This window comes from Nocardia sp. NPDC020380 (assembly GCF_044386975.1).
Classification (GTDB): Bacteria; Actinomycetota; Actinomycetes; order Mycobacteriales; family Mycobacteriaceae; genus Nocardia.
Genome location: NZ_JBIRVQ010000007.1, coordinates 57214 through 114884, shown reverse-complemented (window position 1 = coordinate 114884; position 57671 = coordinate 57214). Strand labels below are relative to the sequence as shown.

Annotated in this window: 47 protein-coding genes, 1 pseudogene and 1 riboswitch (1 of these 49 running past the window's edge); of the genes and pseudogenes, 28 read left to right on the top strand and 20 right to left on the bottom strand. The window is 68.4% G+C overall.

The genetic code is table 11. From position 1 onward, the window contains the following. The first annotated feature begins 78 nt into the window (after positions 1-78). A complete protein-coding gene (locus ACH438_RS20225; protein WP_397007346.1) occupies positions 79-1383 on the top strand; it encodes an adenylosuccinate synthase in 1305 nt (434 codons plus the stop codon). A gap of 193 nt (positions 1384-1576) precedes the next feature. On the opposite strand, the gene ACH438_RS20220 is transcribed toward ACH438_RS20225, so the two are convergent. Beyond that, positions 1577-3070, bottom strand: a complete 1494-nt coding sequence (locus tag ACH438_RS20220; protein WP_397007344.1) for a PLP-dependent aminotransferase family protein — start codon at positions 3068-3070, stop codon at positions 1577-1579. Between the two features lie 61 nt (positions 3071-3131). Here ACH438_RS20220 and ACH438_RS20215 point away from each other — a divergent pair, with 61 nt between their 5' ends. Both ACH438_RS20215 and ACH438_RS20210 read left to right on the top strand, forming a co-directional pair. After that, positions 3132-3434: a hypothetical protein gene (locus ACH438_RS20215; RefSeq protein ID WP_397007342.1), complete on the top strand. Its 303-nt coding sequence runs from the start codon at positions 3132-3134 to the stop codon at positions 3432-3434. A gap of 79 nt (positions 3435-3513) precedes the next feature. Continuing rightward, a complete protein-coding gene (locus ACH438_RS20210) occupies positions 3514-4074 on the top strand; it encodes a methylated-DNA--[protein]-cysteine S-methyltransferase (protein WP_397007340.1) in 561 nt (186 codons plus the stop codon). Between the two features lie 72 nt (positions 4075-4146). Here the strand turns inward: ACH438_RS20210 and ACH438_RS20205 are convergent, their stop codons facing one another. From ACH438_RS20205 to ACH438_RS20190, 4 genes are all read right to left on the bottom strand, one after another. Beyond that, positions 4147-4284: a hypothetical protein gene (locus tag ACH438_RS20205; protein ID WP_397007338.1), complete on the bottom strand. Its 138-nt coding sequence runs from the start codon at positions 4282-4284 to the stop codon at positions 4147-4149. Between the two features lie 399 nt (positions 4285-4683). Continuing rightward, positions 4684-5715, bottom strand: coding sequence for a hypothetical protein (locus tag ACH438_RS20200; RefSeq protein WP_397007336.1), 1032 nt, complete (start codon positions 5713-5715; stop codon positions 4684-4686). Between the two features lie 229 nt (positions 5716-5944). Beyond that, positions 5945-8560: a LuxR C-terminal-related transcriptional regulator gene (locus tag ACH438_RS20195; protein ID WP_397007334.1), complete on the bottom strand. Its 2616-nt coding sequence runs from the start codon at positions 8558-8560 to the stop codon at positions 5945-5947. Between the two features lie 90 nt (positions 8561-8650). After that, positions 8651-9472, bottom strand: coding sequence for a helix-turn-helix domain-containing protein (locus ACH438_RS20190; protein WP_397007332.1), 822 nt, complete (start codon positions 9470-9472; stop codon positions 8651-8653). 102 nt (positions 9473-9574) lie between these two features. On the opposite strand from ACH438_RS20190, the gene ACH438_RS20185 reads away from it, so the two are divergent. Further along, positions 9575-10111 carry a YceI family protein gene (locus ACH438_RS20185; protein WP_397007330.1) on the top strand — a complete coding sequence of 179 codons (537 nt, stop codon included), beginning with the start codon at positions 9575-9577 and terminating at the stop codon, positions 10109-10111. A gap of 94 nt (positions 10112-10205) precedes the next feature. Here the strand turns inward: ACH438_RS20185 and ACH438_RS20180 are convergent, their stop codons facing one another. The 4 genes from ACH438_RS20180 to ACH438_RS20165 all read right to left on the bottom strand — a co-directional run bounded on the left by ACH438_RS20180 (position 10206) and on the right by ACH438_RS20165 (position 14707). After that, positions 10206-11303 carry a CaiB/BaiF CoA transferase family protein gene (locus tag ACH438_RS20180; RefSeq protein ID WP_397007328.1) on the bottom strand — a complete coding sequence of 366 codons (1098 nt, stop codon included), beginning with the start codon at positions 11301-11303 and terminating at the stop codon, positions 10206-10208. Between the two features lie 132 nt (positions 11304-11435). Then, positions 11436-12239 carry an LLM class flavin-dependent oxidoreductase gene (locus ACH438_RS20175; RefSeq protein ID WP_397007326.1) on the bottom strand — a complete coding sequence of 268 codons (804 nt, stop codon included), beginning with the start codon at positions 12237-12239 and terminating at the stop codon, positions 11436-11438. A 112-nt stretch (positions 12240-12351) separates the two neighbouring features. After that, positions 12352-13221 (bottom strand): amidohydrolase family protein, encoded by an 870-nt coding sequence (locus tag ACH438_RS20170; protein WP_397007324.1) that lies wholly within the window; start codon positions 13219-13221, stop codon positions 12352-12354. 73 nt (positions 13222-13294) lie between these two features. Continuing rightward, positions 13295-14707, bottom strand: a complete 1413-nt coding sequence (locus ACH438_RS20165) for an FAD-dependent oxidoreductase (protein WP_397007322.1) — start codon at positions 14705-14707, stop codon at positions 13295-13297. A gap of 258 nt (positions 14708-14965) precedes the next feature. Here ACH438_RS20165 and ACH438_RS20160 point away from each other — a divergent pair, with 258 nt between their 5' ends. The 5 genes from ACH438_RS20160 (at position 14966) to ACH438_RS20140 (ending at position 18441) form a co-directional block, all read left to right on the top strand. Further along, positions 14966-15403, top strand: coding sequence for a hypothetical protein (locus tag ACH438_RS20160; protein WP_397007320.1), 438 nt, complete (start codon positions 14966-14968; stop codon positions 15401-15403). A 48-nt stretch (positions 15404-15451) separates the two neighbouring features. Beyond that, a riboswitch (SAM riboswitch) is annotated at positions 15452-15567 on the top strand. A gap of 15 nt (positions 15568-15582) precedes the next feature. Further along, positions 15583-16005, top strand: coding sequence for a rhodanese-like domain-containing protein (locus tag ACH438_RS20155; RefSeq protein ID WP_397007318.1), 423 nt, complete (start codon positions 15583-15585; stop codon positions 16003-16005). A gap of 43 nt (positions 16006-16048) precedes the next feature. Beyond that, on the top strand, positions 16049-17263 hold the full coding sequence (locus ACH438_RS20150) for an O-succinylhomoserine sulfhydrylase (RefSeq protein WP_397007316.1): 1215 nt from the start codon (positions 16049-16051) through the stop codon (positions 17261-17263). 96 nt (positions 17264-17359) lie between these two features. Then, the gene (locus ACH438_RS20145; RefSeq protein ID WP_397008184.1) at positions 17360-17998 is read left to right on the top strand and encodes a type 1 glutamine amidotransferase family protein; all 639 of its coding nucleotides are present in this window, start codon (positions 17360-17362) and stop codon (positions 17996-17998) included. Then, positions 17995-18441, top strand: a complete 447-nt coding sequence (locus ACH438_RS20140) for a MarR family winged helix-turn-helix transcriptional regulator (protein WP_397007314.1) — start codon at positions 17995-17997, stop codon at positions 18439-18441. The genes ACH438_RS20145 and ACH438_RS20140 overlap by 4 nt, the downstream gene beginning before the upstream one ends. Position 18442: 1 nt before the next feature. Here the strand turns inward: ACH438_RS20140 and ACH438_RS20135 are convergent, their stop codons facing one another. Continuing rightward, positions 18443-19201 carry an HAD-IIA family hydrolase gene (locus tag ACH438_RS20135; RefSeq protein WP_397008182.1) on the bottom strand — a complete coding sequence of 253 codons (759 nt, stop codon included), beginning with the start codon at positions 19199-19201 and terminating at the stop codon, positions 18443-18445. A 166-nt stretch (positions 19202-19367) separates the two neighbouring features. Here ACH438_RS20135 and fgd point away from each other — a divergent pair, with 166 nt between their 5' ends. Then, positions 19368-20378, top strand: a complete 1011-nt coding sequence (gene fgd / locus ACH438_RS20130) for a glucose-6-phosphate dehydrogenase (coenzyme-F420) (RefSeq protein ID WP_397007312.1) — start codon at positions 19368-19370, stop codon at positions 20376-20378. Positions 20379-20440: 62 nt separating this feature from the next. On the opposite strand, the gene ACH438_RS20125 is transcribed toward fgd, so the two are convergent. Further along, positions 20441-22339 (bottom strand): ABC transporter ATP-binding protein/permease, encoded by a 1899-nt coding sequence (locus tag ACH438_RS20125; RefSeq protein ID WP_397007310.1) that lies wholly within the window; start codon positions 22337-22339, stop codon positions 20441-20443. Between the two features lie 108 nt (positions 22340-22447). On the opposite strand from ACH438_RS20125, the gene pta reads away from it, so the two are divergent. Together pta and ACH438_RS20115 are read left to right on the top strand one after the other, a co-directional pair. Continuing rightward, positions 22448-24523, top strand: coding sequence for a phosphate acetyltransferase (pta, locus tag ACH438_RS20120; protein ID WP_397007308.1), 2076 nt, complete (start codon positions 22448-22450; stop codon positions 24521-24523). Then, a complete protein-coding gene (locus tag ACH438_RS20115) occupies positions 24523-25719 on the top strand; it encodes an acetate kinase (RefSeq protein WP_397007306.1) in 1197 nt (398 codons plus the stop codon). The genes pta and ACH438_RS20115 overlap by 1 nt, the downstream gene beginning before the upstream one ends. A 286-nt stretch (positions 25720-26005) precedes the next feature. Here the strand turns inward: ACH438_RS20115 and ACH438_RS20110 are convergent, their stop codons facing one another. Continuing rightward, entirely contained in the window at positions 26006-29428 is a 3423-nt protein-coding gene (locus ACH438_RS20110; protein ID WP_397007304.1) for an AfsR/SARP family transcriptional regulator, read from the bottom strand. Between the two features lie 102 nt (positions 29429-29530). Between ACH438_RS20110 and ACH438_RS20105 the strand changes: the two genes are divergently transcribed. Next, entirely contained in the window at positions 29531-31063 is a 1533-nt protein-coding gene (locus ACH438_RS20105; RefSeq protein WP_397007302.1) for an FAD-dependent oxidoreductase, read from the top strand. A 21-nt stretch (positions 31064-31084) separates the two neighbouring features. Here the strand turns inward: ACH438_RS20105 and ACH438_RS20100 are convergent, their stop codons facing one another. The 3 genes from ACH438_RS20100 to ACH438_RS20090 form a co-directional block, all read right to left on the bottom strand. After that, positions 31085-33439 carry a tetratricopeptide repeat protein gene (locus ACH438_RS20100; RefSeq protein ID WP_397007300.1) on the bottom strand — a complete coding sequence of 785 codons (2355 nt, stop codon included), beginning with the start codon at positions 33437-33439 and terminating at the stop codon, positions 31085-31087. Between the two features lies 1 nt (position 33440). After that, on the bottom strand, positions 33441-34364 hold the full coding sequence (locus tag ACH438_RS20095; protein WP_397007298.1) for a glutamate ABC transporter substrate-binding protein: 924 nt from the start codon (positions 34362-34364) through the stop codon (positions 33441-33443). A 170-nt stretch (positions 34365-34534) separates the two neighbouring features. Then, complete coding sequence (locus ACH438_RS20090) at positions 34535-35866, bottom strand: hypothetical protein (protein ID WP_397007296.1); 1332 nt, start codon at positions 35864-35866, stop codon at positions 34535-34537. A 156-nt stretch (positions 35867-36022) separates the two neighbouring features. On the opposite strand from ACH438_RS20090, the gene ACH438_RS20085 reads away from it, so the two are divergent. Then, a complete protein-coding gene (locus ACH438_RS20085) occupies positions 36023-36697 on the top strand; it encodes an NUDIX domain-containing protein (RefSeq protein WP_397007294.1) in 675 nt (224 codons plus the stop codon). A 4-nt stretch (positions 36698-36701) separates the two neighbouring features. Continuing rightward, positions 36702-38876: a molybdopterin-dependent oxidoreductase gene (locus ACH438_RS20080; RefSeq protein WP_397007292.1), complete on the top strand. Its 2175-nt coding sequence runs from the start codon at positions 36702-36704 to the stop codon at positions 38874-38876. Positions 38877-39008: 132 nt separating this feature from the next. Here the strand turns inward: ACH438_RS20080 and thiE are convergent, their stop codons facing one another. Then, the gene (gene thiE / locus ACH438_RS20075; RefSeq protein ID WP_397007290.1) at positions 39009-39719 is read right to left on the bottom strand and encodes a thiamine phosphate synthase; all 711 of its coding nucleotides are present in this window, start codon (positions 39717-39719) and stop codon (positions 39009-39011) included. A gap of 129 nt (positions 39720-39848) precedes the next feature. On the opposite strand from thiE, the pseudogene ACH438_RS20070 reads away from it, so the two are divergent. The 6 genes and pseudogenes from ACH438_RS20070 to ACH438_RS20045 all read left to right on the top strand — a co-directional run. After that, a pseudogene (locus ACH438_RS20070) lies at positions 39849-41027 on the top strand (FAD-dependent oxidoreductase); the annotation flags it as partial. 311 nt (positions 41028-41338) lie between these two features. After that, entirely contained in the window at positions 41339-41551 is a 213-nt protein-coding gene (thiS, locus tag ACH438_RS20065; protein ID WP_397007288.1) for a sulfur carrier protein ThiS, read from the top strand. After that, a complete protein-coding gene (locus ACH438_RS20060; protein ID WP_397007286.1) occupies positions 41544-42314 on the top strand; it encodes a thiazole synthase in 771 nt (256 codons plus the stop codon). The genes thiS and ACH438_RS20060 overlap by 8 nt, the downstream gene beginning before the upstream one ends. A gap of 171 nt (positions 42315-42485) precedes the next feature. Then, positions 42486-43430 (top strand): ABC transporter ATP-binding protein, encoded by a 945-nt coding sequence (locus ACH438_RS20055; RefSeq protein WP_397007284.1) that lies wholly within the window; start codon positions 42486-42488, stop codon positions 43428-43430. Further along, positions 43430-44185: an ABC transporter permease gene (locus ACH438_RS20050; RefSeq protein ID WP_397007282.1), complete on the top strand. Its 756-nt coding sequence runs from the start codon at positions 43430-43432 to the stop codon at positions 44183-44185. Before ACH438_RS20055 ends, ACH438_RS20050 begins: the two co-directional genes overlap by 1 nt. A 528-nt stretch (positions 44186-44713) precedes the next feature. After that, entirely contained in the window at positions 44714-45481 is a 768-nt protein-coding gene (locus tag ACH438_RS20045) for an adenylate/guanylate cyclase domain-containing protein (protein ID WP_397008180.1), read from the top strand. Here the strand turns inward: ACH438_RS20045 and ACH438_RS20040 are convergent, their stop codons facing one another. After that, positions 45482-45634, bottom strand: coding sequence for a hypothetical protein (locus tag ACH438_RS20040; RefSeq protein WP_397007280.1), 153 nt, complete (start codon positions 45632-45634; stop codon positions 45482-45484). It abuts the gene before it with no gap. 113 nt (positions 45635-45747) lie between these two features. Between ACH438_RS20040 and ACH438_RS20035 the strand changes: the two genes are divergently transcribed. The 7 genes from ACH438_RS20035 to ACH438_RS20005 all read left to right on the top strand — a co-directional run bounded on the left by ACH438_RS20035 (position 45748) and on the right by ACH438_RS20005 (position 54970). Beyond that, complete coding sequence (locus ACH438_RS20035; protein WP_397007278.1) at positions 45748-47463, top strand: acyclic terpene utilization AtuA family protein; 1716 nt, start codon at positions 45748-45750, stop codon at positions 47461-47463. 79 nt (positions 47464-47542) lie between these two features. Next, positions 47543-48691 (top strand): acyl-CoA dehydrogenase family protein, encoded by a 1149-nt coding sequence (locus ACH438_RS20030; protein WP_397008178.1) that lies wholly within the window; start codon positions 47543-47545, stop codon positions 48689-48691. Then, a complete protein-coding gene (locus tag ACH438_RS20025; protein ID WP_397007276.1) occupies positions 48688-50343 on the top strand; it encodes an acyl-CoA carboxylase subunit beta in 1656 nt (551 codons plus the stop codon). Before ACH438_RS20030 ends, ACH438_RS20025 begins: the two co-directional genes overlap by 4 nt. A 33-nt stretch (positions 50344-50376) precedes the next feature. Further along, positions 50377-52398, top strand: a complete 2022-nt coding sequence (locus ACH438_RS20020) for an acetyl/propionyl/methylcrotonyl-CoA carboxylase subunit alpha (RefSeq protein WP_397007274.1) — start codon at positions 50377-50379, stop codon at positions 52396-52398. Positions 52399-52403: 5 nt separating this feature from the next. Continuing rightward, positions 52404-53567, top strand: coding sequence for an acyl-CoA dehydrogenase family protein (locus ACH438_RS20015; RefSeq protein ID WP_397007272.1), 1164 nt, complete (start codon positions 52404-52406; stop codon positions 53565-53567). Further along, positions 53567-54349, top strand: a complete 783-nt coding sequence (locus ACH438_RS20010; RefSeq protein WP_397007270.1) for an enoyl-CoA hydratase family protein — start codon at positions 53567-53569, stop codon at positions 54347-54349. The genes ACH438_RS20015 and ACH438_RS20010 overlap by 1 nt, the downstream gene beginning before the upstream one ends. Positions 54350-54355: 6 nt before the next feature. After that, positions 54356-54970 (top strand): TetR/AcrR family transcriptional regulator, encoded by a 615-nt coding sequence (locus tag ACH438_RS20005; RefSeq protein WP_397007268.1) that lies wholly within the window; start codon positions 54356-54358, stop codon positions 54968-54970. A gap of 73 nt (positions 54971-55043) precedes the next feature. On the opposite strand, the gene ACH438_RS20000 is transcribed toward ACH438_RS20005, so the two are convergent. The 3 genes from ACH438_RS20000 to ACH438_RS19990 form a co-directional block, all read right to left on the bottom strand. Next, positions 55044-55199 (bottom strand): hypothetical protein, encoded by a 156-nt coding sequence (locus ACH438_RS20000; protein WP_397007266.1) that lies wholly within the window; start codon positions 55197-55199, stop codon positions 55044-55046. A 95-nt stretch (positions 55200-55294) separates the two neighbouring features. After that, a complete protein-coding gene (locus ACH438_RS19995) occupies positions 55295-57292 on the bottom strand; it encodes a glycosyltransferase family 39 protein (protein WP_397007264.1) in 1998 nt (665 codons plus the stop codon). 107 nt (positions 57293-57399) lie between these two features. Next, positions 57400-57671: the 3' end of a glycosyltransferase gene (locus ACH438_RS19990; RefSeq protein WP_397007262.1), read on the bottom strand. 982 nt of this gene lie beyond the right edge of the window; only the last 272 of its 1254 coding nucleotides appear in the window; its start codon lies beyond the right edge, outside the window — the gene reads right to left on this strand; it ends in the stop codon at positions 57400-57402.

Here is a 57671-nt window from a genome sequence, read left to right as displayed (position 1 = left end):
CCTCCGGCCACCGCCTTCTGATGGCGGGTAGCTGCAGCATCGCGAGTGCTGCGTGTCGAACCCGTAGGAGACTTCGAAATGCCGGCAATCGTGCTGATCGGCGCCCAGTGGGGCGACGAGGGCAAGGGCAAAGCGACCGATCTGCTCGGTGACAGGGTCCAGTGGGTTGTCCGCTACCAGGGCGGCAACAACGCGGGTCACACCGTGGTCCTGCCCAATGGCGAGAGTTTTGCGCTGCATCTGATCCCGTCCGGCATCCTCACGCCCGGTGTGACCAACGTCATCGGCAATGGCGTGGTGGTGGATCCGGGCGTGCTGCTCGCCGAACTCGCCGGTCTGGAGGAGCGCGGTGTGGACACCTCCCGCCTGCTGCTCTCCGCGGACGCGCATCTGATCATGCCGTACCACGTGGCCATCGATAAGGTCACCGAGCGCTTCCTCGGCAACAAGAAGATCGGCACCACCGGCCGCGGTATCGGCCCCTGCTACCAGGACAAGGTGGCCCGTGTCGGCGTCCGGGTCGCGGACGTGCTGGACGAGAAGATCCTCACCCAGAAGGTCGAGGCCGCACTGGAATTCAAGAACCAGGTGCTGGTCAAGATCTACAACCGCCGCGCGCTGGACCCGCAGCAGGTGGTGGACGAGGTGCTGGAGAAGGCCGAGGGCTTCAAGCACCGCATCGCCGACAGCCGGCTGCTGCTCAACGAGGCCCTGGAACGCGACGAGATCGTGCTGCTGGAGGGTTCGCAGGGCACCCTGCTGGACGTCGACCACGGCACCTACCCGTACGTCACCTCCTCCAACCCGACCGCCGGCGGCGCGGCCGTGGGTGCGGGCGTGGGCCCCAACAAGATCGGGGTCGTGCTCGGCATCCTGAAGGCCTACACCACGCGTGTCGGCTCCGGCCCGTTCCCGACCGAACTGTTCGACGAGTCGGGCACCTACCTGGCCAAGACCGGCGGCGAGGTCGGCGTCACCACCGGCCGCGCCCGCCGCACCGGCTGGTTCGACGCCGTGATCGCCCGCTACGCGACGCGCGTCAACGGCATCACCGACTACTTCCTCACCAAGCTGGACGTGCTCTCCAGCCTGGACACCGTCCCGATCTGCGTCGCCTACGAGATCGACGGCGAACGTGTCGAGCAGATGCCGACCACGCAGACCGAATTCCACCACGCCAAGCCCATTTACGAGGAGATGCCGGGCTGGTGGGAGGACATCTCCGGGGCGCGCACCTTCGAGGACCTGCCCGCCAACGCGCAGGCATACGTGAAGCGGCTGGAAGAGCTTTCCGGCGCGCGGATCTCGTGCATCGGCGTCGGCCCGGGCCGCGACCAGACCATCGTGCGCCACGACATCATTCCCGCCTCTCCGGGCCTTTAGCGGGCGGCTGAGAGCCGTTGGCGTTGGGCACCCGTGCCGGCGGTTGGGTGCCGAACCGATTTTGGCCGTACCCGGTGAGTTACCCGGGTCGGCGCGAAATCAGTTGTCACTGTTCTGAATCGGACGTCGTGTCTAGTCTTCGCCCCTCTATGAATTTTCATAGAGGGGCGAAGAGTTTTCTAGCGGGGGTCGATTAGTAGAGCGGCGTGAGCGGGGCCAATGGGTCGGCGGCGCGTGGGGTGAGGGCCGCGTAGGTGGCGGCGATCGACTTCACTGCTACCCGCAGGTCGGGTTCTTCGTGGGTGAAGGGGAGCCGGATGAAGCGTTCGAAGGCGCCCTGTACGCCGAAACGTGGTCCGGCGGCGAGCAATACGCCGTGGTTGGGCGCTGTCGCGGCGAGTGCGGTGGAGACCGGGGCGGGCAGTTGCACCCACAGGGACATGCCGCCCGCGCTCGGGTTGATGTGCCAGTCGGGCAGTTCCTCCGCGAGCGCTTCGGTCAGGGTGGTGCGGCGGGCGCGCAGTTGCTCCCGGCGCCGGGTGAGGATCGGTTCCGCGTTCTGCAGCAGGTGCACGGTGGCCAGCTGATCCATGATCGGCGTGCCGAGGTCGACCGTCGATCGCGTGCCCAGCAGCTTGGTGATGAGCGGTTGATTGGCGCGCACCCAGCCGACCCGCAGGCCACCCCAGAACGACTTGGACGCCGAACCGATGGTCACGATCTCCGAGCCGCGCGCGAAAGCCGCTACGGGCGGCACGGATTCGCGGTCGGTGAGGTCCAGATCGACCATGGATTCGTCGACGATCACCGTCATGCGGGTATCGCGGGCGATGGCGGCCAGTTCGGCGCGGCCCTCGGCGTCCAGCAGCAGGCCGGTGGGATTGTTGAAGTCGGGGATCAGGTAGGCGGCGCTGGCGGCGGTCTGCCGTGCGGCACTGCGGATTCCGTCCAGGTCCCAGCCGTCGGGGCGCATCGGCACCGGCACCGGTCGCGCGCCCACATCGCGGATGGCTTCGATGGCGTTCGGGTAGGTGGGGTGTTCGATGAGCACGCGTTCCGCGGGTGTGGTGAGGACGTTGAGCAGCAGGCGCAGGCCGTGCTGTGCGCCGAGGGTGATGAGGATCTGGTCGGGTTCGGTGGGCAGGCCGCGTTCGGTGTACCTGCGCGCCAGGGCTTCCCGCAGGATCAGCACGCCGACCGGGTCCATGCCGTGCGTGCCCAGGTAGGTCGGGAGGCCTTGCAGGGCAGCGGAATACGCGTCCTCGAGTTCCAGGGGCGCGGTCATGGCGGCGTACGTCATGTCGATGGTGGGCAGTTCGGGCTGCGCCATCATGGCGAGAATGCTGCGGGCGGGCTTGGAGCCGTCGTGCACCACGTTCGGCGGGAGCGCGACGGTACTGCGGGAGCCCTGCCGGCTGATCAGGTAGCCGTGTTCGCGCAGCAGCGTGTACGCGGAGGTGACGGTGGTGCGGCTGACCGCGAGGCTGGTGGCCAGGTCCCGTTCGCTGGGGAGCGCGACGCCGAGTGGGGCGCGGCCGTCGTGGATGAGGAGCCGGATGCTTTCGGCGAGGGCCACGTACGCGGGGCGGGTGGGTCGTTTGGCATTGTCGGCCGCGCCGGGCTCGTCGTGCCGCCACCGTCCCAGGTCGCGCGTGAGGCTGGCCGCGCCGATCACTCGTGTCGCCATACAGGCCAGTATCCAGGCACTGGATATTTATTTCAAGTCCAGCCAAGCCGACTATGGAATCATGCTCTCATTGCTCGTCTCCCTCGTGATCGTCGCCGGTTTCGCCGGCCTCGTCTACGTTTTCGCCCCGACCCCGGGTGAACGCTGGGGTCGCATGCTGGAGCGCTACCGCCCGCACGCCCCCATGTCGGACTGGTCAGTCGCGGAATACGATGCGGCACGCCAATATTCGGACCTCGCCGCCATCCACGCCCGCCTCGAAACCCCCTACCCCGACCGCCCGGCCCAATCTCGCGTCACCAAGCCCCGCCCCCTCGCCCGCCTGGACGAGATCCCCTGCCGCGGCGAATCAGTCCAGTTCTAACCAACTGGACCCCGGTGATCCGGAATGGACGACGTTTTCCCGCCAGAAAGTTGTCGTACCCCTGAGGCACACTGACTCCATGTCCGCCCCGGCCCGCCCGCTAGCCTCGGCAGCCCTCTTCGACACCGCGATCGGCTCCTGCGCCATAGCCTGGGGCCTGTCCGGCGTCCTCCGCTTCGCCCTCCCCGAGCCGGACCCGGCCGCCACCCTCTCCCACATCCTGCGCCGCCACCGCCTCGTAGACCTCTCCGAAGCCACCCCCACCGACGAAATCGCAAAGGTCATCACCAGCATCCGCGCCCACCTGGCCGGCGACCTCGACGACCTTCACTGGATCCCCTTGAACACCACCCAGTTCAACGATTTCGACCGAGCCGTCTACGAGGTAACCCGAGCGATCCCCCCGGGCCACACCCTCAACTACGGCGCAGTAGCCACCCGCATAGGCGCCCCCCACGGCTCCCAAGCAGTAGGCCAATCCCTAGGCCGTAACCCCATCCCCCTGATAATCCCCTGCCACCGAGTCCTAGCCGCCGACCACGCCCTCCACGGCTTCTCCGCCCCAGGCGGCCTCACCACCAAACAACGCCTCCTCGAAATAGAACGCACCCCCGGCTTCGGCGAACCCACCCTCTTCTAACCCACTCGAACGAAAAAGCGTCCACACCAATCCCATTGGCGTGGACGCTCGACGACGATCCGCAGCGGCGAACTACTGACCCATTGCGCCGATCTCGAGGTACTCGATCGGCAGCCCGAATTCCCCAGGCGCCGTACCGATCCGGATTGTGCCACCCAGATCCGACTCCGGCGCGGTCTGCGTGGCGAGAGCGCCGAACGTGGCGATCATGCCCCGGTAGCGGTCATCTGTGCCAGATGGCGCACTACTCGCCCGCCTTGATGATCGAACTCCAGTCGTAGATGGGCAGCCCGCTGCCGGTGCAGAACACCCAGACATCTGCGCCCGGCGTGAACTGCATGTATAGGGGGCCACCCTGTGCGAATCCGAAATTCGGTGCCGAGGCGACGAACGGCGGTTGCAAGCTCCAGCCGCCGCAACTCCACGATTCGCCAGGAGCCAGGTCGATCCGGATCACGCCACCCGGCTCGGGGGTCTTCACGGGCGGAGTTGCCGACGCCGTACCTGCAGCCAGTGCGGCACATGCGGCGACGGTTCCCGTAATAGCCGCTGCACGAAGCGATTTCCTCATCTGCACTTCTGTGTTCCTCTCGCGTGGGTGTATGTCGGTCAGAGCGCGGCGCCGAGGAAGCCGCCGATTGCGGCGCCTGCTGCACCGCCGCCGACGCCGCCGACAACGGCCGCCGGAATACCTGCGACAGCAGCACCCGCGGCAGCGCCGACACCCGCGCCGATCAGGGCGCCGCCGAGGGCGCCGCCGGCCACGTCGATCGGGGCGAGCCACGGTGCTACGGCGATTCCGCCGATGGAGCCGACTCCTGCGCCGACCAGCGCGCCGATACCCGCGCCCGCGACACCGCCGACCACGGCGCCCCCGACGGCGACCGGAACACCGAGCCCGACGGCGCCGATTCCGGCGCCGATGGCCGCACCGCCCAAGGTTCCGGCGGCGATCTTGTCCGAGCGGCTGGGGTTGATGCCCACAGAGTTCAGCCCGGTCGCGAATCCGGCCTCGACATTCGCGGCAACGCCGTTGACGCCGTCGAGGACATCGTTCGGGACCTGGTCCGGTGCGGGCGTAGTGAAGTCACCGATACGGAGGGTCCGCGGCGGGGGAGCGATCGGGAGGACCGGGGTGACCGGGGTGGGGGCGTGCAGGTCCTGGAAGTTCACTGCGGGAGCTGCGTCGGAGCCCGGGGCCGGGATGGGGCGGAAGTTGGCGGGGACCGGGTAGTCGGGCTGGGTCACCGGGGGGCGGTTCGGGGTGGTGACGCCGGGCTGGACCGGGCCGGGGCGGGGGCCGTTGTCTGTTGCGGGGGCCACTACGCCGGGCTGGGAGGAGCGGGGGGCACCGGGGGCGATGAGGTTGTCGGTGCTCGGGAGGCCGGGTTGGGCGGCTGCGCCGGGCCGGCCTGCGGACGGCTGGGAGCCGTTGCCGGGGATGGTGGTCGCGCCGGGGGCTGTGGTGCCGGGAGCTTGCGCGCCGGGGGTCGGCTGGGAGGTCGGGCTTGCCGAGGGGGTGGTGGCGGACTGGGGGTCCGTGGAGGTGGAGCAGGCCACTGCGAGGGCCAGTGGGATGGCGCCTACGACGATGGCGCGGCGGGCCGCGCTGGAATTCAGTTGTCGATGCCGACGGGTCACGTCGATACACCACCCTCATCAGATTGGAACTGTCCCCCACGGCCGGGTGTGGCCGTTCGGTGTGGGCCGGAACGGCCGCTCGGCGGGGATGTTAACTGATGGGATGCTGTGAGTTCCAGGACTGGGCTGGTGAATCATTCACTGGACGTTGGGGAGTGAGACGAATAACACAGCGCATCGGTAGATGCTGATCAGTGGGGTTCGGCTGGTCAGTTCTCGGATTTGCGGGTCAGTTCTCTGGTTTGCCGGAAGATGACCCACTGCGCATCAATTCGGCGAGGGCCTCGCGATCGGTGACGTCGAGTTTGATGCAGGCGCGGTAGAGGTGGCCCTCGACGGTGCGGACCGAGACCGTCAACCGGTCGGCTATCTGGCGGTTGGAGAGGCCGGCGACCACCAAGTTGGCGATCTCGCGTTCGCGGGAGGTCAGGGGGAGGGGCTGAGCGGATTCGCGGAGGGCGGGGGTGCTGGCTCCGCCGCAGGCCGCCGCCAAACGGTTTGCGGTGGCGGCGGATTCGAGCAGGCGGCGGCGGTCGCCCGCGCGTTCGTGGGCGGAGGCGGCTTGGGCGGCGGCGTCGGCGGCGGAGAGCAGGACGCCGATGGCCTCGAATTCGGCTGCGGCGGCGTCCAATCCGGGTCCGTCGTGTGCCGTCACCGCGACCGCGTGCCGGGCCTGGGCTTGGACGAGCCGCCCGTCCACCCGGGCGGCGAGGTCGGCGAGCCGGCCCGCGACGCTGTGGTCGCCGAAGCGGGCCGCGGTGTGCAGTGCCATGGCTTCGATGGCGTGCTGGTGGGAGCGTGCGGCAGCGTCGGCCGCGCCCAGGGCGAGCCGGATGGCCGGTGTGGCAGTGCCTTCCGCGGCGGCCTGCCAGGATTTGGCGATCTCCAGCATGGGTTCGTAGACGGCACTGTGCCGGCCGCCGCGTTCGATGGCGGCGGCAATGGATTCGGCGGCGTCGCCCGCACGCCCGAGCGCCGAATACGCTTCGGCCAGGCGGAGTCTCGCGGGGAACATCCAGGCCGCCGCGCCCTCGGTGGTGAGGGCGGCGAGCGCCTGTTCCAGATTGTCGATGCCCTGCGGGAAATGCCCTTCCGCCACGTCGACGGTCCCTTGCAGGATCTTGCTCATGCCCCAAGCCAGGTACTGCCCGGGTGACGAGTACGCGTAAGGGCTGCTGGCGCAACGCCGTGCGGCCGTGAGGTCGCCGGTGAAGGTGAGCGCGAGTACTTCCGCGTGCGTGGACATGAACTGGTTGAGCCCGTCGATATGCGATTCGACCGCGTGCCCGCGGTCCGCGTACTGCCGGGCCGCGTCCCCGCGTCCCATGAGCGCGAGGGCGAGTCCGCCGCCGAAGGCCGCCCACCACACCGCCCACGGTGGCGCGCCGTCGGCCGCCATGACGGGTTCGGCGAGCGCGAAGGCCTCGTCGAGCTTGTTCTCGTTGACGGCGCAGGCGGAGGCCAGCCCGTCGAGGGTGGCGATCACCTTCGGATGCTGTACCCGGCTGCGCACCGACTCCAGTACTTCGTCGGCGCGATCGGCATCGCCCATGGACCACAACAGATTCGACACTCGCGTGCTGCCCCAGCGAGCCAGCTGCACCTCGTTCAACTGGTCCGGATCGAACCCGGCGAGGGTGCGTTCGGCCTCGATGCGATGCCCTTGCCACAGCAGTGCCCGCGCGAGCAGATCCGCCGCCTCGACCCCGCCCCGGCGTTCCACGGCCGCACGCGCGAAGCGTTCTCCCAGTGGCAGATTCGCCAGCCCGATGGCATCGCTCGCCGCCGCCTCGAACAGTTCCAGATCGGCGGATCGGTCACTGTCCAAAGCCAATTCGGCCAGCCGGATCCGATCGGACGCGGAGTGCACGGGCCGTTCCTTCAATGCCGAATACAACCGCCCGCGCAGTCGTCGCGCCGACGCGATGCCCAGCCGCCGCCGGATCACCTCCCCGAACAGGGGATGGTTGTATCGCACCAGCAGCTGATGGCTGTGCTCGACAATCCGGATGAGCCCGCGTGATTCGGCCGCTTCGACCGCCTCCTCGCCCGCGATCTCGGACAGCACGTCCAGGTCGATGGGTTCGCAGAAGGTGAGCAGTTCCAGTACCCGCAGTACGGGTTCGGGCATCTGCTCGACCCGATCCTCCAGCAGCGCAGCCAGTTCCGAGGTGACGGCCGCGCGCCCGCGCAACTGCCACACCCCGTTGACCTGCCGCAGCGTGCCCGCTTCCAGCGCGCCTTCGACGAGATGCCGGAGGAAAAGCGCGTTCCCGCCGGAGGATTCCCACATGAGGTTGGCGGTGAAGCCTTCCAGCTGCCCGCCGAGCATGGATTCCACCAGTTCGACGCTCTGCCGCTGGGTGAACGGGGACAGGTCGAGCCGGAGTAGATGCCCGTCCTTCCACAGCGAGGTGACCGCGTCGGGTACGGGGACGCCGCTGCGCACGGTGCACACGATGTGCGCGGCCTTGTCGATGGCGAGTTGCAGCAGCAGGGTGGCGGAGAGCTGGTCGAGCAGGTGCGCGTCGTCGACGCCGATGATGGTGTGCCCGTCGGCGAGCAGTGCTTCGCGGGCGGCGGCCATGAAGGTGACCGGGTCGTGTGCGGTGTACACGCCGACCATGTGCGCGAACACGCCGAGTGGGATGGAGCGGGCGGATTCGGTGCCCGCGACCCATCGGATGTGGCCGCCGACCGAGGCGGTGGCCTGCCGGGCCAGTGTGGTCTTCCCGACCCCCGCGTCGCCGGTGAGGACTGCTCCGACGACGGCGCCGCCGGTCAGCGCCGACCTGATCGTTTCGAGTTCGTGCTCACGCTCGACGATCGGCCAATTCCGAACCATGGGAACAACTGTAGAGCCCTCGCGGGTCGTGAGCGGTGGGAACGAAACGCTCCGGACCGCGGGCGATCATGGGTTGACCGCCCGCAACTTTTATTCGTTGACCAGCCGCAATCCGGGTGCGCGGACCGCTTGGCGGTCGATCAGCCACACCATGACGGTCTGGTCGGCGGCCGGATCCAGGGTCTCGACCTCGATCTCCACCTCGCCGCGCTGCGGGTGCGCGATGCGTAGTTTCAGCGACCGGTAGTCGGTGACCCGGTGTTCGCGCCAGCGCCGATCGAATTCCGGGTACGGCTGCAGCGCGGTGATGACCTGGGTCAGCGACGCGTCGTCGGGGAACCGGGTGATGGCGGCGCGCAGCGCGGAGGTCACCATGTCGGCGGCGCCCGCCCAGTCGAGGAACCATTTCCGGGCGTTCGGATGCGCGAACATGTAGATCGCGAAGTTGCCGTGGGCTTCCTCGTCGAAAAGGCCGAGGGGGGCGGCGAAGTCGTGCCAGGACGGGTTCCAGGCGAGCAGGTTCTGCCAGCGGCCGATGACGAAGGCGGGTGTCGGGTGCAGGGCGTCGATGACGGCTTGCAGGGTGTCGGTGACCTGTTCGCGGGCCTGTCCGCTGGCCGGGCAGGTCTGTTTCTGGTCGAGGCTGAGCGCGAGGATGCCGAAGTGGTGCTTCTCGATCTCGTTGAGTTGCAGGGCGTCGGCGATGGCGGCCAGGACCGCGCTGGAGGGATTGCTGTCGCGGCCTTGTTCGAGCCGGGCGAGGTAGTCCGCGCTCACGCCGGCGAGCGCGGCGACCTCTTCGCGGCGCAGTCCGGGGGTGCGGCGTCGCCGTCCGGCGGGAAGTCCCACGTCCTCGGGCTGCAGCTGGGCCCGGCGGGCGATGAGGAACTCGGCGAATTCGGATCTTGACACCTCTCCATAGTGCCTGGTCCTAGTTTTCTTATCCGCGCCCTCCCAGTCCCCGGATAAAGAAGGTGTGGCTAAGCGGACCGGAGTCCACTTAGTCTTCATGGCATGACGACTTCCGAGCAGACCACCCTCGCCCCCGGCGCCTGGACCCTCGACGCTGCCCACTCCTCGGTGAACTTCACCGTCAAGCACCTGGGCATCTCCAAGGTCCGCGGCCGCTTCAACCGCTTCGAGACCGGCTTCGTGGTCAACGAGGCCGGCGAGGCGGCCATCGAGGCCACCATCTACTTCGACTCCTTCGACACCGGCAACGAGGCGCGCGACGGCCACGTCCGCAGCGCCGACATCCTCGATGTCGCCAACCGCCCGCACCTGACCTTCCGCGTCCCGGAGCCGATCGCGCTGGCCGAGGAGTTCGAGGTCACCGGCGAGGCCACCATCGGCGGCATCACCAAGCCCGTCACCCTCGACGTCGAGTGGGGCGGTGTGCAGGTCTTCCCGCAGGACAACAAGGAGCACGCCGGCTTCAACGCCACCGGCACCATCAAGCGCAGCGAGTTCGAGGTGGCCCCCGGTCTGCCGAACGCCATGCTGAGCGACAAGATCACCATCGAACTCGACATCCAGCTCGTCGCGCCGTAATTCGACGCCGGCGCAGGACCGAGCGTCCGCAGCATCGGAAAAGTCAACGCCCCCGGCGGAATTCCACCGGGGGCGTTCGGCTGTCCGTGAAAGGTCAGTCCGCCCAGACCTGTTCGATCGGCGTGCCGGCGTTCGGCGGTGGGGTGGGGATGCCGCCCGGCGTGCGCGAGAAGCGCGGCGCCGGAGCGTGCTGGACCACACCGTCGATCTCGAGGAGGCCGGTGCGGGCCTGGATGTGCGGGTTCTGTTCCGCCTCGGTGAAGGTCAGCACGGGCGTGGTGCAGGCGTCGGTGTTCTCGAAGACGGCCCACCACTCGTCGCGGGTCTTGGTCTTGAACTTGTCCGCGAACAGCTTGCGCAGCTGGTCCTGGCCCGCGGGATCGATCTGGTGCGGCAGCCCCTCGGGTGAAATCTCCAGGCCGCGCAGGAATTCCGCGTAGAACTGCGGTTCGATGCAGCCCACGGCCATGTACTTGCCGTCGGCGGTCTCGTAGGTGTCGTAGAAGGCCATGCCGGTGTCGAGCAGGTTGGTGCCGCGTTCATCGGACCACAGGCCCATGCCCTTCATGCCCCAGATCATGTGCGAGAGGGCAAGCGCGCCATCGATCATGGCGGCATCGATGACCTGGCCCTTACCGGACGTCTGCCGTTCCACCAGGGCGGCGAGCACGCCGAAGACCAGGAACATGGACCCGCCACCGAAGTCGCCCACCATGTTCAGCGGCGGCACCGGTCGTTCGCCCTTGCGGCCGATGGCATTCAGCACACCGGTCAGCGAGATGTAGTTGATGTCGTGCCCGGCGCGATCGGACAGCGGGCCGTACTGGCCCCACCCGGTCATCCGCCCGTAGACGAGCCGCGGATTCCGTTCCAGCGCGGCGTCGGGACCCAGCCCCATACGCTCGGTGACGCCCGGCCGGAACCCTTCCAGCAGCACATCGGCCTTCTCGACCAGTCCCAGGACCTTCTCGATGTCCGCCGGATCCTTCAGGTTGGCCTCGACGATGGTGCGTCCCCGCCACTGCGGCCGTTCCATGAACCCGGGGAACTGTCCCGGCCGCTGCACCCGCACCACGTCGGCGCCGAGATCGGCGAGCAGTAGCGCCGCGTGCGGCCCGGGCCCGATACCGGCCAGTTCGACAACTCGAATACCCGCGAGCGGGCCCTGCTTGGCGGTGGATGGAGTGCTCACGCCCTACCTCGGTTCATCGTCGATCCCAGTGCCCACCGGCTCACCCCCGGTGTTGACGCTATGACAATAACTCCCCGCAGCTGCCGCGGGGCAAGCCCCCGACCCCAGCCGGAGCCCGGACCGTGGCGTGAATCAGAGGGTGGTGCGCAGCTCGGCGGCGCGCTGATAGTCGGACTGCCAGTCGGGGCTTGTGGGGGCGAGGATGACGCGTTCGACTCCGGCCTCGCGGTGGGCGGCGAGTATGTCCGCGGCTGCGTGGAGGTCGGCGGGAAGCGCCGGGGCCACCACGGTCACGGTGGGGGCGGGGCGGTCGAATTCCTTTGCCAGGATGGCCAGTTCGCTCAGTTCGGCGGGCAGGGTGGCGAGGTCGGGAGCGATGGTGAGCCAGCCCGTGGCGAACTCGGCGGCGCGGCGGCGGGCGCGGGTTCCATTGCCCGCGACCAGGATCGGCGGCATGGTGGCGGCGGGGCTCAGGGTGGCTTCGACGCCGTTCACCAGGGTCGGGACGCCGGTGATCAGGCCGGGGAGGACGCGTAGCGCCTCGTCGGTGCGGGTGCCGCGGCCGGTGAAGGTGACTCCCGCTGCGCGCCAGCCGATATCGCCGTGCGCCGGATTGCCGGTGCCGACGCCCAGCAGCAGGCGGTCGCCCGACACGTACTGCAGGGAGGCGATCTGCTTGGCCGCCCACGCCACCGGGCGCAGCGCGAGCAGCATGACGTTGTAGCCGATCCGGATGCGGTCGGTGACGGCCGCCGCGGTCGCGAGGGTGACGGTGCTGTCCAGCATGGGCGCGCTGGCGATGAGATGGTCTGTGGACCAGACGGATTCGAGTTCGAGCTGTTCGGCGAGCCGGGCCGCCGCGCGCACGTCGCCGAGGATGGGCCGCTGGGGGTCGGGTGTGGAAGTCGGGAGGATTACGCCGATTTCGAGGGTCATCGCTGATCCGATCTGTGGTCTGCGCGGCGAGGTGCTCGCCGTCCGCTACAACGCTAGGAATGCGACGTGAGCGTTTCCATGGCCGCGATGCTCACATCGATGCCCGAAACGCTCAGCGGTCGATGATCGGCAGCGGCAGCGTGTCCGGCGGCGACTTGGGTAGCTGCGAGCGCGGAATGCGCAGGGTCGGGGATTGCGAGACGGGGAGTTGCAGGGTGGGACCGGGATCCTGGGACGGGCGCTGCTTGGCGGGCAGCCGGTAGAAGGCCCGCGCATTGTCCTCGAGGATCCGGTGCAGATCGTCGCCGACCGCGTCCGCGATGGTGTCGATGTCCCGGTCCAGGAAGGGCCGTCCGGCCCGGGTGCCGGGCAGGTCGGAGCCGAACATGAGGGCCTCGGGATTCACGGCGTGGATCTTGCGCAGCGCCGTGCCGACGTTCATGGATACCCGCCCGAACCCGGAGGCCTTCACCTTCGCGCCGCGGTCGACGAGGTTGAGCAGGTAGGGCAGGCAGTCGTCGCTCATGCCCATGTGGTCGATGGACAGCACCGGCAGTTTGGTGATGACCGGTTCCAGCGACCCGAGCATGGAGCCGTCGATGTACAGCTCCACATGCCAGCCCGCGAGCTCGTAGGCGCGCAGGGCGAGCATGGTGAGTCCGACGATGTCCCCGCCGGCGCGTTTGAGGTTGAACCGGAGGGCGCGCACGCCGGCCCGGTTCAGTTCGAGGATCTCCGCGTCGGCGGCGTCCTCCCGCAGCATGGTGACGCCCACCCAGCCCGCGCCGAGTTCGGTGAGGGCGGCGCGCATGAAGTCCTGGTCGAAGCCTTGGAAGGACCCGCTGACCACCGCACCACCGTCGATATCGAAGCGGGACATGCGCTTGCGATAGTCGGCGATGGTGTACGGGTCGGGCAGGTAGCCCTCGTTCTCGATCAGCGGGAACCGCGGATCGATGAGGTGGACATGGGCATCGAACACGTGATCAGCATGCCTCAGAACGGTGACAAGTGTGGATTACCTTGTCCGCCTGATGAACTCGTGCCAGGTCGGACTAGTTTCCGACTTTATCGGGTTCACTGGCGGCGAGCATCTCGTCACGTTCGACGACCTTGACCCGTTCGCGGCCCTGCGGCTCGCCCAGCGCCCGCTCGTGGGCGTCGAGGCGGTACCAGCCGGCCCAGGTGGTGAAGGGGATGCCCTTCTCCTCGAGGAAGCCGGTCACGGCGTCCAGTTCCGGCTTGGCGGCGGGGGTGAAGCCGTCGACATCGTCGAGCAGGCAGGCGATGGTCTCGTTGGCGTCGCCCTTGGTGTGGCCGATGAGGCCGACGGGTCCGCGCTTGATCCAACCGGTGACATAGGTTGCCGACAGGTAGCGATCCTTGCCGTCGGCGTCCTCGTTCACCAGCACGCGACCGGCCTCGTTGGGCACGGTGCCGGCCTGTTCGTCGAACGGCAGGGCCGGGATGTTCTGCGACAGGTAGCCGACCGCGCGGTACACGGCCTGCACGTCCCAGTCCTTGAATTCGCCGGTGCCCTTGCAGTTTCCGGTGCCGTCGAGGGCGGTGCGCTCGGTGCGCAGGCCCACGACCTTGCCGTCGGCGTCACCGACGACCTCGGCGGGGGATTCGAAGAAGTGCAGGAACAGCTTGTGCGGGCGCTCGCCGACATCGCGAATGGCCCACTGCTCCAACGTATTGCAGATCATGTCGACCTGCTTGGAGTGCCGGCGCGCGGCCTCGGAGCCCTCGTCGTAGTCGATGTCCTCGGGATCGACGATGACTTCGATGGTCGGCGAGTGATCGAGTTCGCGCAGTTCGAGGGGGGTGAACTTGGCCTGGGCGGGACCGCGGCGGCCGAACACGTGCACCTCGAGGGCCTGGTTGCCCTTGAGGCCCTCGTAGACGTTCGGCGGGATCTCCGTCGGCAGCAGTTCGTCGCCGGTCTTGGCGAGCACGCGGGCCACGTCCAGGGCGACATTGCCGACGCCGAGCACGGCGACCTTCTTCGCGTCCAGGGGCCATTCGCGCGGCACGTCGGGATGTCCGTCGTACCAGGACACGAAGTCCGCGGCGCCGTAGGAGCCGTCGAGTTCGATGCCCTTGATCTCCAGGGCCCGGTCGGCGTTGGCGCCGGTGGAGAAGATGACCGCGTCGTAGAACTGCTGCAGGTCGTCCAGGGTGATGTCGACGCCGTAGTCGATATTGCCGAGCAGGCGCACCTGCGGCTTGTCGAGCACCTTGTGCAGGGCGGTGATGATGCCCTTGATGCGCGGGTGGTCGGGGGCGACGCCGTAGCGGATCAGACCGAACGGCGCGGGCATGCGCTCGTACAGGTCGATGCTCACTCCATCGAAACCGGCGGGGCTGTCGGACTTCATCAACGCGTCGGCCGCGTAGATGCCGGCCGGGCCCGCGCCCACGATCGCAATGCGTAGCGGGCGGGTCGCTGCACTCTGTTCGGTCATTCTTACGCGCACCCTTATGGTCGAAAATCTACTTGGCGGTCGGTCTCAGCCGTCGGTCTTAGCTTAGGCTAAGTTGACGCCCTGGGCCTCGGGTGGTGCCGTCCTGGAACCCCCGACGCTGCAGCGTTGCTGCGTGGTGTGGCTATTCCCGCTCGCGCGCGGGCAATTCGGTTGATTCTATCGGTGACGCCGCGGCCCACTTCCGCGTACTCCCATCCCGGCGGCCAGAGACCCGCGTCGACCAGGCATGATCTAGCCATGAGCGATGTGGAGGAGCAGCAGGTCCGGATCGACCAGACCGATAAACGCGCGATGTGGCCGTTCCTGACCGCCGCGACCCTGATTCTGCTGGTCATCCTCGGCATCCTGATCGCGGCCCTGGTGTCGCCGGCTGAGAAGAATGTCACAGATTCGGATCGATTGTCCCTCGCGGCCCGCGGCTTCATCCAATCCCGCAGCGGCACCGACACTCCCAAGGCGGGCGCGGCCTGCCCGGACTTCGACGAGAACCGTTCTCCCCTGCATGTCCCCGGTGGGACCGGCAGAACCTTCGAATTCGAGGGGCTCACCGATCCGGCCCTGGACGGCGACAAGGCGACCGCCCAGGTCACCTTCCGCACCGGTGACCGCGAGGACACCACCACCTGGCATTTCACCAAGAACGCCGGTACCTGGGTCGTCTGCAATTCCGGATAGTGAGCAGGCGTTTGACAGCCGGGCCCGAATCCGGGCAATCTTCTCCCAGGTCATGAGTACCAGCGTCAAGCCCCGGCTCGCTGGTCGGCAACCCTCCTCCGCGGTGGGGTGCTCCGGGTGACGACCTGGCCTCGCACCGAAAACGGGTGCGGCAAGTGCGGATTCACAGGAGGTTCGAAGTGAGCTACGCAGGTGACATCACGCCGGAGCAGGCGTGGGAGCTGTTGCGCGACAATCCCGACGCGGTACTGGTCGATGTCCGCACCGAAGCCGAATGGCGGTTCGTCGGGGTACCCGACACCAGCGGCATCGGGCGGCCGACCGCGCTGATCGAGTGGGTCGACACCACGGGCACGCCGAACGCGCGGTTCGGGGACCAGCTGAAGCAGGCGCTGGCCGACCGGAACGCGGACTCGGCGGCGCCGGTCATCTTCATCTGCCGTTCCGGGCAGCGGTCGATCGGTGCGGCCACGGCCGCCACCGCCGCCGGATTCACGCCTTCCTTCAATGTCGTCGAGGGTTTCGAAGGTGCGCTGGACGCGCAGGGGCATCGCGGCCGGACCGGCTGGCGGGCCGACGGGCTGCCGTGGCGGCAGTCGTGAGCGCGTCCGCCGGATACCTACCTCGCTCTGATTGGAGGCAGTCATGATCTCTGGTGGCTCGTTCGACAAGCCGCTTCCCGACGGCGTCGGTCCCGCGACGATCAGCGTGCGCGGCGGCACCCGCCGTTCGGGTTTCGAGGAGACCTCGGAGGCGTTGTTCCTCAACTCGGGCTTCGTGTTCGAGAGCGCCGAGGCGGCGGAAGCCTCCTTCACCGGTGATGTCGAGCATTTCGTCTACTCGCGCTACGGCAATCCGACGGTCGCCATGTTCGAGGAGCGGCTGCGCCTGATGGACGGCGCCGAGGCCGCGTTCGCGACGGCCAGCGGCATGTCCGCGGTGTTCACCGCGCTCGCCGCGGTGGTCGGCAACGGTGACCGCCTGGTGGCGGCGCGTAGCCTGTTCGGTTCCTGCTTCGTGGTGTGCAACGAGATCCTGCCGCGCTTCGGCGTGGAGACGGTCTTCGTGGACGGCGAGGATCTGGACCAGTGGGAGCAGGCGCTGTCGGTGCCCACCCGGGCCGTGTTCTTCGAGACCCCGTCCAATCCCATGCAGACCCTGGTGGATGTGCGTGCGGTGTCGGAACTTTCGCATGCCGCGGGCGCGAAGGTGGTGCTGGACAATGTGTTCGCCACCCCGCTGCTGCAGCGCGGCTTCGATCTGGGCGCGGATATCACCGTGTACTCGGGCACCAAGCACATCGACGGTCAGGGCCGGGTGCTCGGCGGCGCGATCCTCGGGTCGCACGAGTACATCGACGGCCCGGTGAAGAACCTCATGCGGCATACCGGCCCGGCCTTGAGCCCGTTCAATGCGTGGACGCTGCTCAAGGGCCTGGAGACGATGCCGTTGCGGGTCCGCCAGTCGGTGGATTCGGCACTGCGCATCGCCCGTTTCCTGGAGGGGCACGAGGCGGTGGCGTGGGTGAAGTACCCGTTCCTGGAGTCGCATCCGCAGTACGAGCTGGCGCAGCGGCAGATGTCGGGCGGCGGCACGGTGGTCACCTTCGAGCTGAAGGCCCCCGAGCACGAGGCCAAGAAGCGCGCCTTCGAGGTGCTGAACGGCCTGCGCATCATCGATATCTCCAACAATCTGGGTGATGCGAAGTCGCTGATCACGCATCCGGCCACCACCACGCATCGCGCGATGGGCCCGGAAGGCCGTGCGGCCGTGGGCATCACGGATGGTGTGGTGCGGTTGTCGGTGGGTCTCGAGGATGTCGAGGATCTGTTGAACGATCTGGATCACGCGCTGAGCTGATCCGCGGCAGTGGAGAACCCTGGTCGATGCGGCCGGGGTTTTCTTTTGCCCGAACCATTGACAGTATGCTGTCAAACATGACAGCATACTGTCATGATGAAAACAGTGCATTTGGCCGTATACGACACGTTTTCCGATTGGGAGCCCGGATTCGCCACTGCGCACATCAACCGTCCGCTGTGGCATCGCGAACCCGGAACCTGGCAGGTCAAGACGGTCGGGTGGACGCTCGAACCGATCACCTCGATGGGCGGGCTGCGGATCACGCCCGATATCGCACTCGACGACCTGAAGCCGGCGGACAGCGCCATGCTGATCCTGCCTGGCGCGGCGAACTGGGAGTCGGGCGAGCTGGCCGACTTCGGTGAGAAGGCGCGCGAATTCCTCGCCGCAGGCGTGCCGGTAGCCGGCATCTGCGGCTCGACCTTCGGGCTCGCGGCGGCGGGACTGCTCGACGATCGCCCGCACACCAGCAATGACATCGGCTATCTGTCCATGAGTGGCTACGCGGGCATCGACCACTTCGTGCAGGATCAGACGGCGGTCATCGACGGCGACCTGATCACGGCAACGGGTACGCGCCCGGTCGATTTCGCGCGTGCGATCTTCACCCGGCTCGATATCTACGAGCCGCACGTCCTCGACGCCTGGTACCAGCTGTACGGAAACAATGACGCCGCAGGCTTTTACACCCTGTACAACTACGAACAGGACCGCGCGGCGGCCGCCCGATGACCCGATCCGAACAGGACCTGTTCAGCACGGCGGCGATCACGTCCTTCAAGCTGAACGGCCAATTCCTCGCCATAGCCGAGGAATTGGCCAGACCCGCCGGCATCACCGCCGCCTGGTGGCAGGTGCTCGGCGCGGTGCAGCGCGAACCGCTGCCGGTGGCGGGCGTCGCGCGCGAGATGGGCATCACCCGGCAGAGCGTGCAGCGCATCGCGGATCTGCTGGTGGACAAGGGTCTTGCCGAGTACCGGCCCAATCCGGCGCATCGCCGCGCCAAGCTGGTGGCCATCACCGAGGCGGGCTACGACGCCATGCGCGGCATCACCCCGCAGCACGCGAAGATGGCGGCACGGCTCACCGCGGAACTGGGTGTCGAGCGGTTCACGCGGATAGTCGAAGCGCTGACCGATCTTTCGGCGGCCCTGGACATCTTCGAATCCGAGTGAGCTAGGGCGCGAACGGATCCTTGGTCTTGCCGACCAGCGCGGCGACCGACGGCAGGATCGTGGTCGGGCGGTAGGGGAACTGCTCGACCAGTGCCGGCGTGGAGATGCCGGTGGTTACCAGGATGGTGCGCATCCCGGCCTCGAGGCCCGCGATGACATCGGTGTCCATCCGGTCGCCGATCATGACGCTGGACTGCGAGTGCGCGCCGATGCGCCGCAGCGCGGACCGCATCATGAGCGGGTTCGGCTTGCCCACGTAGTAGGGCTTCTTGCCGGTGGCCTGGGTCATCAGCGCGGCGACCGAGCCGGTGGCGGGCAGAATGCCTTCCCGCGACGGTCCGGTGGCGTCCGGGTTGGTGGCGATGAATCGCGCGCCGCCCGCGATCAAGCGGATGGCGGTGGTGATGGCTTCGAAAGAGTACGTGCGGGTTTCGCCGAGCACCACGTAATCCGGGTCGGAATCGGTGAGGACGTAACCGATTTCGTGCAGTGCGGTGGTGAGCCCGGATTCGCCCACCACGTAGGCGGTGCCGTTGGGCCGTTGTTCCTGCAGGAAGGTCGCGGTGGCGAGCGCCGAGGTCCAGATGGCGTCGACGGGAATGTCGAGGCCGGTGTGCTGCAGCCGCGCGGAGAGGTCGCGCGCGGTATAGATGGAGTTGTTGGTGAGGACCAGGAAGGGAATCTCGTTGTCGCGCAGTTCCGCGAGGAATTTGTCGGCCCCGGGCACCATGTGGTTCTCGTGCACCAGGACGCCGTCCATATCGGTGAGGTAGGACAGAATCGGCTCTTCACTGGAGATCGTCACCAGCACATTGTCCGCTATTCGCGGGTGACCCGCCTCATAGGATCACCCGAAGGGGACTAACCTTCCGTTTCGGGAGGTTGGGCCCACAGACGAGCGCAGTCAAGCGACAGGAGTTGCGCAGGTGAAGGACCTCAAGCTCGGTTACAAGGCCTCGGCGGAGCAGTTCGGCCCCCGGGAACTGGTGGAACTGGCGGTGGCGGCCGAGGAACACGGCCTCGACAGCGCCACGGTCTCGGATCACTTCCAGCCGTGGCGGCACAACGGCGGGCACGCCCCCTTCTCCCTGGCCTTCCTGGCCGCGGTGGGGGAGCGCACGCAGCGGATCCAGCTCGGCACGTCGGTGCTGACGCCGACCTTCCGATACAACCCGGCGGTGGTGGCGCAGGCCTTCGCGACCCTGGGCTGCCTGTACCCGGATCGCATCATGCTGGGTGTGGGTTCCGGTGAGGCGCTGAACGAGATCGCCACCGGGTACACGGGTGAATGGCCGGAGTTCAAGGAACGTTTCGCACGGCTGCGCGAATCCGTGGATCTGATGCGGGCGTTGTGGACCGGTGAGCGCACCGATTTCGACGGCGAGTACTACAAGACCGTCGGCGCCTCGATCTACGACGTCCCCAAGGACGGCATCCCCGTCTACATCGCCGCGGGCGGGCCGCTGGTCGCGCGCTATGCGGGCCGGGCCGGTGACGGTTTCATCTGTACCTCCGGCAAGGGCATGGACCTGTACACGGAGAAGCTCATGCCGGCCGTGGCCGAGGGCGCGGCCAAGGTGGGCCGTACGGTCGAGGACATCGATCGCATGATCGAGATCAAGATCTCCTACGACACCGATCCGCAACTGGCACTGGAGAACACGCGTTTCTGGGCGCCGCTCTCCCTGACCGCGGAGCAGAAGCACTCCATCACCGATCCGATCGAGATGGAGGCCGCCGCCGACGCGCTGCCGATCGAGCAGATCGCCAAGCGCTGGATCGTGGCCTCCGATCCGGACGAGACCGTCGAGCTGATCAAGCCCTACCTGGACGCGGGCCTGAACCACCTGGTCTTCCACGCCCCCGGGCACGATCAGCGCCGCTTCCTGGACCTGTTCGAGCGCGATCTCGCGCCCCGGCTGCGCGCGCTGGCATAGGCCGCTCAGCAGAACGGTGCGCACCGACCGTCGGTGCGCACCGTTTTTTTGCGTGCTGCGGGTTATACGGGCACGACCTCGAGCTCGGAGAGGTCCCAGCCGCCACCGCCGGTGATCTCGAGCCGCCGGTTGTGGTGCCGATCCACCGTGCTGCGATGCGCGACGCTGACCAGCACGGTGTTCGGCGCCTCGGTGCGCACCAGGTTGTAGAGCATGTACTCCAGGCCCTCGTCGACGGCCGAGGTGGCCTCGTCGAGGAACGCGAGTTTGGGCTGCAGCAACAGGATTCGCGCGAATCCGATGCGCTGCTGTTCACCGGGTGACAGCGTCGAACCCCAGTTGTCGTCCTCGTCCAGGCGATCCACCAGGTGCGCGAGGTTCACCTTGACCAGGATCTCGCGCAGGGTCGCGTCGTTGACGGCGTCCGGCGCGGCCGGATAGGTGATGGCTTCGCGCAGGTCACCGAGCGGCAGATAGGGTCGCTGGGACAGGAACAGGGTGTCGTTGCCCAGTGGCCGCCGCACGGATCCCTCTGTGTAGGGCCACAATTCGCCGATGCTGCGCAGCAGGGTGGTCTTGCCGACACCGGAGTTGCCCTTCACGACCAGCGCGTCGCCGGGGCCCAGCCGCAGCGACAGGTCGGTGATCAGCGGCGTGCCGTCCGGCTTGCTGACATTCATGGCCTGCAGTTCGAGGCCCTCGAGCAGTTCGCCGGTGGTGATGGACGGCAGGTCCCGCGACTTCTCGTCGGCATCGTGCAGCCCGTCGAGGCGGACGAGGGTGGCACGCACATAGGTGAACGCGTCGTAGGAGTTCTGCGGCATGGACACCGCGGCCTGCAGGCTGCTGAAGGCGCTGGCCGCCTGCTGCAGATTGCCGAGCGAGGTGAGGCCCTTGAGGACCTGCGGACCCATGATGATGCCGACGAAGACCGCCGAGATCTGGTTGGTCAGCTGGTTCCAGCCGTAGAACTTGATCAGCCGGTAGATGCGCTGCCAGGTGTTCTCGATGACGGCGTCGAAGCGCTGGTCCAGGCCGCCGCGTTCCTGGCGTTCACCGTGGTAGAAGGCGACGTTCTCGGCGTTCTCGCGCAGCCGGACCAGCCCGAAACGATAGTTCGCGGTGCGCTGCTGGAACAGGAAGTTCAAGCGGATCAGCGGTTTACCGACCCAGAACGCGATGACCGTGACGAGCAGCGTGAACACGAACACCGAGAAGGTCAGCGCGCGCGGGAAGTGGTGGCCGAACAGGTCCAGCGGCAGCGACAGATCCCACAGGATCGGCGTGAAGGACACCACGGTGAGCCCGCTGCCGATCACGCCGCCGCCGCTGACCCCGTACGGGCCGACATTGCCGCCGAAGGACAGTGCGAAGATGCCGTTCACGAAGTCCTGCACGTCCTGCTGGATACGCTGATCGGCATTGTCGATGGTGTTGTCGATGAACCGGTTCCGGTAGTAGGCCTTGCCGTCCATCCAGTCGTTCAGGTAGCGGGTGTTCAGCCACCGCCACCAATGGATCTGGAAGGCGTTGTTCAGCCAGTAGGTGACCAGGTACATGATCACGGAGATGGTGGCGAGGATGGCGAAGACGGCCATGCTCTGCCAGAAGAGCGTCTCGGCATGATCCTGCGCGGCGGTGTCGTGCTCGGCCAGCGCCTGCACGCCCAGCTGCAGCGAGGAATACATGTCGTTGTAGTAGTAGGTGAAGAGCACGCTCATGCGCACCGAATACACCGCGAGCAGCATGACGATCGCGAACAGTCCCCAGCCGGGCCAGCTTTGGCGGCCTTTGAAGTACCCGCCCGTGATCCGCCAGAACATGCGGCCCCAGCCGGTGAACTTGATGAGGGCAGCCGCGACCACCAGGAAGATGGCTGATGTGATCACGAAGCCTTTCGCGATCCACCAAAGGCTGTGGAAGAGCTCGTGACCCCAATCGAGTCCGGAAGCGCCGATCATGCGCGGCAGCGTATCGGCTATAGCTGGGAATCTCGTGTCAACCGGTTTTCCCGCGCGGAGGAGAGTCGCCGAGGGTGGGACTTTTGTCCTGTCGGTACGCTCTTGACCATGGCTGCCACCGCGGTTTCCAGCGTTTACATCGCGTCCCCTGAGGGCGACACCGGTAAGTCCACGGTCGCTCTCGGAGTCCTGCAGGCACTGGCCGCCACGACTCCGCGGGTCGGCGTGTTCCGGCCCATCACCCGGTCCGCGACCGAACGGGACTACATCGTCGAACTGCTGCTGGAGCATTCCACCGCGGACGTCGACTACGAGCAGTCGATCGGGGTGAATTACGAGGCGGTGCACGCCGATCCCGACTCCGCCATCAGCGAGATCGTCATGCGCTATCACGACATGGCGAAGATGTGCGATGCCGTGCTCATCCTGGGCAGCGACTACACCGACGTCGCCAGCCCCAGCGAGCTGCGCTTCAACGCCCGCATCGCGGTGAACCTGGGTGCGCCGGTGCTGCTGGTCGTGCGCGGCGCGGGCCGTTCACCCAATGAACTGGCGCAGGTGGTCGACCTGTGCGCCAACGAGCTGAAGTCCGAGCACGCGAAACTGGTTGCCGTCATCGCGAACCGGTGCGAACCGGCCCTGCTGGACGAGGACGCCGCCGCGCTGAAGGTCGGCGGCGTGCCGTCCTGGGCGCTCCCCGAGGTGCCGCTGCTCACCGCCCCCACCATGGACGAACTCTGCCAGTCCATCCACGGCCGGATCTACAGCGGCGACCCGGAACTCATGCAGCGCGAGGCCCTGGAGGTCATCGTCGGCAGCATGACCATCGAGCACATTCTGGAGCGGCTCGACGAGGGCATGGCCGTCATCACCCCCGGCGACCGCTCCGATGTGCTGCTCGCACTGGTGAATGCGCATGAGGCGGCGGGCTTTCCGTCGCTGGCGGGCATCATCATGAACGGCGGTATGCGCCCGGAGCCGGCCATCGAACGGCTCATGGCGGGCCTGAAGCCGAAGCTGCCGATCGTGGCGACCAATCTCGGCACCTTCGAGACGGCCAAGGCGGTGTCGCAGACCCGCGGCCGGGTGCGGCTGTCCAGCATCCGCAAGGTGGACACCGCGCTCGCCCTCATGGAGGAGCGGGTGGACGCGCGGGAACTGTTGCGGCAGATCGAGGTTCCCATCCCGAACATCGTGACCCCGCAGATGTTCGAATACCAGCTGATCGAACGGGCTCGTGGCGATCGCAAGCGCATCGTGCTGCCGGAGGGCGACGACGATCGCATCCTGCGCGCCGCCGGCCGCGTGCTGCAGCGCAAGATCGCCGATCTGACCATCCTGGGTGACGAGGCCGCGGTGCGCGGCCGTGCCGCCGAACTCGGCGTGAACATCGAATCCGCCGAGGTGCTCGATCCGCTGACCTGCCCCCTGCGCGACGAGTTCGCCGAGGAGTACACGCGGCTGCGCGCCCACAAGGGCATGACGGTGGACCGCGCCCGCGAATTCATGAGCGACATCTCGTATTTCGGCACCATGATGGTGCACATGGGCGTCGCCGACGGCATGGTGTCGGGTGCGGCGCACACCACCGCGCACACCATCCGGCCCTCGTTCGAGATCATCAAGACTCAGCCGGGCGTATCGACCGTGTCGAGCGTGTTCCTCATGTGCCTCGCGGATCGGGTGCTGGCCTATGGCGACTGCGCGGTGGTGCCGGATCCGACCTCGGATCAGCTGGCCGATATCGCCATCTCCTCGGCCCGCACCGCGAGCCAGTTCGGCATCGACCCGCGGATCGCCATGCTCTCCTACTCGACCGGTGAATCCGGGTCGGGCGCGGACGTCGAGAAGGTGCGCGCCGCCACCAAACTGGTGCACGATCGCGCGCCGGAACTGCTGGTGGAGGGTCCGATCCAGTACGACGCGGCCATCGAGCCCACGGTCGCCAAGACCAAACTGCCGAATTCGGCGGTGGCCGGGCAGGCCACGGTGTTCATCTTCCCGGACCTGAACACCGGCAATAACACCTACAAGGCCGTGCAGCGCAGCGCGGGCGCCGTGGCCATCGGCCCGGTGCTGCAGGGCTTGCGCAAACCCGTCAACGACCTGTCGCGCGGCGCACTGGTCGCCGACATCGTGAACACCGTGGCGATCACCGCCATTCAGGCGCAGCAGGAGGCGTGATGAAGGTTCTGGTCATCAATTCCGGATCCTCGTCCATCAAATATCAACTGCTGGACCCGGAGTCGGGTGCGGTGGCGGCGTCGGGCATCGTGCAGCGCATCGGGGAACCGGTCGCGGACGGCGCGCCGACCGTCGAACACAAGAGCGACGGAAAGACTTTCGAGCACGACGGCGAGATCGCGGATCACGCCGCGGGCCTGCGCGTGGTCTTCGGCCTGTTCCGCGAGTCCGGGCACGATCTGGCGCACGAGCAGCTGGCCGCGGTCGGGCATCGCGTGGTGCACGGCGGCGAGGTGTTCTACGAGCCGACCCTCATCGACGACCGTGTCGTGCGGGCCATCTCCGACCTGTCCTCCCTTGCGCCGCTGCACAATCCGGCCAATGTGGTGGGCATCGAGAGCGCGCGGGCGCTGCTGCCCGACGTGCCGCAGGTGGCGGTGTTCGACACCGCCTTCTTCCACCGGTTGCCCGCGGCCGCCAAGACCTATGCCATCGACGCGAAGATCGCTGCCGCGCACGGGGTCCGCAAGTACGGCTTCCACGGCACCTCGCACGACTACGTCTCCGGTCAGGTCGGGAAGTTCCTGGGCCGCGACCGGTCCGAGCTGAACCAGATCGTCCTGCACCTCGGCAACGGCGCCTCCGCCTCCGCCATTCGCGGCGGGCAGGCGGTGGATACCACCATGGGCCTGACCCCCCTCGAAGGCCTGGTCATGGGCACCCGCTCCGGAGACCTGGACCCGGGCATCATCTTCCACCTCATCCGCACCGCCGATATGAACGTCGACGATGTGGACGATCTGCTCAACCGGCAATCGGGTCTCAAGGGCCTGTCCGGCGTCAACGACTTCCGTGAACTGGACACCCTCCGCGAAACCGGTGACGCCGCAGCCCAACTGGCCTTCGACGTCTATATCCACCGGCTGCGCCGCTACATCGGCGCGTACCTGATCGAACTCGGTCACGTGGACGCCATCACCTTCACCGCCGGCGTCGGCGAGAACGATGCCGCCGTGCGCGCCGCCGCCCTGGCCGGCCTGGAGAACTTCGGCATCCGGGTGGACGCGGACCGCAATACCGCGAAGGACCGTTCCGCCCGCTATATCTCCCCGGAAGGCGCACCGGTCGCGGCCCTGGTGGTCCCCACCAACGAGGAACTCGCCATCGCCCGGGCCGCCGCCGACCTGGTCGCCTGACCCCGGACGCGATCTTCACGAAAACATCACGATCCCCTTGGCAAGGTGGTACTCGGCTCCGGTTCCTCCGGATCGGACCACCGGAACCCGTGTCGCATACGCACACTGCGGTCAGGGACTGAACCACTCCCTCGCCGGTCCCGCCTCCTGCGACTGCCCTCGCAGGTGACCGCGGCTGCGACACGGGACACTTCCGGTCGAACGACTTCGGGGGCTCGGCCCCTGATCTTCCCCTGGCGTCCAGGGGCCCGGCTCCCGAATTCGCTCGCCACCCCGGCATCGGGGGTCAGGACAGCCGGACTCCGGCTGGATCAACTCGGTTCACCGCCGCGGGAGCCGCCAGCTGCCAGCCGGTTTCGTACGCCGCATCGAAGCGCTCGTTCCCGAGCGCGACCCGGCTGCGCTCGCTCGATGCGCGGACTTGCAGATCCGTGGGGTCGTGGGCGCCACGCAGGCGGGCCGCCGCGCCGAGCACTACGGCCGCGTCCTCGAACCGGTCGTACAGTGCGGCCAGACCGGCCACGGTCACCGCCACCGTCGCCACGATCGGCAGATCCCTGCTCTCGACGGCCGCCGCGTAGGCCCGGCTCAGCGCGTCCGCCGCTCCCGGCCCGTCGCCGAGCGCGAGACACAGGTCGCCACGCACCGCACCGACCAGCGCCCGGCCGTGATTGCCGCCGAACGCCAGCAGCCCGGCCTCGGCCGCCTCGGCCCGCTCGCTCGCCCGGTCCAGGTCTCCGGCCCGCAGCCACAGCCCGGCCTCGCGGGCATCCAGGAAGACCGCCATCTCCGTTGACGCCGAAAGCAATACGCGCTCACGGATCGCGGCGATCATCTCGATCGCGTGCATGGTTTCGCCGAGCCGTGCGTGCAGATCGATCCAGCGCAGGTCGATGAAGATCTCGTCGCTGAGGCTGAGCGACCCGAACTCGCGGGCCAGCCGTTTGGCCTCGTCCAGATCGGCCATCGCGCCTTCGAGATCGCCGTCGTACTGCCGCAATTGCGCGCGCAGCGGCAGCGCCGAGGCCAGCCCCCAACGGTCGCCCGCCCGGTCGAAACACTCCAGCGCGGCCGTCACATCACCGCGGACCTGCACGAGATGCCCTGCGTTCTCGGCGAATTCGGCCCGGAACATGCGAGCCAGCCCCGCCAGCCACGTATCCGGCCCATCGATCAGCCGCTGCACGATCGACTGCGACGCCTCGGAATCCTCCAGCGAAGCCAGCCGGATCGCGGTCAGCGCCCCACCCAGCCCCGGCAATTCCGGATAGCTCAACAGCCGATCCGCGAGGCTCCGCAACTCCTCCTGCCGTGCTATGAACGCGTCATTGACCAGCATGCTCGGCGTCGCAATGCTGCTGAACACCAACAGCCCCTCGGCAATATCGCGCTCCACACCCGCCCGCTCGACCGGCACCCCAACCGCCTCACCGAGCCAGAACGCCGCATCCGCATGCCGCCCGAGCATCTGCCAATACCAGGTCAGATCCACCGCGAGCGCGACCGCGCCCTCGGAGTCACCGATATCGCAGAGATGCCGGAGACCGGCCAGCACATTGTCGTACTCGGCGCGCAGCACGTGGAGCGCGCCGAGCTGCTCGGGCCCGCGCAACATCGGGTCATAGTGGGCGACCAGCTCACCGGACCAGTGCGCGGCCAGACCCCGCACCCCCGGCAGAAGATCTTGCGCTGCAAGCTGTTCCAGCCCGTACTCCCGGATCGTCTCCAGCATCCGATACCGGCCGCTGTCCGGCGCAAGCTGCAACAGCGACCGATCCACCAGTCCCGCAAGCAGTTCCGGAATCTCCGCGGCAGGCGGCCCGGTACCGGTGCACACCGCGATGGCCGAGCCCGGCGTGACCCCACCGGGCAGTACTGAGATGCGCTCCGCAACGGTCCGCGCATCTGCCTCCAGCAGGTCCCAACTCCACGCAATGACCGCCCGCAACGTCCGATGCCGCGCCGGCGCGGTCCGACTCCCGCTGCCCAGCACCCGAAACCGATCGGACAACCCCTCCGCCAGATCGCCCAGTGACAACGTCCGCAGCCGCGCCGCCGCCAGCTCGAGCGCCAGCGGCATCCCGTCCAGTCCGCGCACGATCCGCAGCACGTCGCCGAGGTTGTCCGCCACCACCTCGAACCCGGGCCGCACGGCCGCCGCCCGCTCCCCGAACAACCGAACCGACGCCGCCCGCCGAGCCTGGTCGACATCGGCATCCGTGTCAGGCAGCGTGAGCGACCCGACCGGCACCAGACTCTCACCATCGACCGCGAGCGGCTCCCTGCTGGTTGCCAGCACCCGCACCCCCGCACACCGAGCGAGAAACCCTGAAAGCAGTTGCGCCACACCATCGATGAGATGCTCACAGTTGTCCACCACGAGCAGCATCTCCCGCCCGCCCAACTGCGCGATCAACACCTCGAGCTCACCGACCGAGCCGCCGCGCGGCCCGGTCACCGAGGCAGCCGCCGCGGCGCCACCGAGCCCGGCCGATGTGGTCGGCAGCACGGAATCACGCAGCCCTGCTGAGGTTTCGGACAACGCGGAGCCACGCAGCTCGCCCGAATCGTCGGGCAGCTTAGAGCTGGGTAGCCCGGAGTCCGCGAGCGCGCCGCGCCGCGTGGCCGGGGATTCGAACAGGGCTGAGCCGCGCAGGCCGATCGCGGCCATCAGGGTGGCGCCGATTTCGGCCGGTTCGGTAACGGAGGCGAGGTCGATCAGCCAAGTGCCGTCGGCGTATTCGTGCCGACGGCCCTGGGCGGCTTCGAGGGCGAGGCGCGTCTTGCCTGCGCCGCCGGGGCCCACCACGGTGATCAAGCGGCCCGTGGTGAGCAGTGTGTTGATGCGGTCGAGGTCCTCGTCGCGGCCGATGAAGCTGGTCAGGGGCACAGGCAGGTTGCCCGGGCTGGTTCGCGGCGGCTCGACGAGGGCATTGCCGTTGCCGGGCATCGCCTCTCGGTCGGTGCGCAGGAGGCGGAGGTGGCGTTGACGGAGGGCGGCGCCCGGGTCGGCGCCGAGGGTGTCGGCCAGGGTTTCGCGGATTCGCTCGTACCAGGTGAGGGCTTCGGCCTCGCGGCCCTGGGCGGCGAGGGCGTCCATGAGCAGGGCGGCGGCCCGCTCGTTCGCGGAGTGTTCGGTGAGCAGGGCGGTCAGGCGGGTGGCGGCCGAATCGGGATGGCCGAGTGCCAGTTCGGCTTCGGCCAGGTCGGTGACGGCCTCGATCGAGGTGTGGGCCAGGCGGGTCGCGGTGGTGGACGCTACCGCGGCGACGATCGTGGGTTCGGTGCCGGGGCGATCGGCCCAGAGTGTCAGGGCCTCGCTGAGCAGGGCTGCGGCGGCTTTCGGATCTCCCGTGCGGAGGTGGTCGCGGCCGGTGGTGGCGAGGTGCTCGAAGTGCAGGGCGTCCACGTCGATCGCGGTCACGGCCAAGCGGTAGCCGCCGCCGAGTTGGGTGACGGCGTCGGTCGAGCCGAGGGTTCGGCGTAAGCGGGAGATGAGGGTCTGGAGGGCGTGTGCGGAGCCGGAGGGCGGGTGCTCGGGCCAGATCGCATCGACCAGCGCGTCCTGCTCTACGGTGCGACCGCCGGCCAGCGCCAGCCGTACTACCAGTGCTTGCAGGCGGGTACCGGCGACCGGCAGGGCGGTGTCACCGCGCGAGACCTGGAAGGCCCCGAGCAGTGTGACGTGCAGCCGTGCAGTCCCGTCCATCACTCGATCCTCGCGTATGAGCGCCGTGTGTGCGTGGTGTGAGCGGCTCGCTCCAGTCTTGGTGGGCCTGAAGACAACAGGCCACTTCAAAGGGGAATTCTCATGCATGACGTAGTGATAGTCGGCGCCGGCCCGGTCGGTCTGATGCTGGCTTGCGAGCTCGGCCTCGCGGGCTGCTCGGTCCTGGTCCTCGAACGGGCGCCGGACCCGCACACCCCGTGGCGAGCGGCGCCGCTCGGGCTGCGCGGCCTGTCCGCCACTTCGATCGAGGCGTTCGACCGCCGCGGCCTGCTGCCCGCGCTGCTGACGGCCTCGGGCATGGACGCTCCGGCCACGCACTCCGAGGAGGATGAGCTCGCGCCGCCCTATGCCGTGGGGCATTTCGGCGGCATGATGCTCGATTCGGCCGATGTCGACGTGGCCGCGCTCCCGTACCGGATTCCCGGCCCCGCACCGGAATTCGTGATGACGAGCCTCGAAGCGGTCGAGTCGGTGCTGTCCGACCGGGCCGCGCGGCTGGGTGTGGAGATCCGCCGCGGTCGGGCGGTCTCGGCCATCACGCAGGACGCGGACAGCGTGCTCGTGCACGCCGGCGAGCACGCCTACCCGGCGCGCTGGGTGGTCGGCTGCGATGGCGGGCACAGCGCGGTCCGCAGCCTCGCGGGCTTCGAATTCACCGGCACCGAGCCACAATTCACCGGTTACGTCATGCTCGCCGATGTCGCGGATCTCGAAAAGCTGCGCCCCGGCTTCAATCCCACGCCGACGGGCATGTACCTCCGCCTGCCCGCGGACGGGCATATCGGCATGATGGATTTCGACGCCGGCGCATTCGATCGTTCGCAGGAGCCGACGCGCGATCATCTGCAAGAGGTCCTGCGCCGCGTCTCCGGCACCGGCGTGACCCTGACCGGCGTCCATCTCGCCTCGACTTTCACCGATCGCGCGATGCAGGTCACGACTTACCGCCGCGGCCGCGTCCTGCTGGCGGGCGATGCGGCGCACATCCACTCGCCCCTGGGCGGCCAGGGCCTGCACACCGGCATCGGTGATGCCGTGAACCTGGGCTGGAAGCTCGCCGCGACCGTGCACGGTCACGCGCCCGAGGCCCTGCTCGATACCTACACGCCCGAGCGCCATCCGGTCGCAGCCTGGGTGCTCGACTGGACGCGCGCGCAGGCGGTGGTCATGCGACCGTCCCCATTCGCGCAGGCGACCCAGGGCTTGATGCGCGACCTGCTCGGAACCCGCGACGTCACCACCTACGTGTTCGGCAAACTGTCGGGCTGGTCGATCCGCTACGAACTCGGCAGCGACCACCCACTGGCGGGTCGCAATGCCCCGGATCTTCGCCTCCAGGACGGCACTCGTCTCGGCGAGCTGTTGCAGGACGGCCGCGGCCTCCTGCTCGACTTCAGCGCCGATGGCACCCTGCGCGACGCGGCGGCGGGCTGGGAGAGCCGGATCCGATATGTAACCGGCACCGCGAGAAACGATCTCGGACTGTCCGCCGTACTCGTCCGGCCCGACGGCACGGTCGCCTGGGCGGTCGACGGCAACCCCGATCTGGAGGCGTTCGAGCAGACCGCCGGTCAATGGTTCGGCAGTCCGGCACAGGTGAATACCGCTCGGTGACAGCAGTATTCCGCGCGGCGCTCAGAACCAGGACTTGGCCCGCACCGCATTGGCCAGGTCCACGAGCGCATACCGGTGGCCGCGGGCGGGCGCCGACCGCGCCAGCCCGCGCAACCCGGTCTCGATGCCGCGCCGCAGATCCCGATCGGTGAACGTCGAGCCGAGCAGCCGGGACTCGGGCGACTTGGGTTCGTGTCCCGCCTGCAGCCAGGACAGCGCGATACCGAGCGTCAGCACCCGCAGTTGCGCGGCGCGACTCTCGCCCGGCGGCAGTCCCTGCACCCGCGCCGCGGCCACCTGCAGCGTCGACTCGTCGAGATCGGTTGCGGCGGAACTGGTCAGCAACAGCAGGATCGCCGTCATCCGCGCCTCCGCGTAGTGCCGGGAGGCGGGCGGTACCTGATCCAGCGCGTGCACGGCGGCGGTGATATTGCCGCCCGCCGCGAGCTGCCGGGCCAGCCCGAAGGCCGCGCTGACCACGCCGCGGTCGGTGCGCCAGACGGTGGCGTAATAGGTTTCGGCATAGGTGCGCCACTGGTCCGGATCGGGTGATTCCCAATGCTGCAGAATCAGTTCCGCCGTGGCGGCGAGCGCCAGCTTGGGTGCGATCTCACCGGGCAGCGCCTGCAGTACCTCGTCGAAGCGGGCGAAGGCGCGCTCGTATTCCAGTTCCAGTAGTTCCGTCATCCCCACGTACCAGTCGAGCCGCCAGTCGCGGGCGGGCTCGGATTCGGCGAGCCGGTCCAGCAGCATGCGGGCGGCGGCGGGTTCGTCGAGGTCGAGGTGGGCGCGGGCCTCGGCGAGGGTGACCTCGATCTCGAAAGTGTCGGGGGCGCCGCCGGGTTCGGCCGCGGCGCGCTGGCGGGCGTGCCGGAGTTCGTCGAGGACGTGCCGGGCCTCCGGGTGCGCGGCGCCCGCGAGCAGGGGAGCGGAGGGGTCGGTGGGATCGATGATCGGCACGGGCAGCGCCGACACCACATCGCGGGGCCGCAGCAGGGTATTGCGGGCGACGCCGTCCATGATGCCGTCGGTCTGCCCGATCAGCTCCTCGGTGCCGAAACTGGTGCGCGGCGGGCTGAACAGGATGGACAACTGGGGATGTTCGGTGCCGGTCTCGACGGCGAGGATTTCCCGCAGCACGCCGGTGAGCTGATTGGCGAGCAGCCGCGCGGATCCGAAGCGCCGGTCCGGATCCGGGTCGGTGGCGCGCAGCAGCAGCCGGTGCAGGAATTCGTGCCGGGCCAGTACGGGCTGGGTCGCGGGATCGGGGATGCCGTCGACGTAGGCGCCCTGTTCCATCGGCATGTCCAGGATGAGGACGGCCAGGGTGCGGCCCACCGTGTAGATGTCGGAGGCGACCGTGGGCCCGGTCTTCGAGAGTTCGGGTGCCTGGAATCCCCTGGTGCCGTACAGGTTTCCGTACGCCTCGAACTGTGCGACCGCGCCCAGGTCGATGAGCTCCACCCGGTCGGAGGTGACCATGATGTTGTCGGGTTTGAGGTCGTTGTAGGCGAGTCCCACCGAATGCAGGTATTCCAGCGCCGGCAGCACCTCCAGCACGTAGGCGATGGCCTCGGCGACCGGCATGCGTTCGGGTTTGGCGTACTGGTCGAGCATTTCGCGCAGCGAATGCCCGCCCACGTATTCCATGACGATGTATCCGATGGGTGCGCCGCCGGTGGCGGCGTGCTCCACGAAGTTGTGGATCTTCACGATGCTGGGATGCACCACTTCGGCGAGGAATTCGCGTTCCGCCACCGCCACCGCCTGCGCTTCGGCATCGCCGGCGTGCAGCAGGCCCTTGAGCACCACCCACCGGTCGCTGACATTGCGGTCGATGGCGAGGTAGATCCAGCCGAGCCCGCCGTGGGCGATGCAGCCCTGGATTTCGTACTGTCCCGCAACGATATCGCCGATGTGCAGGGACGGCCGGAAATCGTAAGGCGCTCCGCAGGTTTCGCAGGTGCCGGCGGTGTTCGCCGGATGGCTCGGGGTGGCCCGGCCGACGGGTTTCCCGCAGCGCCAGCAGTAGCGGCGGCCCTCGGCCACCATCGGATCGGCGAGGACGGCCTGTTCCGGATCGATCGGTTCCACCGCCGGGATCGGCACCAGCCCGGCGCCCAGCCGCCGGACCAGCGGCCGGGACCGCATCATGCGCGCGGTGCGCTGGGACGGCCGGGTGGGGGTGCGCGGCTCACCGGCCGCGGAGGGCGACCCCGCCGGTGGTGCGGGCGCCGCGGGCATTTCGGTGCGGACGGTCGCCTCGGTGCGCGGATATGCCTGCGTGCCGGGGTTATCCGTGTCGCCGAGGTGTGCGGTGGCGCGGGTGGGTTCGCCGTCGGGTGTGGCGGGCTCCGGTTCGGGGGGTCGGCTCATGTCAATCCTGGTATTTCGGTGGCGGCGGGATGGCGGCGTCACCGAGTTCGCCCGCCAGCCAGCGGTTGTAGAGCCGGTTCCAGGTGCCGTCGGAGCGAATGCGTTCCAGCGTCCCGTTGACGAAGCGGACGAGATCGTCCGAGCCCTTGGAGATGCCGATCCCGTACTGCTCGGTATCGAGGTTGGGCCCGACCACCGCGGTCGCCGGATCCTGCACCGCGAGCCCGGCCAGCAGGGTGTCGTCGGTGCTGACCGCCTCGACCTGCCGCTGCTGCAACACCACCAGGCAGTCCGCCCAGCTGGGCACGGTCAGGATGGAGGCCGCCGGCTGCTCCCGCCGCACCAGATCCAGGGAGGTGGTGCCGGGTACCACGCACACCCGTTTCCCGGCGAGATCCGCGAGCGTGCCGATACCGGAATCCTTCACCACCAGCAGCCGCTGATGCGATTGCAGATACGAGGTGGAGAACGTGACCCGTTGCCGCCGATCGCAATTGATGGTCATGGTCTTCACGACCACGTCGACGGTGTGCTCCTGCAACGCCTTCTCGCGGTCCGCGGACCCGAGAATCCGGTATTCGATGGAATCGGGATTGCCCAGCAGATCCCGCGCCAGTTCCCGCGCGATATCCACATCGAAACCGGTGAGCATGCCGGTGGTGGGATCCCGGAAGCTGAACAGATTGCTGCCCGGATCCAGACCGACCAGCAGTCGCCCGCGCGCCCGGATCGCGTCGATGTCCGGCCCGCTCTTGATCCCGTTCGGCCGCAGGCTCGCGGTCGGATCACCGCAACTGTCGTTCACCGGCGGTGGCGGCGTCTGGGTCTGCGCCGGAACGGCTCCCGACGGCAGCGGCGGCTCGGCATAGGTGCCCTGGGTGGTCGGCGCGGCCGGCGCGGCATCCGACCCGCAGCCGGCACTCATCGCAACGATCAGCCCCGCAATACCCACTGCCAGTGGACCGCGTAGCGTCCGCGCCGCGCGACCGGCGCGTGGTCGGCATTCGATCGGATCGTGAGCAGGGGCGGGCGTAGGCACCCCTGCCCCGCGCGACGGCCGCCGCGGCGTACGGATTCCGCCTGCCGCTCGCCCGCTCATCGGTACTCCCGCAGCCGGGGCCACAGTCCGGCGGCGACGAAGACGGCCGCGGCGAGGGCGAGCACCAGCGCGCCCGGGCCCAGCAGGTCCAGGGTGCGGGCGCCGTGGGAGGCATTGTTGCGCAACTGGTCCCGGGTGGCGGCGATGCCGTCGCCGAGGGCGTGGTCCAGTGCGGTGACCTGGGTGGTGGCTTCGTCCGCGCCGGGCCCGGTGGCGACCGCCGCCGCGCCGATGAAATCACCCTTGGACAGTGCGTCGTTCATGCGCTGATGGGCCGCCCGCCATTTGTCGAGTGCGGCGGTGGCGGTCTTCACCTCGCTCGCGCCGGGCGCGCCGGATCGGTAGCCGGACAATAGTTTTCCGAGCTTGCCGATGGCCGCGTCGTAGGTGTTGTCGTAGGCGGCGCTGGTATCGCGGCGCACCAGTTTGAGGGTTTCCGCGGTGCGCGCCTGCTGCGCCAGGATGCGGCTCTCGGTGAGCGCGGTGGTCGGTGTGCTGCCCCGATCCCGGGAATGGGTGGTGTCCACCGCCGAGATGACGCCCGCGGCGACCGTCCAGGACAGCAGCACCACCATGGTCGCGGTGGCCAGCAGCAGTCCGGCGTTCAGTACGCGATGCCACCGCCGGAACAGGAACAGTTGCGCCGCAACGAGAGCCGCCACCGCCAGCAGCGGCAGGATGATGGCCGCCCACGGCGGCCGCACATGATTGCGCTGGGTCTGGGTGATGGCGTCGGCGCGATGCTGCTGCAGTTCCTCCGCCATCGGCAGCAGGGTGGACTGCATGAGATTGGAGGCCTCGCTCAGATACGCTGCGCCGACCGGTAATCCGCTGCGATTGTCGGCGCGCGCGGTCTCCACGATGCCGGCGTACACCGGCAAACCGGTGGATATCCCGGTGCGCAGCTGACTGTCCTGATCCGCGCCGGTCCGATTCGATTGCGCCACCAGCTCGGCCGCGGCCTCGCCGACGGCCTGGTTGTAGCGATCCCGGACCGCCGCCGGTTCCAGCCCGCCGGAGATGAACGCGGTCCCGGCGGACGCGTCGGCCACCGAGAGCGAGGTGTAGAGCCGCTGCGCCGAATAGGCGTCGGGCTCCGACTGATCCAGCAGATTGTCCAGAGCGTGTTGCCGGTTGATCACCGTGCTCTCCGTGACCGCCCCGGCCGCCAGGCACATGCTCAGCAGAACCAGCCCGACGGCCAGCAGTTTGGCCGGTGACGAATGCGCGAATGCTCGCATTTCGCCACTGGCGAGCCGCTCCCGCCAGGCCGAGGCGGCGGCGCGAGGCGACAATTCCTCGAGGCTCAACTGCTCGGTGCGCGCCATGCTCACCTCCTAACCGACCGATTCCGAACGACCGACTACTCGCTGTCGGTTGAGCTTATTGTGGACGTACCGGTGCCGTGACGCGGGAACACCCGCCGTGATCGTGGCGCGGACCGTGCGGCACGGGCCGCCGATCGGATCGATGGGATTGCGAATATGCGTGGTGACGGCGACGGCTGGGCGGAAAGCCCCGATGGCAGCCGCCAGTGGGGTAAGTACGGGGCTGCCGGATTGTTGCTGCGCGCGCCGCTCGCGGGTGGGGGTGCCGCGGTACTGCTGCAGCATCGCGCCTTCTGGAGTCATCAAGGCGGCACCTGGGCGCTGCCCGGCGGCGCCCGCGACAGTCACGAGACCACCGTCCACGCCGCCGTCCGGGAGGCCGAGGAAGAGGCCGGTATCGTGGCCGGCTCGATCCGGGTGCGCGGCACCCGCGTGACCGCGACCGCGCCCAGCGGCTGGACCTACACCACGGTCATCGCCGATGCCGCCGACCGGCTGCGCACTGTCGGCAACCGGGAATCCGCCGCACTGGTCTGGGTGCCCGAGGACGAGGTGGAATCCCGCCGCCTGCATCCGGGCTTCGCCGCCGCCTGGCCCGCCCTGCGCGCCGCCCCGGCCCGCGTCAGCCTCGACGGCGTCACCGATCCGGAGGCGGTGGCGGCCGCGTTGCCGCGCACCCTGGATCTGGCCGACCGCGGCTTCGTCTGGCTCTCCGAGCAGGGCAACGGGCATAGCCGGCCGGCCCGGATCGGCGCCGCCGAAACCGCCGCCGACGAGCCCGATCTGGCCGGAAATGTGTTGTTCCTCACGCTGGACCAGGTGTTGTCTTGAGGGCGTGAGCACGCGCGAGCTACCCACCTACTGCCGGATCTGCGAACCGCTCTGCGGGCTGATCGCCACCGTCGAGGACGGGAAGCTGGTCCGCCTGCGCGCCGACAAGGACCATCCGCTCTCCCGCGGCAATGCCTGCCCCAAGGGGATCGCCTTCACCGAGATCCAGAACGACCCGGATCGCGTCCTGCATCCCTTGCGGCGGGCGAAAGACGGCTCCTTCGAGCGGGTTTCGTGGGAGACGGCGCTGGACGAGATCGGCGACCGGCTGCGCGGCGTCATCGCCGAGCACGGGCGGGGAAGTCTGGGTTGGTATTTCGGCAATCCGTCCTCGTTCTCCTATTCACACACCTTGTGGATGCTGGGTTTCCAGCTCGCGGCGGGTCTGCACCATGTGTATTCCGCAGGCTCGCAGGACGTAAACAATCGGTTCGTGGCCAGCGCGCTGCTGTACGGTTCGCCGACCTCGGTACCGGTGCCCGACCTGGACCGCACCGATTTCCTGCTCATGATCGGCGCGAATCCGGTGGTGTCGCACGGCAGCGTGATGAGCGTGCCGCGAGTTCGCGAGAAGCTCACCGCGATCACCAAGCGCGGCGGCCGGGTACTGGTGGTCGACCCGCGGCGCACCGAGACCGCGCGACTCTTCGAGCATGTCGGGGTGCGCCCCGACACCGATGCCTGGCTGTTGGCCGCACTGCTGCAGGTCATCTTCGACGAGGGCCTGGAGGACTCGCGGGCTGTGCAACGGCAAGCCGCCGGCGTCCTCGAACTGCGCACCGCCGTAGCGCGATTCACACCCGAGAGCACCGCGCCGATCACCGGCCTGGAACCGGACCGGGTGCGCGCGCTGGCACGTGACCTGGCCCGCGCGGAGTCCGCCGCGGTGTACGGCCGCACCGGCACCTGCCTGGGCCGGCATGCCACGCTGGTCGCCTTCCTCATCGACGCGTTGTCCCTGGTGACGGGCAATCTGGATGTGCCCGGCGGTTCGGTGTTCGGTAAGGAACTGGTGGCGGTATCGGAGCTGAACGCGCGGCTGGGCCTGGTCGGCTACGGCCGGCAGCGTTCGCGCATCGGCGATTTCCCGGATGTACTGCGCACTTTCCCCGCCGCGGTGATGGCGAAGGAGATGACCACACCCGGTCCCGGGCAGTTGCGGGCCTTGTTCACTTCGGCGGGCAATCCGATCTCGTCGGTCCCGAACGGCCGCGAGCTGGCCGCCGCCATGGCGAGCCTGGATCTGTTCGTCTCCATAGATATATATGTCAACGACACCAACCGGTTGGCTGATTACATCCTGCCCGCCACCACTTTCCTGGAGCGCGACGACATTCCGCTCCCGTTCACCGCACTCTCCCCGACCCCGTACACCCAGTACACCGAGCGAGTGGTGGAACCCTACGGCGAGGCCCGCGAGGAATGGCGGATCATCGACGATCTCGCGACCCGGATCGGCGTGCAGCCCTTCATGATCGGCCCGCACCTGCTCGGCCGCGCGGTGAGCGCCCTGCGCCGCCGCGTCCCGGCCGCCCACGTCCGCCCCACCCCGACCCTGCTGGTCGACCTCGCCCTGCGCACCGGCCCCTACGGCGACCTCTTCGGCCTGCGCCGCGGCGGCCTCAGCCTGCGCATGCTGCGCCGCCACCCGCACGGTGTGGTGCTGGCCGATTCGATCGCGACCGGGGTACTGCCGAAAGTGGTGCAGCACAAGGGCGGCCGCGTCCAGCTGGCGTCACCGGAGATCATCACCGAGCTCGAGGCGCTGACCGCTCCCGCCGCCGACCCCGGCTTCCCGCTGCGCGTGATCGGCATGCGGGAGCTGAAATCCCACAATTCGTGGATGCACAATGTGGAGCCGCTCATGCGCGGCGACCGCGAGCACGCCGCCCGCATCCACCCCAAAGATGCAGCGGTGGCGGGCATTTCCGACGGTGCCCGCTGCCGCGTGACCTCACCGCACGGTTCGATCGAGGTCACCGCCCGCCTCACCGACGAGATGGTCGAGGGCACGGTCGCCATCCCGCACGGCTGGGGTCACCGCGGCGGCTGGCAGCGCGCGAATGCCGCCGGCGGCGCGAACGTGAACGACCTCATGTCGACCGACCTGGCCGATATCGAACGCCTCGCGGGCATGTCCCACCTGAACGGCGTCGCCATCCGCCTCGACCCGGCCTGACCGGCTGGACCGAGGTGATCGCCCACCGGGCGGGCTGGTCGCTGCGCCGCGGAAGACGCACCTCGCGCCGGTCGGAAGATATATCTTCGCCGCGCCTGCTGGGAATCGCGCGATGCCCAGCCGACGCGCCGATCAGCTTGTCAGCTGGGCGTTTTCGAGGACGCGCTGCTTCAGAGCCCGCGCGGCGGCCTGCGGGTCGCGGGCGTCGGTGAGGGCGCGCACCACGACGATGCGGGTCGCGCCCGCGGCCAGCACTTCCGGCAGGCGCTGGTCGTCGATGCCGCCGATGGCGAACCAGGGTCGCGAGGTGTGCGAATCGGCGGTGGAACGGACCAGGTCGATGCCGGCGGGCGTGCGGCCCGGCTTGGTCGGCGTGGCGTACACCGGGCCGGTGCAGAAGTAGTCGAGGTGCTCGTCCACGGCCGCGAGCCCGGCCTGGGCGCGATTGTGGGTGGAACGGCCCAGCACCACGTCGGCGCCCAGAATGCGGCGCGCGTACCAGGGCGGCAGGTCGCCCTGGCCGAGGTGCAGCACGTCGGCGCCGGCGGCGAGCGCGATATCGGCGCGGTCGTTCACGGCGACCAGCGCGCCGTGCCGGCGGGCGGCCGCCTTCAGTTCGGCGAGCACCCCTAGTTCGGCCTTGGCCTCGAGGCTGCCGAACTGTTTCTCGCCAGGCGAACCCTTGTCCCGCAACTGGATGATGTCTACCCCGCCGGCCAGGGCGGCTTCGGCGAATTCGGCCAGGTCGCCCTTCTCGCGGCGGGCGTCGACACACAGGTAGAGCCGGGCGGCGGCCAGGCGCTCCCGCGGTGGTACTGGACGGTTGGGGTGGGACGGTTGCACGGGGTCGACCTTAGGCGCGCTACCGTGAGTAGGAAAACCGAGGCGCGTCCTCAGATGGATGCGGCGGCGCGCCGGAGCGTTAAGTAAGTGCTGGTCCCGGTAGTTCCGGGCCGAGATGAGGTGGAACGGATGGGGACTCTGGCCGTCATCGGCGGCGGGGTGATCGGATTGTCGACGGCATGGCGTGCCGCCGAAGCCGGCTGGACCGTCACCCTGTATGACCCGCAGATCGGATCCGGTGCCTCCTGGGTGGCCGGTGGCATGCTGGCCCCTCTCTCGGAGGGCTGGCCCGGCGAGGACGCCGCCTTCGAGTTCGGCGCCGCCTCCCTGGCCCGCTGGCCCGAGTTCGGCGCCCGCCTGCAGGCCGTCACCGGCGCCGACGTCTTCACCGCCGGCGAAACCCTGACCGTCGCGCTGGACAGCGCCGACGCCGCCGACCTCCGCACCATCCACGACTGGGTGAACGCGCGCGACCTCCCCGCCTTCGGCATCCCGAGCCTGCCGCACACCGGCACGCGCGACGAGGCCGCGGACGGTGCGGCAGCTGCCGATTCGGCTCGGCACGGCTCGCTCGCCGACGCGGATTCCGAGGAAGCACGTCGAGCGGCCTGGCGGCTGCGGCTGCTGGATCGCGCCGGGGTACGCGAGTCCGAGCCCGGTCTCGGCCGCGGCGTGCGGACCGGCCTGCTGGCGGCTTCCGAACCGGCCGTTGACAATCGGCTGCTGGTGACAGCACTGCGGGCCGCCTGCGGCAAGGCCGGCGCCGAACTGCGCCCCGAGAAGGTGCGCAAGCTGGCCGACCTCAAGCAGGACAGGATCGTGCTGGCCACCGGCGCCGCCGTCGCGAAACTCTGGCCGGGCCTGCCGGTCCGCCCCGTGAAGGGCGAGATCCTGCGGTTGAAGCGCCGCGCCAGCGCTCCCGAGGCCCCGACCCGCGTGATTCGCGCTCGCGTGCACGGCCGCCCGGTCTATCTGGTGCCGCGTCCCGACGGAATCGTGCTCGGCGCAACGCAATACGAGGCCGGCCACGACACCTGCGTCACCGTCGCGGGCGTCCGCGATCTGATCACCGATGCCGAGGTCGTTTTCCCCGGTATCGGCGAATACGAACTGGCCGAGGTGAATGCGGGCTGTCGCCCGGGTTCCCCGGACAATCTGCCGCTGATCGGTCATCTCGACGAGCGCGTCATCGCCGCCACCGGCCACGGCCGCAACGGCGTCCTCGGTGTACCGCTGACCGCCGCCGCGGTCGTCGAACTGCTGGCGGGCGGCGAGCTGGCCGAGGCCCGCGCCGCGAATCCGCATCGTTTCGACATCCCTTCCAGCGCAGGGCAATCGACCGTGACCGGTGAGCACTGTGTGGTGGCCACCGTGGGCGGGACGGGTTCCGCGCCCGGTGCGGCCGAATCGCACCCGTCTCCCACCGGCCGGCAGGACGCGACTGCCGTGACCACGCCCGCGGGCGCGCAGGGCGCCGCGCTCGCGAGTGCGCAGGGCGCCGCCGGTGCGAGCAGTGCGGATACCGCCGGCGCGCGGCCGGGCACGGACACCCGGCAGGCACCCGCTGCCGCAACGCGGCAAACATCCACTGCCGCACCGTTTTCCACAGGAGGAGTGCGATGACCGTGATCCCGGTCGGCGTCACCGTCAATGGCGAGGACCATTCGTTCCCGGAGGCGCCCACGGTGCGCGAGCTGCTGGAGCGGCTGAGCCTGCCGTCGCAGGGTGTCGCGGTGGCGGTGGACGGTGCGGTGTTCCCGAAGTCCCTGTGGGACGAGCCGGTGCAGCGCGGCTGGTCGATCGAGGTCCTGACGGCGGTGCAGGGTGGCTAGCTCGGCGGATATCGAGCCCCTGGTCATCGCCGGGCGCAGTTTCGGCTCGCGGCTGATCATGGGCACCGGTGGCGCGGAGAGCCTGTCGGTGCTGGAGGAGGCCCTGGTGGCCTCGGGCACCGAGCTCACCACGGTCGCCATGCGCCGGGTGGACGCCGCGGGCGGTACCGGCGTGCTGGATCTGCTGAAGCGGCTGGAGATCGCCCCGCTGCCGAATACCGCGGGCTGCCGCACCGCCGCCGAGGCCGTGCTCACCGCGCGGCTGGCCCGGGAGGCGCTCGAAACCGATTGGGTGAAGCTGGAAGTCATCGCCGACGAGCGCACCCTGCTCCCGGATGCCATCGAATTGCTCAGCGCCGCCGAGCAATTGGTGGACGACGGTTTCACCGTACTGCCCTACACCACCGATGATCCGGTGCTGGCCCGCCGCCTCGAGGATGCCGGCTGTGTGGCCGTCATGCCGCTGGGTTCGCCGATCGGCACCGGTCTGGGCATCGGCAACCCGCACAATATCGAGATGATCGTCGCGGACGCGAATGTCCCGGTGATCCTCGACGCGGGTATCGGTACCGCGAGCGATGCCGCGCTGGCCATGGAACTCGGTTGTGCCGCGGTCCTGCTGGCGACCGCGGTGACCCGTGCCCAGCATCCCGCGCGCATGGCCACGGCCATGGCGAGTGCGGTGGAGGCGGGTTATCTGGCGCGGCGCGCCGGTCGGATTCCCAAGCGTTTCTGGGCGCAGGCGTCGTCGCCGGCGCTCTGACGCTCAGCTTTCTCCCCGCATACTGCGGGCGTTTCGTTCGAACTCCGCAGGTAAGCCGTTCGTAGTAGTGGTACGGGGGCCGACCGCGGGGTGCGGTCATCCTCCAGGACGATCGGACGCGCGACCTCTGATCGATAGTGCCGGACGCGTTATTCGGGAAGACTGGTCACCATGATCGAACTGAGGGGCCTGACCAAACACTACGGCCAGACCGTCGCGGTGTCGGATCTTTCGTTCACGGTCCGTCCGGGTCTGGTGACCGGCTTTCTCGGCCCGAACGGGGCGGGTAAGTCGACCACCATGCGGATGATCCTGGGGTTGGACGATCCGACCTCCGGCACCGCGCTGATCGACGGTAAGCCGTATCGGGAGCTGAAGCGTCCACTGGAGTCGGTGGGCGCGCTATTGGATGCCAAGTGGGTGCATCCGAACCGTTCGGCGCGTTCGCATCTGCGCTGGATGGCCGCATCGAACGATATTCCGATGTCGCGCGTCGACGAGGTGTTGCGCCTGGTCGGCCTCACCGAGGTGGCGGGCAAGAGCGCGGGCGGTTTCTCGCTCGGCATGTCGCAGCGGCTCGGCCTGGCGGGCGCCCTGCTGGGCGATCCGCAGGTGCTGTTGTTCGACGAGCCGGTGAACGGCCTGGATCCCGAGGGCATCCTGTGGATCCGCCGTTTCATGCAGCGGCTGGCGGCGGAGGGCCGCACGGTGCTGGTGTCCAGTCACCTGCTGTCCGAAATGGCGCAGACCGCAGAGCATCTCGTGGTGATCGGCCGCGGTCGCCTGATCGCGGATCTCACCACGAAGGATTTCATCGAGAAGGCGTCGGAACAGTCTGTGCGCGTGCGCAGTCCGCAGCTGGATCAGTTGCGCAGCCTGCTCACCTCGAACGGGATGACCGTGCGCGAGGACGGCGCGGACGCGGATGCCGCGGCCCTGGTCGTGGCCGGTGTCACCAGTGACGTGGTCGGAAAACTGGCCGGCGCCAACGACATCACGCTCTACGAGTTGTCGCCGCGGCGTGCCTCGCTGGAGGAGGCGTTCATGCGCATGACCGGTGGTGCGGTGCAGTACCACGGTGCAGGCTTCGAAGACGTTATGGGAGGTGCGCTCTGATGGGCGTGGTGGCAGCGGAACGGATCAAGCTCACCTCTACCAGGTCGCCGTGGTGGTGCTCGGCGATCGTGGTGGCGCTGGGGCTGGGCATGGCGGCGCTCATCGCGGGCGTGACGCGCTCCGCCAAAGACTCAGCAACCGTCCAGCAATTCGATGTCTCGACGGCCGTGGTCGGCGTCAGCGGCTTCGGCGTCATGGTCCTGATGATCATGGCCACCCTGTCGGTGACCAGCGAATACCGCTTCGGCATCATTCGCACCACCTTCCTGGCGACACCGCAGCGCTCCCGGGTCATCGCCGTCAAGGCGATCCTGCTCGGCGTCTACGCGGCGGTACTCACGGCAATTCTGTGCGTGCTCGCCTATCTGATCGCCCGTGCCGTCTACGGTTCGTCGCCGCAGCTGGCGCTGTCCACCTCCGAAGAGTGGCGGGCCCTGCTCGGTGTGCCCGTCTACGTGCTGCTGTGCGTGATCCTGGCCGTCGCGGTCGGGGTGCTGCTGCGGCAGTCGGCGGCGGCCATCTCGCTGCTGGTGCTGTGGCCGCTGGTGATCGAGACGCTGCTGAGCTCGTTCGGCAGTTTCGGACGGAATGTGGGCCCGCTGTTGCCTTTTGCGAACGGCCAACGATTCTTCTCTATGACGTCGTCGTCGGCGCACTGGCATTGGGGCCCGTGGGGGAGCCTGATCTACTTCGCAGTCTTCGTCGGCATCGTCTTCACGGCCGCGATCGTCGTGCTGAACAAGCGCGACGCCTAGACCCTGCCCGGGGAAGCTGCCGGCCACTGCCCGGCCGGCAGCGCACATCGGCCCGATACGGATTTCCGTATCGGGCCGATGTCGTGAGCGGGTTGTGGAAACGTCGTGTGAATAGTGTCGCTTCCGGGTAAAAGGGCCTGGCACACCTCGGGGGTGGTGGGTAGCATCGCCTCAGCAACCAAACACTCAAACAATCGCGCGGGCTCAATGATGTGGCCGCTCGCACCGATCGGGAGGTGTCAGGTGGCAATCATTCATCCATCCGAGGATCAAGGCCTGAGATACGCTCTGGGCGTGAGCGAACGACCCTCCGACGGCGGTGAGCGCGCGCCTCGCGAAGCACGCACTGACGGCTTGGGGAACGATCGCAACCGGTCGCAGGATGCGAACGGGGGGCGTCGCTTGGAACCGCGCAGCATCGACCCCGATGTGGTCATTCCCCTGGTCCCGACCGAACAGTCGCCGGACGAGCCGGAATCCGATCCGGGGCGCCGTCGCGGCGGCCGCATTCCCGGCCAGCTCTCGGCCCTGGTGAATGCCGCGAATCAGCGCGGAGATCTCATCGGTGTCATTCGCAAGGCCCGCGAAAACCTGCCCGGCGACCCGGCTTTCGGCGATCCGCTCTCCGTCTCCGGCCCCGGTGGCGCCCGTGCGGTGGCCCGCGCCGCGGACAAGCTGGTCGGCGATTCCCCCAGTGCCGCGCGGGAATTGGGATTGGGCGCCCTGCAGGTCTGGCAGGCCATGCTGGAACGGGTGGGCAAGGGCCGCGGCAATGCCGAGATCACCATCATGTTCACCGACCTGGTCGCGTTCTCCAGCTGGTCCCTCGCCGTCGGCGACGAGGTGACCCTGGACCTGCTGCGCCGGGTGGCCAAGGCCATCGAGCCCCCGATCGTGGATCGCGGCGGCCAGGTGGTCAAGCGCATGGGCGACGGCGTCATGGCCGTCTTCCCCTCCGCCGACCGGGCGGTTCGTGCCGCGGTGGCGGCCAAGGAGAACCTGAGCACCGTCACCATCGACGGTTACCGCCCGCAGATGCGCATGGGCCTCCATACGGGCAGCCCTCGCGAGATCGGCGGCGATTGGCTGGGTATCGACGTCAATGTCGCCGCACGCGTCATGGAGGCGGGCGGCAACGGCAACACCATGCTGTCTTCTTCGACCCTGGATGCCCTGAAGCCCGAGACCCTCGAGGAACTCGGCTTCGGTGTCCGCCCCTACCGTCGCAGCTTCTTCGCGGCCCCGCTGAGCGGCGTGCCGGAGGATCTCCGCATCTTCAGGCTCGAGGCCGAATAGTTATACGAGCCACAGAATCGCGCCCGCGATGGCCAGGACTCCGCAGACGCCGAGTCCGATGGCTGCCGGGCGTGTGGTTTTCCACATCGAGTAGGCGCCACCGAAGAGAAATCCAGCGAGGGCGAGCAGCAACACGGGGGCTAGGTCTTTCACGCGCCCAAGTATGCATGACACGCCATGGATCAATAACAAGCACGCGGGCTTGATTTTTTCTGGCCCTGATGTGACCCTGTTAGCGACTGCAGCGGCGCACAGGGAGGCCCAGTATGAGTCGGCTCGCCGAAGACCCGGAGCTCATCCGGATCGGCAACTGTTCGGGGTTCTATGGCGATCGGTTCAGCGCCATGCGCGAGATGCTCGAGGGCGGGCAGTTGGATGTGCTCACCGGCGACTATCTCGCCGAGCTCACCATGCTGATCCTGGGACGCGATCGTATGAAGGACGCGAATCTCGGCTACGCCAAGACCTTCGTGAAGCAGCTCGAGGACTGTATGGGGCCGGCCCTCGACAAGGGCGTCAAGATCGTCACCAATGCGGGCGGGCTGAATCCCGCCGGGCTGGCGCAACGAGTCGGCGAGGTGGCCGGAAAGCTCGGGCTCGCACCGAAGATCGCGTATGTGACGGGCGATGACCTGCTGGCGCGTGCCGCGGAGCTGGAGCTCGGGACGCCGCTCACCGCCAATGCCTATCTGGGCGCGTGGGGCATCGTCGAGGCGTTGAACTCGGGTGCGGACATCGTGGTGACCGGGCGGGTCACCGACGCCTCGGTGGTGGTGGGCCCGGCGGCCGCGCATTTCGGCTGGGGCCGAACCGATTACGACGCCCTCGCGGGCGCGGTGGTGGCGGGTCACATCATCGAATGCAGTACCCAGGCCACCGGCGGTAACTTCGCGTTCTTCACCGAGCTCGGCGATATCGGCCGGCCGGGATTCCCGCTCGCCGAGGTGCGGCGCGACGGCAGCAGCGTCATCACCAAGCACGCCGGCACCGGCGGCGCGGTCACCGTGGACACGGTCGAGGCGCAGCTCATGTACGAGATCCAGACCCCGCGCTACGCCGGCCCGGACGTGACCACCCGGCTGGACAGCATTCACCTCACCCAGGAGGGCCCGGATCGGGTGCTGGTGAGCGGGGTGACCGGTGAGGCGCCGCCGCCGCGAACCAAGGTGTCGCTCAATACCATCGGCGGCTTCCGCAACGAGATGGCATTCATCCTCACGGGTCTGGATATCGACGCGAAGGCGGAGCTCGCCAAGCGGCAACTGGAATCGTGGCTGCCGGTGCGTCCCGCCGAGCTGGAATGGACCCTGGCCCGGCTGGACCGGCCGGATGCCGACACCGAGGAGCAGGCCAGCGCGCTGCTGCGCTGCGTGGTGCGCGATCCGGATCCGAACAAGGTGGGCCGCGGATTCTCCAGTGTCGCGGTCGAATTGGCGCTCGCCAGCTACCCGGGCTTCTCACTGACCGCGCCACCCGGCAACGGCGGACCCTACGGTGTGTACAAGCCGGGCTATGTGGATGCGAAGGAGATCCCGCACACCACCGTCCTGGCCGACGGCAGCGAGGTCGCCATCGCGCCCGCCGCCGAAACCCTGGAACTCGCGGATGTCCCGGAACCGGAACTGCCGCAACCGCTTCCGGCGGGCGAGACGCGGCGGGTCGCGCTGGGCACCATCGCGCTGGCCCGCTCCGGCGACAAGGGCGGCAATGCCAATATCGGCGTGTGGGTGCGCACCGGCGAGCAGTTCGCGTGGCTGGTGCACGCGCTGACCGTCGACGAGCTGCGCCTGCTGCTGCCCGAGACCGCGAAACTGCCTGTCGTCCGGCATGTGCTGCCGAACCTGCGGGCCGTGAACTTCATCGTCGAGGGCCTGCTGGGTGAGGGCGTGGCCTATCAGGCGCGTTTCGATCCGCAGGCCAAGGGGCTCGGGGAATGGCTCCGCGCCCGGCACATCGATATCCCCGTGGAGCTCCTGGCATGAGCGGTCAGGGCCCGGAGGCGGGAGCCTGCGTAACCACGCAGGGCCCCCGATCATGCCGAATGGAGACAGCATGAGCTATGTGAACCCTTGGGAGACACCGGAACGGCGTGAATTGCGCGCTACCGTGCGCGGTTTCGCCGAACGCGAGGTGCTCCCGAACCTGGACGACTGGGAGCGCGGCGGCGAGATCCCGCGCGACCTGCACAAGAAGGCGGGTGCGCTGGGACTGCTGGGCATCCAGTTCCCGGAGGCCGTGGGCGGTTCCGGCGGTGACGGCCTGGACGCCGCCATCGTGTGCGAGGAAATGCATTACGCGGGCTGCTCGGGCGGCCTGTTCGCCTCCCTGTTCACCTGCGGTATCGCGGTGCCGCACATCATCGCCTCCGGTAATCAGGAGCACATCGACCGCTGGGTGAAGCCGACCCTGGCGGGCGAGAAGATCGGCTCCCTCGCCATCACCGAGCCCGGTGGCGGCTCGGATGTCGGGCACCTGCGTACCACCGCGGTGCGCCAGGGCGACGAGTACGTGGTGAACGGTTCGAAGACCTTCATCACCTCCGGTGTGCGCGCCGATTTCGTGGTGACGGCCGTGCGCACGGGCGGTCCCGGCGCCGCGGGTGTGTCGCTGCTGGTGGTGGAGAAGGGCACGCCCGGCTTCACGGTCAGCCGCAAGCTGGAGAAGATGGGCTGGCTGGCCTCCGATACCGCCGAACTGTCGTATGTGGGTGTGCGCGTGCCGGTGTCGAACCTGGTGGGTGTGGAGAATTCCGGATTCGCGCAGATCGCACAGGCTTTCGTGAGCGAACGCGTCGGCCTGGCCGCGCAGTCCTACGGGCACGCGCAGCGCTGCCTGGACCTGACACTGCGGTGGTGTCGGGATCGCGAGACCTTCGGCCGCCCGCTGATCAGCCGCCAGTCCGTGCAGAACACGCTGTCGGAGATGGCGCGGCGCATCGATGTGGCGCGCGTGTACACGCATCATGTGGTGGAGCGGGCCGCGCAGGGCGATACCGATCTGATCGCCGAGGTGTGTTTCGCCAAGAACACCGCGGTGGAGACCGCGGAATGGGTTGCGCACCAGGCAGTGCAGTTGTTCGGCGGCCTCGGTTACATGCGTGAGTCCGAGGTGGAGCGGCACTATCGGGATGTCCGCATCCTGGGTATCGGCGGCGGCACCAACGAGATTCTGACCAGCCTCGCGGCCAAGCGATTGGGGTTCCAGAAATGACAGCATCGCGTAGCGATTCGGTGAGGGGCGGCGGTCGGGTGGCGGGTGGGAGCACACTGCGCAGTTCCGTAGATCCGAAATCGGCGGATTACCAGGCCAATGCCGAGGCCATGACGGCGAAGCTGACCGAGGTCGAGGCGGAGTACGCCAAGAACATCGCGGGCGGCGGCCCGGACAAGATGGCCCGGCATCGCAAGCGCGGCAAGCTGACCGCGCGCGAGCGCATCGAACTGCTCATCGACGAGGATTCGCCGTTCCTGGAGCTGGCCCCGCTCGCGGCCTGGGGCAGCGACTTCCACGTGGGCGCGAGCGTGATCGCCGGTATCGGCATCGTCGAGGGCGTCGAATGCATGATCGTGGCGCCGGATCCGACCGTGCGCGGCGGCACCTCGAACCCGTGGACGCTGCGCAAGAACCTGCGCATGAACGATATCGCGCTGGAGAACCGGCTCCCGGTCATCGGCCTGGTGGAGTCGGGCGGCGCGGATCTGCCGACACAGAAGGAAGTCTTCGTGCCGGGCGGGCGCATGTTCCGGGATCTGACCCGGTTGTCGGCCGCCGGAATCCCCACCATCGCACTGGTTTTCGGCAATTCGACGGCGGGTGGCGCGTACATCCCCGGCATGTCGGATTACACGGTCATGATCAAGGAACGCTCCAAGGTGTTCCTGGGCGGTCCGCCGCTGGTGAAGATGGCCACCGGTGAGGAGTCGGACGACGAATCGCTGGGCGGCGCCGAAATGCACGCCCGCGTCTCGGGTCTGGCCGATTACCTGGCCGTGGACGAGCCGGATGCGATCCGCTTGGGCCGTTCCATCGTCAAGCGCCTGAACTGGAAGAAGCAGGGCCCGGCCGCGCGTCCGGTCACCGAGGTGATCGCGCCGCTCTACGACCAGGACGAGCTGCTCGGCATCGTGCCGACCGACCTCAAGATCCCGTTCGACCCGCGCGAGGTCATCGCCCGCGTGGTGGACGGCTCCGATTTCGACGAGTTCAAGCCGCTCTACGGTTCCAGCCTGGTCACCGGCTGGGCGGAGCTGCACGGTTATCCGATCGGCATTCTCGCCAATGCGCGCGGCGTGCTGTTCTCGGAGGAGGCGCAGAAGGCGGCGCAGTTCATCCAGCTGGCCAACCAGTCGGATACGCCACTCTTGTTCCTGCACAACACCACCGGCTACATGGTCGGCAAGGAGTACGAGCAGAAGGGCATCATCAAGCACGGCGCGATGATGATCAATGCCGTCTCCAACTCGAAGGTGCCGCACATCTCGGTGCTCATGGGCGCCTCCTACGGTGCGGGCCATTACGGCATGTGCGGTCGCGCCTACGATCCGCGGTTCGTCTTCGCCTGGCCCAGTGCGAAATCCGCCGTCATGGGTGGGGCGCAGCTGGCGGGCGTCATCTCCATCGTGGGGCGCGCGGCGGCCGAGGCGAAGGGCCAGCCCTTCAACGAGGAGGCCGATGCCGGGATGCGCGCCATGATCGAGGCGCAGATCGAGGCCGAATCGCTGCCCATGTTCATGTCGGGCCGCCTGTACGACGACGGCGTCATCGATCCCCGCGACACCCGCACGGTATTGGGAATGGCCTTGTCCGCCATCCACAATTCCCCGATCAAGGGCGCCGAGGGCTTCGGCGTCTTCCGGATGTGAGGCCGAGAAATGACAGCATCACAAAGTGAATCCGTGAGGGGCGGCGGTCGGGTGACGGGTGGGCTCACGAACGTTCTCGTCGCCAACCGTGGGGAGATCGCGCGCCGCGTGTTCGCCACCTGCCGGCGCATGGGAATCGCTACTACCGCTGTGTATTCCGATGCGGATGCTGCGGCGCCGCATGTGGCCGAAGCCGATGCGGCTATCCGACTGCCCGGCAATACTCCCGGCGAGACCTACCTGCGCAGTGACCTGATCGTCGAGGCCGCGCTCGCCGCGGGCGCCGACGCGATCCACCCGGGTTACGGATTCCTCTCCGAGAACGCGGAATTCGCGAAGGCCGTGCTGGAAGCGGGCCTGATCTGGATCGGCCCTCCGGTCGCCGCCATAGAGCAGATGGGCTCGAAGGTCGAGTCCAAGAAGATGATGGACGCCGCCGGCGTCCCGGTGCTGAAGCAGCTGGATCCGGCCGAGGTCACCCAGGACATGCTCCCGGTGCTGATCAAGGCGTCGGCGGGCGGCGGCGGTCGCGGTATGCGCGTGGTGCGCGACCTGTCGGAGCTGAACGATCAGATCGAAGCCGCGCAGCGCGAGGCGGCGTCGGCCTTCGGCGATCCGACCGTGTTCTGCGAGCGCTACCTGGAGACCGGTCGCCATATCGAGGTGCAGGTCATGGCCGATACGCACGGCACGGTGTGGGCGGTCGGCGAGCGTGAGTGCTCGATTCAGCGCCGGCACCAGAAGGTCGTCGAGGAGGCCCCGTCCCCGCTGGTCGAGAAGATCGACGGGATGCGGGCGCGGCTCTTCGAGGCGGCCCGGCTGGCCTCGGAGGCCATCGGCTACGAGGGTGCGGGGACTGTCGAATTCCTCGCGGACGAGAAGGGTGACTTCTTCTTCCTGGAGATGAACACCCGTCTGCAGGTGGAGCATCCGGTCACCGAGCAGACCACCGGTCTCGACCTCGTGCGGGTGCAGTTGCAGGTGGCGTCCGGCCGTCCGCTGCCCGCGCAGCAGCCCGGCCTGCACGGTCACTCCATCGAGGTGCGGCTCTACGCCGAGGACCCCGCGCACGACTGGCAGCCGCAGTCCGGCCCGGTCCACAAGCTCGACATCCCCGGCACCCGAGGCGAATTCACCGTGCTGACCGAGCCGGGTGTGCGCCTGGACACCGGCGTGGTGGACGGTTCCGTGGTGGGCGTGCACTACGACCCCATGCTGTCGAAGGTCATCTCCTTCGCCGAGACCCGCGACGAGGCCGCGCACCTGCTGGCCTCGGCCCTGCAGCGGGCCAAGATCCACGGCCTGGTGACCAACCGCGACCTGCTGGTCCGGGTGCTGCGGCATCCGGCCTTCCTGGCCGGTGACACCGATACCGCGTTCTTCGCCACGCACGGCCTCGACAAGCTGTCCGCGCCACTGGTTTCCGAGCAGGACGAGAAGCTGTCCATCGTGGCGGCCGCCCTGTCGGATGCCGCGGCCAATCGCGCCGGCGCCCGCATCGGCGCGGGCCTGCCCAGCGGCTGGCGGAACCTGCCGTCGCAGCCGCAGTCCAAGTCGTACGAGAGTCGCGTCACCGGCAAACACGAAGTGCGCTACCGGATTACGCGCGCCGGACTGGACGTCGAAGGCTTCGACGGTCTCGTATTGGTTGATGCCACACCGGATTCCGTCGTGCTCCTGGTGCCGGGCGAGCGCGGCACCGTGCGCCGCACCTTCGAGATCGCCCGCTACGGCGACCTGGTCGCGGTCGATTCCCCGCTGGGCCCGGTCGCGTTGAAGCGCCTGCCGCGCTTCGAGGATCCCGCCGATCAGGTGGCCGAGGGCTCGCTGCTGGCGCCCATGCCGGGTGCGGTCATCCGGCTCGGCGCGCAGGTGGGCGACCGCCTGGAGAAGGGTCAGCCGATCCTGTGGCTGGAGGCCATGAAGATGGAGCACACCATCGCCGCGCCGGCCACCGGTGTGCTCGCCGAACTCAATGTCACCGCGGGACAGCAGGTCGATGTGGGCGCCGTCCTCGCCGTGGTCCATCCCGATGACACCGAAGGTCAGGAGTAAACCCAGTGAGCTTCATCGAAACCGACGAGCAGAAGGCGCTGCGGGCCGCGGTCGCCAAGCTGGCCGCCAAGTACAACTTCAAGGATTACGCGGGCCCGAAGGCGCGCCGCAATGAACCGTTCGACGAATTGTGGGACGAGGCGGGCAAACTCGGCTTCCTGGGCGTGAACCTGCCCGAGGAGTACGGCGGTGGCGGCGCGGGCATCTACGAGCTGGCCATCGTGATGGAGGAACTGGCGGCCCAGGGCTGCGGCCTGCTACTCATGGTGGTGTCCCCGGCCATCTGCGGCACCATCATCACCAAGTACGGCACTGAAGCACAGAAGCAGGAGTGGCTGACCAAGCTGGCCGACGGCTCCGCGAAGATGGTCTTCGGCATCACCGAACCGGATGCCGGCTCCAACTCGCACAAGATCACCACCACCGCCCGCCGCGACGGCGACGACTGGATCCTCAACGGCCGCAAGATCTTCATCTCCGGCGTGGACCAGGCCGAGGCGGTGCTCATCGTGGGCCGCACCGAGAACGCCAAGACCGGCAATCTGCAGCCCGCCCTGTTCATCGTGCCGACCGACGCCCCCGGCTTCGTGAAGACGAAGCAGGAGATGGACATCATCGAACCGGACAACCAGTTCACGCTGTTCCTCGACGATGTGCGGCTGCCGTCCACGGCACTGGTCGGGCAGGAGGACGCGGCCATCGCGCAGCTGTTCGCGGGCCTGAACCCGGAACGCATCATGGGCGCGTCCATGGCGGTCGGCATGGGCCGCTACGCCATCGACCGCGCGGTCACCTACGCCAAGGAGCGCACGGTGTGGAAGGGTGCGCCGATCGGCTCGCACCAGGGCATTTCGCATCCGCTCGCGCAGGTGAAGATCGAACTGGAACTGGCCAAGGTCATGATGCAGAAGGCCGCGTTCCTCTACGACTCCGGTGACGACTTCGGCGCCGCCGAATCCGCCAATATGGCGAAATACGCTGCGGCGGAAGCCAGTATCAAGGCCCTCGATCAGGCCATCCAGACGCACGGCGGGTCCGGCCTCACCGCCGATGTGGGCCTGGCGGGCATGCTGGCCGCCGCGCGCATCGGCCGCGTGGCCCCCGTGTCCCGTGAGATGGTGCTCAACTTCGTGGCGCAGCATTCGCTGGGGCTGCCGAGGTCCTACTGATGGCCGAAGCACACGACGGGCCGTTCGTCCGCTACGAGGTGGCGGACGGATTCGCCACGCTCACACTGGATTCCCCGCACAACCGGAACGCGCTGTCCTCGCGGCTGATCACCGAACTGCTCGAAGGCCTGGAACGGGCGACGGCCGATGAGTCGGTACGCGGCGTGGTGCTCACCCACACCGGCAATACCTTCTGCGCGGGCGCGGATCTCAAGGAGGCGGTGGACGCCGACCCGGCGGCCGCCGCGGATATCCGCACCGGCTGGATGCTCTCGGTACTGCGCAGCGTGCTGGAAATGCCGAAACCCGTGATCGCACAGGTGGACGGCAATGTGCGGGCGGGCGGCATGGGCATCCTCGCCGCCTGCGATATCGCGGTCGCCGGGCGGAGCAGCAGTTTCGGGCTCACCGAGGTACGGATCGGGCTGGCCCCGTTCATCATCTCGGTCACCTTGCTGCCGCGCATGTCCGCGCGGGCGGCGGCCCGCTACTTCTCGACCGGTGAGACCTTCGACGCCGCCGAGGCCGAACGCGTCGGGCTCATCACGGTGGCCGCCGACGATCCGGTGGCCGAGACCGCGCGCCTGTGCGCGGAACTGCGCAAAGGCGCCCCGCAGGGCCTGGCCGAGAGCAAGCGGCTGGTCAATGCCGAACTGCTCGCCACCTTCGACCGCTCGGCCGAGGAACTGGCCAAACGCTCGGCGAGCTTCTTCGGGACGCCGCAGGTGATCGAGGGCATGACGGCCTTCCTGCAGCGCCGGCCGCCCAGCTGGGCAGAATAGGACACCATGGCGACACCCCACGAACCCAAGCAGGACCGCAGCCGGGCTACCCGGCAGCGGCTGCTGGAGGCGACCATCGACTGCCTGGCCGAGATGGGCTGGGTTGCCGCCACGGTGGCCGTGGTCGCCGAACGCGCCGGGGTGTCGCGGGGTGCCGCACAGCATCACTTCCCGACCCGGGAAGACCTGATCACCGCCGCCCTCGACTACATGTTCGACACCCGCATGGCCCAGGCCAAAGCGGACGCGCTGACCATGGCCGAGGTCGCGGCGGGCGTCGCGCGGACCGAAGCGGTGGTGGCGAGCCTCGTGGAGTCCTACACCACCCAGCTGTTCAAGGCCGCCCTCCAGGTCTGGACGCACGCCGCCGCCGACCCCGCCCTCCGGGAACGCATCGTCCCCATGGAAGCGCGCTTCGGCCGCATCTCACACCGCATGGCGGTGGAAGCCCTCGGCGTCGACGACGCCGACCCGGTCACCCACCACCTGGTCCAGGCCACCCTCGACCTGGCCCGCGGCCTCGGCCTGGCCGACGTCCTCACCGACGACTCGTTGCGCCGCAAGGAAATCGTCCAGCAATGGGCCGCCACTCTGCACACCGCGTTGGCCGCACGCCGCTAGGTTGCGGCGGGGTTTCAGGGGCGGAAGCCCCGGCGCAGGGTGATGGAGCCGCGGGCCTACCCGGGAGTGGGGTCTACCAGCCGAAAACTTCGGCCATTTCTATGGATTCGTCGTCCCAGCGCTCCTCGATGACGGCGCGTTCGTGCTCGGGCAGTTCCGGTGACCAGCCGACCCTGCGCCAGAACGCTTCCCGGTGGTCTTCGTGAATGGGATGTGGATAGGACGTCACAATTCAGGTTAGGGCTGTGGATACGGCGCAGGGGCCCGCTTCCGATCGGAAGCGGGCCCCTGTTGTATTCGCTTGTTGCGTAGTTGATCTCGCTGCTACGGATTAGGCGAGGTCAGGTCGTACAGCGTGACTCCATCCACGGTGGTGGCCGTGAAATGGTCCTTGACCCACTGGGTGATCAAGCTGGCCTGGGTGGTGGTCTGCTTCTCACCGCCGAAGCCGCCACCCCCACCGCCGCCCTGCTGACCGGTGATGAAGTAGTGGATCTGGCCCTCCTGCACCTCTTCCTGGAACTGCGCCAGGGTCGGCGAGGGATCGGTGCCGTTGAACCCACCGACCGGCATGACCGGCAGCTGGGTCGCGAGCTGGAAGCCCGCCGCCGCATTGGAACTCACGGTGGCCGCCACCCAGTTGTATTCGTTGCCGTCGGCCTTCAGCAGTGCGGTGACCGCCGCGCTCGGATTGCTGGCGCTCATCACGCCGCCCGCCGCGCCGCCGCCGAATCCACCGGGAGCGCCCCCGCCGAATCCGCCCTTGCCACCGGCATTTCCGCCATTGTGATTACCGCCGGGCGCGCCATTGTGCCCACCGGGTCCGTTCGCGCGTCCCGGCATGCCGCCCGGTCCGCCCGGCCAGCCGCCGCGCACCATCGGCCCGGCCGAGGGCATGGCGCCCTGATGCGCGGTCACCAGGCCGTCGATGGCGTAGGCAGTCGGCCCGGCCAGTCCGATGGTGACCGCGAGCGCCGCGGCGACCAGTCCGGCCTTGCGCGGCAACCGGATCAGCAGTGCCAGCGTGGCGACGATGCCACCGGCCAGGATCACCCAGCGCAGCCACGGCACGAAGGATGCGCTGCGGGACAACAGGATCCACGCGGTCGCGGTGGTCGCGCCGAGGGTGAGCGCGGCGGCGATCCGCACCCATACCCGATCCCGGTGCTGCCACAACATGACCGACCCGCCGCCGATCAGCGCGGCCACGGCCGGTGCCAGCGCCACGGTGTAGTACGGGTGGAAGATGCCCTTCATGAAGCTGAAGGTGAGCCCGGTGCCGAGCAGCCAGGTCCCCCACAGCACGAGTCCGGAGCGTTGCGCATCCGTGCGAGGCAGCCTGCCGCGCAGGGCGAGTCCGGCCACCAGCAGGATCAGCGCCGCCGGGATGAGCCAGGCGATCTGACCGGCCTGCTCGGGCTGGAACAGTCGCGTGATGCCGGTCTGTCCCCAGCCGCGTCCGCCGCCGGTGCTGCCGGTCTCGTCGCCGTTGAGGCGGCCCAGCCCGTTGTAGCCGAAGGTCAGTCCGAGAATCGAATTGTCCTGGGAGCCACCGAAGTACGGCCGATCACTGGCCGGCCAGAATTCGGCGACGAGCAGCCACCACCCGGCGCCCGCCACCGCGGCCAGTCCGGCGCCGATCATCCGCCCGATGCGCCGGCCCAGTTTCGGCGGGCCCGCGATCAGGTAGGTGAGGGCGAGCGCGGGCATCACCAGGAACACCTGGAGCTGTTTGGTCAGGAAGCCGAGGCCGACGAACAAGCCGCTCAACAGGATCCAGCGCCAGCGTTCGTCGGTGAGGGATCGGGTGATGGCCCAGGCGGCGGCGACCATGAGGAACACCAGCATGGCGTCCGGATTGTTGAACCGGAACATCACGGCCGCAATGGGAGTCACGGCCAGTACCAGTCCGGCGAGCAGTCCGGCGCTCGGGCCGAATTGCCGGCGGACGGCCGCCCAGAGCAGGGCGACGGCGCCCACGCCGAGCAGCGCCTGCGGCAGCAGCATGCTCCAGCTGTGCAGTCCGAAGAGGCGGACCGAGATCTCCATGGGCCACAGGGAGAGTGGAGTCTTGTCGACGGTGATCGAGTTCGCCGCGTCCGAGGAGCCGAAGAACATTGCCTTCCAGGACACCGAACCGGCCTGCACGGCGGCCGCGTAGAAGGAATTCGCCCAGCCGTTGACGGACAGGTTCCAGATGTACGCGATCGCGGTGCCGGCCAGCAGCAGCGCCAGGGCGGGGTATTCCCAGCGGCGCCCGCGGGTGGCGGGCGGCTCGGCGGGTGGCGAAACAGGCCGAGCCGCAGCCAGTGTCGCTGTCATCGTCTACCTCCTGTTTCGGTTTCTCAGTGGACACAGCAGAGCGCGCCGTGTCAGATCGGCAGTCGCCGTATCTGACTCGGCGCGCTCCTACAGGTATTAAGGAGTACTTACCGGGCAGCTTCCTGCTGGGCGGTCTTGTTGACGGCGCCCGCCTTCCGGAACACCCAGCGCAGTCCGACGAATCGGGCCAGTGTGGCGATCAGGTTGGCGATCACCAGCACCAGCAGTTCCAGGTGCACGGCCGAGTTCGGGAACCAGTGGTGCAGCGTGAACAGCGAGCCACTGGTGACGAAGAGGCCGAAGCCGAAGATGAGCAGGCCCTGCAGCTGATGCGAGACCACATTGGACGAGCCGCGCACCCCGAAGGTGAAGGTGCGGT

Coding starts and splice junctions, on each gene's coding strand:
- ACH438_RS20185 (WP_397007330.1), top strand. CDS start 9,575: ATGACGACTTCCGAGCAGACCACCCTCGCCCCCGGCGCCTGGACCCTC.
- ACH438_RS20135 (WP_397008182.1), bottom strand. CDS start 19,201: ATGGACGGCGTCCTGGTGCACGAGAACCACATGGTGCCCGGGGCCGAC.
- ACH438_RS20055 (WP_397007284.1), top strand. CDS start 42,486: ATGATCGAACTGAGGGGCCTGACCAAACACTACGGCCAGACCGTCGCG.
- ACH438_RS20110 (WP_397007304.1), bottom strand. CDS start 29,428: ATGGACGGGACTGCACGGCTGCACGTCACACTGCTCGGGGCCTTCCAG.
- ACH438_RS20220 (WP_397007344.1), bottom strand. CDS start 3,070: ATGGCGACACGAGTGATCGGCGCGGCCAGCCTCACGCGCGACCTGGGA.
- ACH438_RS20140 (WP_397007314.1), top strand. CDS start 17,995: ATGACCCGATCCGAACAGGACCTGTTCAGCACGGCGGCGATCACGTCC.
- ACH438_RS20005 (WP_397007268.1), top strand. CDS start 54,356: ATGGCGACACCCCACGAACCCAAGCAGGACCGCAGCCGGGCTACCCGG.
- pta (WP_397007308.1), top strand. CDS start 22,448: ATGGCTGCCACCGCGGTTTCCAGCGTTTACATCGCGTCCCCTGAGGGC.
- ACH438_RS20085 (WP_397007294.1), top strand. CDS start 36,023: ATGCGTGGTGACGGCGACGGCTGGGCGGAAAGCCCCGATGGCAGCCGC.
- ACH438_RS20090 (WP_397007296.1), bottom strand. CDS start 35,866: ATGGCGCGCACCGAGCAGTTGAGCCTCGAGGAATTGTCGCCTCGCGCC.
- ACH438_RS20035 (WP_397007278.1), top strand. CDS start 45,748: ATGAGTCGGCTCGCCGAAGACCCGGAGCTCATCCGGATCGGCAACTGT.
- ACH438_RS20195 (WP_397007334.1), bottom strand. CDS start 8,560: ATGGTTCGGAATTGGCCGATCGTCGAGCGTGAGCACGAACTCGAAACG.
- ACH438_RS19995 (WP_397007264.1), bottom strand. CDS start 57,292: ATGACAGCGACACTGGCTGCGGCTCGGCCTGTTTCGCCACCCGCCGAG.
- ACH438_RS20160 (WP_397007320.1), top strand. CDS start 14,966: ATGAGCGATGTGGAGGAGCAGCAGGTCCGGATCGACCAGACCGATAAA.
- ACH438_RS20165 (WP_397007322.1), bottom strand. CDS start 14,707: ATGACCGAACAGAGTGCAGCGACCCGCCCGCTACGCATTGCGATCGTG.
- ACH438_RS20105 (WP_397007302.1), top strand. CDS start 29,531: ATGCATGACGTAGTGATAGTCGGCGCCGGCCCGGTCGGTCTGATGCTG.
- thiS (WP_397007288.1), top strand. CDS start 41,339: ATGACCGTGATCCCGGTCGGCGTCACCGTCAATGGCGAGGACCATTCG.
- ACH438_RS20050 (WP_397007282.1), top strand. CDS start 43,430: ATGGGCGTGGTGGCAGCGGAACGGATCAAGCTCACCTCTACCAGGTCG.
- ACH438_RS20125 (WP_397007310.1), bottom strand. CDS start 22,339: ATGATCGGCGCTTCCGGACTCGATTGGGGTCACGAGCTCTTCCACAGC.
- ACH438_RS20100 (WP_397007300.1), bottom strand. CDS start 33,439: ATGAGCCGACCCCCCGAACCGGAGCCCGCCACACCCGACGGCGAACCC.
- ACH438_RS20115 (WP_397007306.1), top strand. CDS start 24,523: ATGAAGGTTCTGGTCATCAATTCCGGATCCTCGTCCATCAAATATCAA.
- ACH438_RS20175 (WP_397007326.1), bottom strand. CDS start 12,239: ATGACCCTCGAAATCGGCGTAATCCTCCCGACTTCCACACCCGACCCC.
- ACH438_RS20205 (WP_397007338.1), bottom strand. CDS start 4,284: ATGATCGCCACGTTCGGCGCTCTCGCCACGCAGACCGCGCCGGAGTCG.
- ACH438_RS20225 (WP_397007346.1), top strand. CDS start 79: ATGCCGGCAATCGTGCTGATCGGCGCCCAGTGGGGCGACGAGGGCAAG.
- ACH438_RS20095 (WP_397007298.1), bottom strand. CDS start 34,364: ATGAGTGCCGGCTGCGGGTCGGATGCCGCGCCGGCCGCGCCGACCACC.
- ACH438_RS20010 (WP_397007270.1), top strand. CDS start 53,567: ATGGCCGAAGCACACGACGGGCCGTTCGTCCGCTACGAGGTGGCGGAC.
- ACH438_RS20215 (WP_397007342.1), top strand. CDS start 3,132: ATGCTCTCATTGCTCGTCTCCCTCGTGATCGTCGCCGGTTTCGCCGGC.
- ACH438_RS20150 (WP_397007316.1), top strand. CDS start 16,049: ATGATCTCTGGTGGCTCGTTCGACAAGCCGCTTCCCGACGGCGTCGGT.
- ACH438_RS20025 (WP_397007276.1), top strand. CDS start 48,688: ATGACAGCATCGCGTAGCGATTCGGTGAGGGGCGGCGGTCGGGTGGCG.
- ACH438_RS20210 (WP_397007340.1), top strand. CDS start 3,514: ATGTCCGCCCCGGCCCGCCCGCTAGCCTCGGCAGCCCTCTTCGACACC.
- ACH438_RS20145 (WP_397008184.1), top strand. CDS start 17,360: ATGAAAACAGTGCATTTGGCCGTATACGACACGTTTTCCGATTGGGAG.